This is a genomic window from Bradyrhizobium sp. Kon69, from assembly GCF_055807515.1.
In genome coordinates, this window is the sequence record NZ_JBVVOS010000009.1 from 1 (window position 1) to 56651 (window position 56651).

Here is a 56651-nt window from a genome sequence, read left to right on the forward strand (position 1 = left end):
CTGTTTGTAAGTCCGCCCCATGGCAACACCTCCAGATGGAAGTGTTGCACTTCGTTTGTGAACTCAGGGGACCCATAACCACCGAGCTAAGTTGTCTTGGACCGCTGGCGGTCCCAGCCTGCCGCAACAGCGACCAGCTGTGGTAATGGGTCCTGGCTTTCGCCAGGACGACCCGGAATGTGTGGCCGGCGTTCAGCTTCAAAGGGACGCATCCCATGATCCTCCCCGACGGCTATTCCGACATCCCCGCCGGCAAGATCGCTGCCGTCGTCACGCATCTCGAGATGACCGCAAGTCCGACGCGCCGAAACGATCCTCCTGGCGCATGGACCCTGCGCAAGGTCGATACCCCCGCGCTTCATTGGTATCGCGACCTCCATCGCCGCGTCGGCGAGGAGTGGTTGTGGTTTTCGCGGACGCGCATGAACGACGCCGAGCTCGCCGCAATCATCCATGCACCGGGCGTCGAGGTCTATGCGCTTGTCGTGGACGGCAACGATGAAGGCATGCTGGAGCTGGACTTTCGCGAGGCCGGCCAGTGCGAGCTCGTGTATTTCGGCGTCACCGCAAAACTGATCGGCAGTGGTGCCGCCCGCTTTATGATGAACCGCGCGCTTGAGCTCGCGTGGTCACGCGATCTGTCCCGCGTCTGGGTGCACACCTGTACCTTCGACCATCCGTCCGCCGTTGCGTTCTATCAGCGCTCGGGCTTCCGTCCGTTCCGCCGCCAGATCGAGATCGCCGACGATCCGCGCCTCGATGGGACGGCGGCACGGACGGCGGCGAAGCATGTGCCGATCATCGAATAGTGCGCAGCCGCCTCCCCACCGTCATTGCGAGGAGCCCTTGCGACGAAGCAATCCAGTCTGCTTCCGTGGAAAGATCCTGGATTGCTTCGCTGCGCTCGCAATGACGGAGTGTGGCGCTGTCGTCGCGTTGCATTGGGGCTACGCGCTCCCAAGTTGACGCGACGCAAGCAATCAAGCCTCGGAAGCGTAGCCCGGATGGAGCGCAGCGCAATCCGGGACAGCGTCCCCGCATTTCGCTCCGCTCCATGCGGGCTACTCCTCAAAACACCTTCTGCTCCGCCCGTGCCAGCGAGAACCCGCGCTGCATCGCATTGAAGCACGTCAACCCCGTCTGCTCCGATCGGCAGGCGAATCCCGCGCGCTGCCACACATCGCCATAGGCGAGCACGGGCAGTGACGGGTCCATGATGGTGTCGCCGGCGCAGATGCGGCCTGCGGCTCCCTTCGCGCTCATCTCGAAGGCGTTGCCCCATTCCAGCTCGCAATCGGCCGGACGGTGCGGGCGCGTCTCCAGGTTCATGATGTCGCAGCGAAGTACGCCTTGGTCATTCCTTTGGCCGTTCTCGGTGAAGAACTGGCAGGCGATGTTTTTCGACGGCGTCTGGAAGCCGATGGGACGGTCCTGCGCGTGGACGACGTGGCCGGCCAGGGCAAGCAGGATCGGCGTCAGGATGAGTCGGCGATACCCGATCATGCGAAGCTCGCTAGCCGTTGAAATTGACTGCCGTGGTGTTGGCGCCGCAAACCAGCACCGCGACCCGCTCGCCGGGTGAGGGACGATAGCGACCGGAGAGCAAGGAGGCAAAGGCGGCCGCGCCACCAGGCTCGGCTACCAGGCGCAGGTTCGACCACAACGCCGACTGCGCCTGCCTGATCGCATCGTCGGTAACCAGGACGACGCGCTCGACATGGGCCCGCGCAATCGGAAACATCAATTGTCCGACACGTCGCGGGGCGAGACTATCGGCGGCGATGCCGCCCGCAGGCGCATCGATCGGCGCGCCCGCGGCGAAGGCGGCGTGAAGCGTTGGCGATTGCTCCGGCTCGACCGCGACGATGCGCGTCCTGCCGGCGCTCCAGGCTGCCATACCACCGATCAGGCCGCCGCCGCCGACTGCAACCAGCACCGTGTCGATGCCCGGTGCATCCTGCTCCAGCTCCATTCCGACGCTGCCCTGACCGAGCAAAGTCTCGACCTGGTCGTAAGCATGCACGGCCATAGCGCCGGTCTGCGCGACGTGAGTTTCGCTCGCGGCGAGCGCGTCGGCATAGCGGCTGCCCGCAACCAGGAGCTGCGCACCGTAGCCTTTGATACGCTCGGCCTTGGCCGGCGAGGTGATGTCGGGCACGAAGATCGTGGCGGGGACGCCGAGCCGCTGCGCCGCATAAGCCACCGCCGCGCCGTGATTGCCGCCCGATGCGGCGACGACACCGGCCTCCGGCAACCGGCGCAACAGCAGATTGGCAAAGGCACCCCGCGCCTTGAACGATCCGGAATGCTGCAGCATCTCGAGCTTGAAAATGACGGGCGAAGCCGGCAGGCCAAAATCGGCGAGATCGGCCTCAACGAGCGGCGTGCGCCGTATGTGCGGGCGGATGACGGCCTCGGTCGCCGCGATCCGCTCCCGATCGATGTCCATTGTTGCTGTCATGATGCCTTCCTTGATAGCGCATTCGGCAGACGCTGTCGCGGCGCCGTTGCATCCGGCGCAATGCTCCACTTCCATGATTTTGCTTGCGCCACTGCGGCCTTGCCGTGGAAACTGATCGGCCCTGCCGTGTCCAATGACTGAGAAGAGCGCAAAACCATGTTCCTGATCGGCCAATACGACTCCCCCTTCGTCCGCCGCGTCGCGATTGCGCTGCGGCTTTACGGGCTCGCCTTCGAGCACAGGCCGTGGTCGACCTTCGGCGATGCCGACAAGATCGCGCCCTATAATCCGCTGCGCAGGGTGCCGACGCTGGTGCTCGACGACGGTGAGGCGCTGATCGAGAGCACGGTCATCCTCGATTATCTCGACGAATTGGTAGGGCCGGAGAAGGCGATGCTGCCGCGCTCCGGCGCCGAGCGCCGGCGTCATTTGCGCATCTGCGCGCTCGCCTCCGGTCTCGGCGACAAGGCCGTGAGCCTGCTCTACGAGCGCGTGTTGCGGAAGGAGCAGCTTGCGCTGTGGGTCGAGCGTTGCCAGGCGCAGATCGCGGACGTGCTGACAGCGCTGGAGGCCGAGCGCGCCAAGGTGACCACGTCCTACTGGCTGGGCGACCGCATCGGCCACGCCGACATCGCGGTGGCCTGCGTCGTCCGCTTCACCCGTGAGGCGCACCCGCTTCTGTTCGAGCCCTCGCGCTATCCGGCGCTGTCGGCGCACGCCGACGCTTGCGAGGCGCTGGCGCCGTTCCAGGAGATCGTGCAGCCACTGGCACCGCCGAAGGGGTGAGCCTTTTCAGGCTCTCCCGCGGGCGGTAGGGCAATCGCAGATGAAGAAGCATATGGCTGGAAGCTCGGCTGCGGCCATCCTTCGAGACGCCCGCCTGCGGCGGGCCCTCAGGATGAGGGATGCGTATGGGGCAGCATTTCAACGCAGGTGGATGCAGCTGAGCCTCATCCTGAGGAGGCCGCGAAGCGGTCGTCTCGAAGGACGAGGCGCTCGCTCAGTCGCCGCTACGCGAAACCGACCTTGACCAGGATCATCAGGAACAGGCCGCCGACGACCGCGCAGACCGCGGCGCCGATCAGCGGACCCAGCGCGCCTTTCCGGCTTGCGGGCTCCAGCACGGCCTGGCCCGGCTGGTCCGGATCGTAATAGACCTTAACGCTCTTCCCGGGCCGGTATTTCGCCGCGCCCTCTTCGGCGACCTCGCGCAGCCCGGAGATCATGGTGCCGTTCCAATCGACTTCGGTGCCGATGAAGTCGCGCTTGCCCACCCTGTAGGCGTAGCGCAGGTCGACCTGATAGCGGTGGACGAGCTTTGAAGTCGTCGGTCGATTGTCGTGCTCGGTCTTCTCCTCGACGATTTCCTCGATCACGTCGCAATGGGTGACCCTGCCCGACGCGGTCGGCCAGCGCAGGCTGGCGCTCGCCAGCCGGCGCGTCCGGACATAATCGGCGGCGAGGAACACCCCGCCCACGAGCACGATGGTCGGCACCGCGAACGCGAACAGCGGCACGCCCTTGTCGGCGTAGAGCACGTGGCCTGCGAACGAATGCGCGGTCAGCGTGGCGGCGATGATGCCGAACACCATTGTGAACGCCACCAGTGCCGCGACGTTCTGCGCGGCGGCGGGCTCCAGCAGCGCCTCGGTCGGTTGCTTCGGATCGACGTGGACGTCGACATGGGCGCCGACCGGATAGCGTCCGGTCAGTTTTGCGGCGAGGACCCTCGTCGTGATGACGGTGCCGCCGACAAAGACCTTGTCGCCTTCCAGCTCCTGGCCGCCGGCCTGATAGCGGTAGCGGATGATGGGCTTGGCGTCGTTCCGATCGTCCGAGGAATGCGCCGCCGGCTGGTCGACCCGCGAGACCGTGATGATGCCCTCCACCTTGTCCCAGCTCCGTGCCGCCACCATCCGGCCTCGCATGCGGATCAGATTGAACAGCGTCAATCCAAACAGCAGCACGGCGATGCCGGCGGCAATCTGGGTCCACATCAATTGTTGGGCGTTCAGCATCCGATTCCCCTGCGCTTCGGCGGCGACCGCCATTGGTCGCGGCGAACGCGCTTTGCGTTCACGGCATGGTGGGTCGTGGGGGCGCAACGCTCCGCGAGAATGCGAAACGTTTGGATATGTGAGTTGGAGAGGCGATGCCCTTGCCCACACTCCGTCATTGCGAGCGCAGCGAAGCAATCCAGAATCTCTCCGCGGAGACACACTGGATTGCTTCGCTGCGCTCGCAATGACGAGATCGGGGTGGAGAGCCTCTACCGTTCAACGGGCGAGGTCTGCGATGATGAAACAATACAGGTGTTTTGCCCGACGGAGCAAGTCTTTTTCGGGTAAGAAGAAATTCTGCAGGCTTTTCAACCCCATCGCTACTGTGCATGGGGTTGATTTTTCGTTTTTTGTTTGAAGGGTGCTTAGCCGGCGCCCGCGCGCTTCTTCTGCCAGACCAAATGCACCGCGCAGGTGCAGCCCGGCGGATGCGAGGCAAGCTCCTTCGACGTTTCGTCATTGGCCGGTGTTGCCGCGAACGCCGCCTTGTCGGCCGTGCCCTCTCGCGCCGGGATGTAGTTCAGGATCGGCGCGAGCCAGCGCTCGGTCTCGGCGACGCTCATGCCCTTGCGCACAGCATAATCCTCGACCTGGTCGCGCTCGATCTTGCCGACGCCGAAATAATAGCTCTCGGGGTTCGCGAGATAGAGCCCCGACACGGAGGAGCCCGGCCACATCGCAAAGCTCTCGGTCAGCTTCACGCCGGCTGTGTTCTCGGCGTCGAGCAGTTCGAACAGCGTGGCCTTCTCGGTGTGATCGGGCTGCGCGGGATAGCCCGGGGCGGGACGGATGCCCTGGTACTTTTCGAGGATCAACTCGTCGGTCGAGAGCGCCTCGTTCGGCGCATAGGCCCAGAACTCGCGGCGGACGCGGGCATGCATGCGCTCGGCGAAGGCTTCGGCGAGGCGGTCGGCCAGCGCCTTGCACAGGATCGAGGAGTAGTCGTCATTGGCCATCTTGAAGCGGTCGGCGACCACATCCTCGCCGATGCCGGCGGTGACGACGAAGCCGCCGACATAATCGGGCACGCCAGTGGTGGCGGGCGCGACGAAGTCGGACAGCGCGGCGTTGAAACGGCCCTCGCGCTTCTCGAGCTGCTGGCGCAACGTGTGCAGCGTCGCGATCGTCCTGGTCCGGCTCTCGTCGGCATAGAGCACGATGTCGTCGCCCTGCGCATTGGCCGGCCAGAAGCCGACGGTGGCGCGCGCGCGGAACCATTTCTCCTTGACGATCAGGTCGAGCATCTTGCGCGCGTCGTCGTAGAGCGAGCGCGCGACCTCGCCGACCTTGGCATCGCTAAGGATGGCGGGGAAGCGTCCGGCGAGTTCCCAGGTCTGGAAGAACGGCGTCCAGTCGATATAGGGCACCAGCTCGGCGAGATCGTAGTCGTCGAAGCTTCGGGTGCCGAGGAAGGTCGGCTTCACCGGCTTGTTGGCGGCAAAGTCGACCGGCACGCGGTTGGCGCGGGCGGTCGCCAGCTTCAGCCGCTTCTTGTCGGCCTGGGCGCGCATATGCGCATCCGAGATCTTTGCGTATTCGGCGCGGACTTCGGCGGCATAGGCTTCGCGCCTCTCGGGCGACAGCAGAGCAGACGCAACACCAACCGCGCGGCTGGCGTCGTTGACATGCACCACGGGGCCGGCGCGATAGCTCGGGTCGATCTTCACCGCGGTATGCACGCGGCTCGTGGTGGCGCCGCCGATCAACAGCGGCAGCTTGAGGCCTTCGCGCTGCAATTCTGCGGCAAAGAAGGCCATCTCGTCGAGCGAGGGCGTGATCAGGCCGGACAGCCCGACGATGTCGGCCTTCTCCGCCTTCACGGTTTCGACGATCTTCGCCGCCGGCACCATCACGCCGAGGTCGATGACCTCGTAATTGTTGCACTGGAGCACGATGCCGACGATGTTCTTGCCGATGTCGTGGACGTCCCCCTTGACGGTCGCGAGCACGATCTTGCCGGCGGACGAGGAGCCTTCCGTGCCGATGCCGTTGGCGAGATTGCGCGCCTTCTCCTCTTCCATGAACGGCATCAGCCAGGCGACAGCCTGCTTCATCACGCGGGCCGACTTCACCACCTGCGGCAGGAACATCTTGCCGTCGCCGAAGAGATCACCGACCACGTTCATGCCCGCCATCAGCGGACCCTCGATCACGTCGAGCGGGCGCTTCGAGGCCTTGCGGGCCTCCTCGGTATCCTGCTCGATGAACTCGGTGATGCCGTGCACCAATGCGTGCGACAGCCGCTTCGCCACCGGCCATTCGCGCCAGGCGAGATCGGCTTCCTTGGTCTGGGTCTTGTTGCCGCGAAATCTTTCCGCGAGCGCCAGCAGACGCTCGGACGCACCGGGGTCGCGGTTGAGGATGACGTCTTCGCAGACCTGGCGCAATTCGGGATCGATGTCGTCATAGACGATCATCTGCCCGGCATTGACGATGCCCATGTCCATGCCGGCCTTGATGGCATGATACAGGAACACCGAGTGCATCGCCTCGCGCACCGGCTCGTTGCCGCGGAACGAGAACGACAAATTGGACACGCCGCCCGAGATATGCGCGCCCGGCAGATTCTTGCGGATCCAGCGCGTCGCCTCGATGAAGTCGACGCCGTAATTGTTGTGTTCCTCGATGCCGGTTGCGATCGCGAAAATATTCGGATCGAAGATGATGTCTTCCGGCGGGAAGCCGACGCGGTTCACCAGGATGTCGTAGGCGCGTTTGCAGATCTCGGTCTTGCGGGCGAACGTGTCGGCCTGGCCGGCCTCGTCGAACGCCATCACCACGACGGCCGCGCCGTGGCGGCGGGCGACCTTGGCCTCGTGAATGAACTTGTCCTCGCCTTCCTTCATCGAGATCGAGTTGACGACCGGCTTGCCCTGCACGCATTTCAGGCCGGCCTCGATCACGGAGAATTTCGAGCTGTCGACCATCACGGGCACGCGGGCGATGTCGGGCTCGGCGGCGACGAGGTTGAGGAAGGTCACCATCGCGGCTTCCGAGTCCAGGAGGCCCTCGTCCATATTGACGTCGATGATCTGCGCGCCGTTCTCGACCTGGTCGCGCGCCACCTGCAGTGCGGCGGTGTAGTCGCCGGCGGTGACCAGCTTGCGGAAGCGAGCGGAGCCGGTGACGTTGGTGCGCTCGCCGACATTCACGAAGGGAATGGCGTCGGTCAGGATGAACGGCTCGAGGCCGGAGAGCCGCAAGCGAGGTTCGATCTCCGGCACGATACGCGGCTTGTGCGGCGCGACCGCAGCCGCAATCGCAGCGATATGGTCCGGCGTGGTGCCGCAGCAACCGCCGACGATGTTGACGAGGCCATCACGCGCGAACTCGCCGACCAGGCGGGCCATGTATTCCGGGGTCTCGTCATACTGGCCGAACTCGTTGGGCAGCCCGGCATTGGGATAGGCACACACAAGCGTGTCGGCGACGCGGCCGATATCGGCGATATGCGCGCGCAGATCTTCCGCGCCGAGCGCGCAGTTGAAACCGATGGTGACGGGCTTGGCGTGCTGTACCGAATGCCAGAACGCTTCCGGCAACTGGCCGGACAGCAGGCGGCCGGACTTGTCGGTGATGGTGCCCGACACCATCACCGGCATGTCGATGCCGCGCTCCTCGGTGATCTCGGCGATCGCGTAGAGCGCAGCCTTGGCGTTCAGCGTGTCGAAGATGGTCTCGACCAGCAGCAGATCGACGCCGCCGTCGAGCATGCCGTTGATCTGCTCGCCATAGGATTTGCGTAAGTCGTCGAACGTGACGGCGCGGTAGCCGGGATTGGACACGTCGGGCGAGATCGAGGCGGTGCGGTTGGTCGGTCCGATGGCGCCGGCGACGAAGCGCGGCTTGCCGTCCTCGGCCTCGACGCGGCGCGCGGCGTTGCCGGCGAGGCGGGCGCCTTCGCGCGCCATCTCGTAGACGATGTCGGCGAGATCGTAATCGGCCTGGGCAATCGAGGTCGTGGAGAAGGTGTTGGTGGCGACGATGTCGGCGCCGGCGCGCAAGTAAGCGGCGTGGATGTCCTCGATCGCCTGCGGCTGGGTCAGGATCAGGAGGTCGTTGTTGCCGCGCAAATCGCGATGGAAGGTCTTGAAGCGCTCGCCGCGGAAAGCGGCCTCGTCGAACTGGAGGTTTTGGATCATCGTGCCCATGGCGCCGTCGAGCACGAGAATGCGCTCGCGCGCGGCGTTGAGCAGGGCGGTTCGCTTGGGAGAGGTGGATACGGTCATGCTGTCTTAAGCCGCCTTCTGCGCGCTCTTGGCGCGGATGCCGAGCAAATGGCTGATCGCGAACACGAGATCGGCGCGGTTCATGGTGTAGAAATGGAAGGTGTCGACGCCGCGCTTGGCCAGCTTCTGCACCTGACCGGCCGCGACGGTCGCCGCCACCAGCTTGCGGGTCTCGGCGTCTTCGTCGAGGCCCTCGAACTTCTCCGCAAGCCAGTCCGGCACGGTGGTGCCGGTGCGGGTGACGAAGGCTCGCGCCTGCTTGAAATTATGCATGGGCATGATGCCCGGCACGATCGGGATGTTGATCCCGCGCGCGCGCACGCGGTCGAGATAGCGGAAATAGAGCTCGTTATCGAAGAACACCTGCGTGATCGCGCGGGTCGCACCCGCATCCACCTTGGCCTGCAGCGTGTCGATGTCATCGTCGAAGTCGCGCGCCTCCGGGTGCTTCTCAGGGTAGGCCGAGACCGACACCTCGATATCGCCGTGCCGCTTCTTGATGCCGGCGACGAGGTCGGCGGAGCTCTGGTAGCCGTCGGGATGGCTGGAATAGGCCGTGCCGATGCCGCCCGCGGGATCGCCGCGCAAGGCCACGATGTGGCGGACGCCGACCTCGTGATAGCGGTCGACGATCTCGTCGATCTCCCCGCGCGAGGCGCCGACGCAGGTCAGATGCGCGGCCGGCAGCAGCGCGGTTTCTTTCAGGATGCGCGAGATGGTCGCGTGGGTCCGCTCACGGGTCGAGCCGCCGGCGCCATAGGTCACCGAGACGAATTTCGGGTCGAGCGGGGCCAGCCGGTTGATGGTGTCCCAGAGATTGCGCTCCATATCTTCCGTCTTGGGCGGAAAGAACTCGAAGGAAATCGCAGGCCGCTTCAGGTACCCGTCTTGCCCATCGGTGTGGGCAGGCATCGTCGCGTCAGTCATGGGCACCACTCACTCCAAGGGCGCGCCGGGTCGTTGGCGGCCGGCGGTCAGGTCTAGATTGGGAGAGGTCAAGATAAGCCAAAGCGGCCGCGCATGACAGCCCATCGCAGATGGGAAATAGCCCACTTTTGTTAATACTGTAGCAGATGCGATGCCTTTTGAAGTCGAGGTGGGAAGAGGGTGTTCAGCTATAATGATAGCTATATCAGTTACATAATCAGAATCGGCGGCCATTTGGCGCAAATTTCTGAAGTGGGCAATGTGAAGGACGTGTTATCAGACTAGTGTTTGTCCCAACACCGTGGTCCGGCGCGCGAGCCCGCGGCCTGCACGTCAGACCTGCGCGCCCTGCCCATTGCCGCTGCGCCGCTCGCCACTACGTTAGCGCGCCATGATCCCGCTCTCAGTCCTCGACCTCTCCGTCGTCACCGCAGGCACAAAGCCCGCCGCGGCACTGCGCAACAGCATCGACCTGGCCCGCCATGTCGACGGGCTCGGCTATGTCCGCTATTGGCTTGCCGAGCATCACAACCTCGCCTCTGTCGCGAGCCCGGCGCCCGACGTGATGATCGGGCAGATCGCGGCGGTGACGAAGCACATCCGCGTCGGCTCCGGTGGCGTGATGTTGCCCAATCACGCGCCGCTGGTCGTGGCCGAGCGCTTCAAGATGCTGGAGGCGCTGTTTCCGGGTCGCATCGATCTCGGCCTCGGCCGCGCCCCCGGCACTGACGGTGCCACAGCCTATGCGCTGCGCAGCCGGCTCGACCGCCGCGAAGGCGATGATTTCCTCGAGCGGCTGCACGAATTGATCCTGTGGCAGACCCGGGAATTCCCCTCGGGCCATCCCTATCACAACGTCGTCGCGATGCCCGACGATACGCCGTTGCCGCCGATCTGGCTGCTCGGCTCCAGCGATTATTCGTCGGAGCTCGCCGCGCAAGTCGGCATGGGCTTCGCATTCGCCCATCATTTTGCGTCCCACGATGCGATCGATGCGATGGTGCATTATCGCAATCGTTTTCAGCCCTCGGCCTGGAGTGCGAGCCCGCGCGCGATCCTCGCGGTCGCCGTTATCACGGCCGGCACGGATGACGAAGCCGAAAAGCTCGCCGCATCTTTCGACCTCAACCGCCTGCGCCGCGACCGCGGTCAATATCTTCCGCTACCGAGCGTCGAAGAGGCGCTGGCCTATCCCTATACCGACTCGGAGCGCACCTCGATCCGGCGCAACCGCTCGCGCCTGTTCGTCGGCAGCCCTGCAACCGTGCGGAAGACGCTGCAGCCGCTGATCGATGCGAGCAAGCCGGACGAGTTGATGGTGATCACCGCCGTGTACGATCACGAGGCGCGAAAGAAATCATATTCGCTGCTGGCGGAGGCGTTCGGGCTTAAGGCGGTCGGATAAGGCTCTCGTGCTCCGGCTCGCGCTTCGCGCGTCCGGGACACGAGACTATTCCATCGTCGCGCGGAACGGGTGGCCTGGATAGACGCCGACGATGCGGAATTCGCGCGAGAAGAATTTCAGCTCCTCGATCGCGAAAGCGAGGCTCTTGTCTTCGGGGTGGCCGTCGACGTCGGCGTAAAACTGGGTGGCGAAGAAATTGCCGTCGACCATATAGCTCTCGAGCTTGGTCATGTTGACGCCGTTGGTGGCAAAGCCACCGAGCGCCTTGTAAAGCGCGGCCGGCAAATTGCGCACGCGGAACACAAAAGTCGTGACCAGCGGACCGGAGCCCTGTGCGGCCCATTTCGGTTCGCGTGCGAGCACCACGAAGCGCGTGGTGTTGTGGGCCTCGTCCTCGATGTCCTCGGCCAAAATGTCGAGGCCGTAAATCTTTGCGGCCAGGCGCGAGGCGATCGCGGCGACGGTCTTGTCGTTGCGCTCGGAAATGTCGCGGGCGCTGCCGGCGGTATCGGCGTGCACGATTGGCTTGATGCCAAGCTTGCGAATGATGCGCCGGCATTGGCCGAGCGCGTGCACGTGGCTCTCGACGCTCTTGATGTCCTCAAGCCTGGTCCCCTTCACCGCCATCAGCTGATGCCGGACCGGCAGAAACCATTCGCCGATGATGAAGAGGCCGGAGGCCGGCAGCAAATGATGGATGTCGGCGACGCGGCCTGCGACCGAATTCTCGATCGGAATCATGCCGAGATCGGCTTCGCCCGACGAGATCGCCGACAAGGCGTCCTCGAAGGTGGCGCAGGGCATCGGCTCGGCGTCTGGATAGGCCTCGACGATGGCGATGTGCGAATTGGCGCCAGGCTCGCCCTGGAATGCGATTTTCAGCTTGCTCATGTTCGGCCTTGTAACAGCGGCTCAGGATTTGGAAAGGATGCTGCGGGCGGTTTCCAGGTCCGCCGGCGTGTCGACCCCGCGGGGCACGGTATCGACGATGGTGAAGTCGATGCGCATTCCGGCCTCGAGCGCCCGGAGTTGCTCGAGCTTCTCCTGCAATTCCAGCGGCGAAGGCGGCAGTGAGACGTAGCGCTCCAGCGCGGCGCGGCGATAGGCGTAGAGGCCGATATGGTGGTAACGCGGCCCGTCGCCGGTCGGCGCGGTTGCGCGGGTGAAATAAAGTGCACGCATGCGTCGGCCGCCGAGCGAGGTCCCGATCGCCTTCACGACGCTCGGCGCGAGGTCCTCCTCCTCGGTGTGGATCTGCGAAGCCAGCGTTGCGATGTCCACGACGGGGTCTTGCAGCGGCGGTAGCACCTCGCGGATGTTATCGATCGTGATCGTCGGGAAATCGCCCTGGAGATTGACCACGATCTCGGCTTTGCCGTCCGGATCGAGCTTCTGCATGGCCTCGTGGATGCGGTCGGAGCCGGACGGGTGCTCCGGGCGGGTCATCACGGCCTCGCCGCCATGGGCGGTCACGACGGAGGCGATCTCCGCGGTGTCGGTTGCGACCGCGACCCGGCCTATCCCGGCGGCCTCGGCGCGGCGCATCACGTGCACGATCATCGGCTGCCCCGCGATATCGGCGAGCGGCTTGCCGGGCAGGCGGGTGGCGGCCATGCGGGCCGGAATCAGCACCAGGATGCGGGGATCGATCATCGTTCAAGGGCCTGGAAACGGGCGTTTTCCGCGCCGAGAAATGGGGTGGGGACGGGCGTGAAGCCCGCTCGCTTATACGGGTTGCCAGACCCCGGGCAAACCGATATCTCAATGGCAAAACTCGGGGAAACAATAAAGGAACGTTGATTCTCCGAGGCTCGTCCTGGCGGCCGCATTGGGCCGCTCGATCCTTCTTGCGGTGTGGGGCCTGGCCGGAAATGGACTCTTTCGAACTGAACAAGATTCTCGGTGCCGTGCTCGGCACCTGTCTCCTTCTGCTGGTGACGAGCTTCACCGCGAGTGCGCTGTTCTCGCCCAAGATGCCGGAAAAGCCGGGCTTCGAGATCGCGGTGAAGGAAGACGCCGGTCACGGCAAGGAAGGCGGCGCTGCCCCCGCGGCCGCCGAACCGATCGAAAAGCTGCTCCAGACCGCCTCGGTCGAGAAGGGCGCCTCCGCCGCCAAGAAGTGCGGCGCCTGCCACACCTTCGAGAAGGGCGGTCCGAACCGTGTCGGTCCGAACCTCTACGGCGTCGTCGGCGACCATGTTGGCGAAGGTCGCGGCGGCTTCAACTTCTCGGCTGCGATGAAGGCCAAGGGCGGCACCTGGGACTTCGATGCGCTCAACAAGTTCATCGCCAATCCCAAGGCGGCTGTCCCGGGCACCGCGATGGGCTTTGCCGGCATCCCGAAGGATAGCGAGCGCGCCGACGTGATCGCTTACCTGAACAGTCTCTCCGACAGCCCGAAGCCGCTGCCGACCGCGGCGAAGTAAGGCCTGTCGATTTCGATCTTGGTACGCGGCCAGGCTGAAAAGCCTGGCCGTTTGCTTATCCGGGCCTCGCGGCGTTGTTATCGGGGCTTTTGGTCGCAGCGATCGGCCCAGCCGGCCTTCCAAGATGAGGAAAAAGCAACATATTCCGTCGAAACCTCGCCTATATTGGGAACTTAAAGGAGTAGCCTCCTTCAAGACAGGAATGTTGATTTGGCCCTTACCCGACGCGATCTCCTGCTCACTGGCACCGCTGCCGCAACGCTCCCCGCCCTTGGTTCCGTAGGGGGCCTCTCCGGCGTCGGCGTGGCACAGGCGCAATCCGCCAACGAGCCCACCTGGCGACACGCGCTGTCGCTGTTCGGACAGGTCAAGTATCCAGCGGACTTCAAGCGCTTCGACTACGTCAATCCGGAAGCGCCAAAAGGCGGCGTCGCGCGCCAGATCGCCGTCGGCACATTCGACAATTTCAACATCGTCGTCTCCGGTGTGAAGGGGCAAGTCGCCGGTGCCGTGCAATTTATCTACGAATCCCTCACGACGGCCTCGCTCGACGAAGTCTCGACTGAATACGGCGCGCTGGCTGAGGCCGTCAGCCATCCGGATGATTTCTCCTTCGTGACCTACCGCTTGCGGCCGCAAGCCAAATGGCATGACGGCAAGCCTGTTACCGCGGACGACGTGATCTTCTCGCTTGATTCCTTCAAGAAGCACCACCCGCAGTACTCGGCCTACTACAGCCATGTGACGAAGGCCGAGAAGGTCGGCGAGCGCGAGGTGAAGTTCGTGTTCGACGCGCCGGGCAACCGCGAATTGCCGCAGATCGTCGGGCAGCTCACGGTCCTGCCGAAGCATTGGTGGGAGGGCACGGACGCGCAGGGCCGCAAGCGCGATGTCTCCGCCACCACGCTCGAAGTGCCGTTGGGGTCGGGCCCCTACAGGGTCAAGGAATTCGTTGCCGGACGGTCGATCGCGCTGGAGCGCGTCAAGGATTATTGGGGACGCGATCTCGCCGCCAATGTGGGCCGAAATAACTTCGACGAGCTGCGCTACGAGTATTTCCGCGACGCCACCGTGGCGATCGAGGCGTTCAAGGCCGATCAGGTCGATTGGCGCACCGAGAACAGCGCGAAGAACTGGGCGACGGCCTACGACTTCCCGGCCGTCACCGAAAAGCGCGTGATCCTCGAGGAGTTCGCCAATCGCAGCTCGGGCGTCATGCAGGCCTTCGTGCCGAACCTGCGCCGCGCCAAGTTTAAGGATGCGCGCGTGCGACGCGCGCTCAATTACGCGTTCGACTTTGAGGAGATGAACAAGCAGATCTTCTACGGCCAGTACAAGCGCATCAGCAGTTATTTCGACGGCATTGATGAGCTGATGGCGACCGGGCTGCCGCAGGGCAAGGAGCTCGAGATCCTCGAGTCCGTCCGCGCCGAAGTCCCGCCCGAAGTCTTCACCACGGCCTACACCAACCCGGTCGGCGGCAGTCCGGAAGCCGTGCGCGACAATCTGCGCGAGGCGCTGCGCCTGTTCAAGGAAGCCGGCTACGAGGTGCGCGAGCGCAAGCTGATCGACGTCAAGACCGGCACCCAGTTCTCCCTGGAATTGCTGAACTCGGATCCGAGCTTCGAGCGGATCACGCTGTTCTACAAGCCGTCGCTGGAACGGCTCGGCATTGCCGTCAACGTGCGGACGGTGGATCCCACCCAGTACGAGAACAGGACTCGCGAGTGGGATTTCGACATCGTCACCAACTCCTGGCCCGAGTCGCAGTCGCCGGGTAACGAGCAGCGCGAGTTCTGGTCGTCGAAGACGGCCGACATCGCCGGTTCGCGTAATCTTGCTGGTATCAAGAACCCGGCGGTCGACAAGCTGATCGAGCGCGTGATCTACGCCAAGGGTCGCGACGATCTGGTTGCGGCGACCAAGGCGCTGGATCGCGTGCTGCTGTGGAATCACTACGTCGTGCCGCAGTGGAATTATCCAAAGGTACGCACCGCGCGCTGGGACCGCTTCGGCCGGCCGGCGGAATTGCCCAAATACGGTCTCTCCGGCTTCCCGTTCGTCTGGTGGTACGACGCAGACAAAGCGGCGCGGATCGCAAAGAAGTCGTGAAGGACGCTCCCCGCATGACGCAGATGTCGCGCCGGAACGTGCTGACCCTGGGTGCCAGCGGGGTGGTCGGTGTGGCCCTCGGCGCACCGCTGCCGCGCGGCGCTCTTGCATCGGAAGCGGCCGCAGAGGCCCACGGCATGTCGGCCTTCGGCGATCTCAAATATCCCGCCGACTTCCATCACTTCGACTACGTCAATGTCGACGCGCCGAAGGGTGGCACGTTCTCGCTGATCCCGTCGGTGCGCGCGTACAACCAGTCCTATCAGACCTTCAACTCGCTCAATGCCTTCATCCTCAAAGGCGATGGCGCGCAGGGCATGGACATGACCTTTGCGCCGCTGATGGTGCGCGCCAATGACGAACCGGACGGCATGTACGGGCTTGCCGCCAAGTCTGTAAATATATCGGCAGACAAGCTGGTCTATCGCTTCACGATGCGGCCCGAGGCGAAATTCCACGACGGCACCAAGCTGACCGCGCACGACGCGGCATTTTCGCTGACGTCGCTGAAGACGAAGGGCCATCCCCTGATCATCGTGCAGATGCGCGATATGGTCAGCGCGGAAGCCGTTGACGATGCGACGCTGGTCGTGACCTTCGCCAAGGGACGCGCGCGCGACGTGCCACTCTATGTCGCGAGCCTGCCGATCTTCTCGAAAGCGTATTATGCCTCTCGCGCTTTCGACGAAACATCGCTCGATATCCCGTTGGGCTCGGGGCCGTACAAGGTCGGCAAGTTCGAGGTCAACCGCTACATCGAATACGAGCGCGTCAAGGATTGGTGGGCTGCCGATCTGCCCCCCTGTCGCGGCAGCTACAATTTTGACGTCGTGCGCTACGAATTCTACCGCGACCGCGATGTCGCCTTCGAAGGTTTCACCGGCAAGAACTATCTCTACCGCGAGGAGTTCACCTCTCGGATCTGGGCGACCCGCTATGACTTCCCTGCGGTGAAGGACGGTCGCGTCAAGATGGAGGTCGTGCCCGACGACACGCCCTCCGGGGCGCAAGGATGGTTCATCAATACCCGGCGCGACAAGTTCAGGGATCCTCGCGTGCGTGAGGCACTGATCGACGCCTTCGACTTCGAGTGGACCAACAAGACCATCATGTACGGTGCTTATGCCCGCACGGTGTCGCCATTTCAGAACTCCGACCTCATGGCGAGCGACGGGCCTCCGCCGCCGGAAGAACTGAAGCTGCTGGAGCCGTTTCGCGGCCAGGTTCCCGACGAGGTGTTCGCCGCGCCGTTCACGCCGCCGGTCTCCGACGGATCCGGGCAGGACCGCAGCCTGTTGCGCAAGGCGCAGCAATTGCTCAGCGACGCCGGCTTGCCGATCAAGGACGGCAAGAGGGTGCTGCCGAACGGCGAGATCTTCAGGATCGAATTCCTGTTGGACGAGGCTTCGTTCCAGCCGCACCATGGGCCCTACATCAAGAATCTCGCGACGCTCGGCATCGAAGCGAGCGTGCGCCTCGTCGATGCCGTGCAACACAAGGCGCGCCAGGAAGATTTCGACTTCGACATCACGATCCAACGCTTCAGCATGTCGGCCACGCCGGGCGACGCCATGCGCGCGTTCTTCTCGTCGCAGGTCGCGGCAACGAAGGGCTCGTACAATCTCGCGGGCGTCGCCAGTCCGGCCATCGATGCCATGATCGAGAAGATCATGGCGGCCGACAGCCGCGAGGAATTGACCATCGCCTGCCGCGCCTTCGATCGTCTGTTCCGCGCCGGCCGCTATTGGGTGCCGCAATGGTATAACAAGACGCACCGGCTTGCTTATTGGGACCAATTCGGTCATCCGCAGAAGCCGCCGCGTTATGCCAACGGCGTCGGCGCTCCCGACATCTGGTGGTACGAGGGTGGCAAGGCCGCGAAGCTCGATCAGGCGAAACAGCCATGAGCGCCTATATCGCCCGCCGCATCCTGCTGATGATCCCGACCTTGCTTGGGATCCTCTTCGTCTCCTTCATCGTCGTGCAGTTCGCGCCGGGCGGCCCGGTCGAGCGCGTGATCGCGCAGCTCTCGGGCGCCGACACCGGCGGCACCTCGCGCATTTCCGGCGGCAGCGACTTTGCGCAACGCGCCCCGGGACAGTTAGGGGCCGGTGGAGATGCCATCAATTCGAAATATCGCGGCGCGCAAGGCCTCGATCCCGATTTCATCAAAAAGCTGGAAGTGCAGTTCGGCTTCGACAAGCCGGCCCCGGAGCGCTTCGCGCTGATGGTCTGGAACTTCGCCCGCTTCGATTTCGGGAAGAGCTATTTTCGCGATGTCAGCGTATTGCAGCTCGTCAAGGAGAAGTTGCCGGTCTCGATTTCGCTCGGCATCTGGCTGACGCTGCTGACCTACCTGATCTCGATTCCGCTCGGCATCCGCAAGGCGGTCAGGGACGGGACGCGCTTCGACACCTGGACGTCGAGCGTGCTCGTGCTCGGCTACGCCATACCCGGCTTCCTGTTCGCGATCCTCCTGATTATCTTGTTTGCCGGTGGCTCGTTCTTCAACTGGTTCCCGCTGCGCGGACTGACGTCGGACGGCTGGTCGCAATTTCCCTGGTACTGGAAGATCATCGATTACTTCTGGCATTTGACGCTGCCGCTGATCGCCATGGGGCTCGGTGCGTTCACCACCATGACGTTCCTGACCAAGAACTCGTTTCTGGACGAGATCCGTAAGCAATACGTGATGACCGCGCGCGCGAAGGGCTGCAGCGAGAATCGGGTGCTTTACGGTCACGTCTTCCGCAACGCGATGCTGATCGTCATCGCCGGCTTTCCCTCGACCTTCATTCACGCCTTCTTCTCGGGCTCGCTTCTGATCGAGACTATCTTCTCGCTGGACGGGCTGGGGCTACTCAGTTTCGAGAGCGTTCTCAACCGCGACTACCCCGTTGTGTTCGGTACGCTCTTCATCTTTTCGCTCGTCGGCCTCGTGATCAACCTGATCTCTGACCTGACTTATATGTGGATTGATCCGCGGATCGATTTCGAGGCGCGGGAGGTCTGATGACGCTGGCCGCCCCCACTACGCCGATCGAAACCACTGCAAAGTCGCCGCTCGGCAGTGCCGTGCCGATCACGCGCAAACCGTTCGTGCCATCGCCGCTCAACAGGCGCCGGTGGCAGAATTTCAAGGCGAACCGGCGCGGCTATTGGTCGTTCTGGATCTTCCTGATCCTGTTTGTGGTGTCGCTGTTCGCCGAGCTGATCGCCAATGATCGGCCGTTCCTGATCAAGTATGATGGCCACCTCTATTGGCCGTCCGTCGTCACCTATTCGGAAACCACTTTCGGCGGCGACTTCGAAACGGCGGCCGACTATCGCGATCCCTATTTGCAGAAGCTGATCAGGGAGAAGGGCGGTAGCATCGTCTGGCCGCTGATCCGCTATTCCTACGACACCCACAATCTCGATCTGCCGACGCCGGCGCCGTCGCGGCCGACCTGGATGTTGACGGAAGCGCAGTGCAAGCCTGTCGTCGAGAAGAAAGGCCTCAAGAGCTGCCGCGATCTCGAATACAATTGGCTCGGCACCGACGATCAGGGCCGCGACGTGGTGGCGCGGCTGATCTACGGCTTCCGCATCTCGGTGCTGTTCGGCCTCTGCCTGACCATCGTCTCCTCCGTCGTCGGCATCGCGGCCGGCGCGGTGCAGGGCTATTTCGGCGGCTGGATCGACCTCTTGTTCCAGCGCTTCATCGAGATATGGACTGCGATCCCTTCGCTCTATCTGCTGCTGATCCTGTCGTCGGTGCTCGTGCCCGGTTTCTTCGTGCTCCTCGGCATCCTGCTGTTGTTTTCCTGGGTGTCGCTGGTCGGGCTTGTGCGCGCGGAATTCCTGCGCGGGCGTAATTTCGAGTACATCCAGGCGGCGCGGGCGCTCGGCGTGTCGAACAAGGTCATCATGTTCCGGCATCTGTTGCCGAATGCGATGGTCGCGACCATGACATTCCTGCCGTTCATCGTATCGAGTTCGGTGATGACGCTGACGGCGCTCGACTTCCTCGGGTTCGGGCTGCCGCCCGGCTCGCCGTCGCTCGGTGAGCTGCTGTCGCAAGGCAAGTCCAACGTGCAGGCGCCCTGGCTCGGTTTCTCCGGCTTCTTCTCGGTCGCGATCATGCTGTCGCTCTTGATCTTCATCGGCGAGGCCGTGCGCGACGCGTTCGATCCGCGCAAGACGTTCAGGTAAGCCAATGGACGCGATCAACCAGCCTTTGCTCAGCGTGCGCGACCTCTCGGTGGCCTTCCACCAGGGCGGCGCCACCACGCTCGCGGTCGACAAGGTCTCGTTCCAGATCAGGCGCGGCGAGTGCCTGGCGCTGGTCGGCGAGTCCGGCTCCGGCAAGTCGGTCAGCGCGCTCTCGATCCTCAAGCTCTTGCCCTATCCGAACGCCTCGCATCCCTCGGGCAGCATCCACTTCAAGGGCCAGGAACTGATCGACCGGTCGGAGCAGGAGATGCGGGAGATTCGCGGCAGCGACATCTCCATCATTTTCCAGGAGCCGATGACCTCGCTCAATCCACTGCACACGATCGAGGCGCAGATCGGCGAGATCATCCAGCTGCACAATCCGACCAGCAATGCCGAGGCGCGCAGGCGGACGCTGGAATTGCTGACGCAGGTCGGCATTCCCGAGCCTGAAACGCGGCTGAAGAGCTATCCGCACCAGCTCTCCGGCGGCCAGCGCCAGCGCGTGATGATCGCGATGGCGCTCGCCAACGAGCCGGACCTGCTGATCGCGGACGAGCCGACCACGGCGCTCGACGTCACCGTGCAGGCCCAGATCCTGACGCTGCTCGCAGAGATTCGCGGCCGGCTCGGCATGAGTCTGCTCTTCATCACCCACGATCTCGGCATCGTGCGCCGCATCGCCGACCAGGTCTGCGTCATGAAGGGCGGCGAGATCGTCGAGCAGGGGCCGGTCGAGCAGGTCTTCAAGACCCCGAAGCATCCCTACACGCGCGACCTGCTTGCCGCGGAGCCGAAGCCGGATCCGGCGCCGCCGCAGCCGGATGCGCCGGTGGTGATGTCGGCCGACGATCTGAAGGTTTGGTTCCCGATCAAGCGCGGGTTGATGCGCAAGACGGTCGGTCACATCAAGGCGGTCGACGGTGTCAGCGTCGCCGTGCGCAAGGGCGAGACGCTCGGCGTTGTCGGCGAGTCCGGCTCGGGCAAGACCACGCTGGGGCTCGCATTGCTGCGGCTGATCTCCTCGAACGGACGCATTGTGTTCCTGGGAAAGGATATCCAGGGTCTCCGCTTCAAGGAGATGCGGCCGTTCCGGCGCGACATGCAGATCGTGTTCCAGGATCCGTTCGGCTCGCTCAGCCCGCGCATGTCGGTCGCCGACATCGTCGCCGAAGGCCTCACCGTGCATCAGCCGCAGCTCTCGCGCGGCGAGCGTGAGGAGCGCGTCGTCAAGGCGCTCGAGGACGTCGGATTGAAGCCGGATACCCGCAACCGTTATCCGCACGAATTCTCCGGCGGCCAGCGCCAGCGCATCAGCATCGCGCGGGCGGTGGTGCTGGAGCCGGATTTCGTCGTGCTGGACGAGCCGACCAGTGCGCTCGACATGCTGATACAGGCGCAGATGGTCGATCTGCTGCGTGAATTGCAGCGCCGTCGCGATCTCACCTACATGTTCATCTCGCACGATCTGCGCGTCGTCGCCTCGCTCGCGAGCCATCTGATCGTGATGCGTGGCGGCAAGGTGGTCGAGGAAGGCCAGGCCGCCGAGCTCTTCAAGAACCCGAAGACGGATTACACGCGCGCGCTGTTTGCGGCGGCGTTCCGGCTGGAGACGGCGGGGAACGGGTCTGCGGCGACTTAGTCCGTCAGAGCCGCTTGATCGCGGTGACCGCGCTGCCGGCTTGCTTGATCCGTGCGATGGCCGGCTCGATCGGCTCGATCACCGTTGCCATGTGATGCGCATTGGCATGAACCATGGTGCTGCCATCGCGAACGATGGCGACATGACCCTTCCAGAAAATGAGATCGCCGCGTTGTAGCTTGCTCTGCTCATGCGGCTCCAGCGCTCGGCCGAGCCCGGCCTGCTGCATGTCGCTGTCGCGCGGGCAGCCGATGCCCGCCGATGTCAGCGAGACCTGGACGAGGCCGGAGCAATCGACGCCGAGGCTGCTCTTGCCACCCCAGAGATAGGGCGTGCCGACGAAACGCTCGGCGACTGCGACGAAATCCGGCTCGCGATGACCAAGCGGGACGAGATGGGCCTTGGGCAGATAATGTCCGTCGCGCGTCACGGCGAAGCCGCCGTCCTCGCGTGCAACCGCGATCTTCGATCCCATCACCAGCGTGTCTGCCGGCGGCAGCTTGATCGAGGGACCAGGGAAGGCAAAAGTTCGTAGCGCGCTGACCATATGGGTCGCTGCGGCCGAGGGCTTCACGAGCGCTGCATCCGGCAGCCAGCCGACATAGCCGTCACCGGAAAGCTGACCCCAGGCCCAGCCTTCGCCGTTGCGGTCGTAGACCGTGACGCGCTCGCCGCGCAACGCTTGTGTCATCAGCATCGCGTTCGACGACGGCTGTTCGCGCACGGGCGCGATCGCCTCGACTGTCTCGAATTCCTCGCCCGTGACGAAGCGATCCGCCTGCACCTTGCCTTCGAGGTATTTTGCGGCGAGGTCGCCGCGCGCGGGTGTCAGCCTTGGATCGTGGCTTGGATCGTGGCTTGGATCTCGCCCAGAATCACGCATAGCGCTCGCTCAGCAATGTGTAGATCGCGCGCGCGGCCTGGCACTCGCCGCCCTCGGGGCGTGCGGGCTTCGCCGACGGCGTCCAGCCGTAGATGTCGACATGCAGCCAGCTCCTGGCGTGTTCGACGAAGCGTTGCAGGAACAGCGCGCAGATGATCGAGCCGGCAAAGCCGCCTGATGGTGCGTTGGTGATGGTAGCGGTCTTGGAGTCCAGCCACGCATCGTAAGGCGGCCACAGCGGCATGCGCCACAGCGGATCGTTCTCCTTCACCGCGCATCGTGCGACGTCGGCGGCAAGCGTCTCATCATTGGTGTAAAACGGCGGCAAATCCGGCCCCAGCGCGACGCGTGCCGCTCCCGTCAGCGTGCCGAGATCGATCAGCAGGTCCGGCTTTTCCTCGTCCGCCAGCGCCAGCGCGTCGGCGAGCACCAGCCGCCCCTCCGCGTCCGTATTGCCGATCTCGACCGTGATGCCCTTGCGCGAGGTGAAGATGTCGAGCGGGCGGAAGGCATTGCCCGCCACGGCGTTCTCCACGGCCGGAATCAGCACGCGCAGCCGCACCTTCAGCTTCGCATCCATCACCATGCGCGCCAGCGCCAGCACGTTGGCGGCGCCCCCCATGTCCTTCTTCATGATCAGCATGCCGCTCGACGGCTTCAGGTCGAGCCCGCCGGTATCGAAGCAGACGCCCTTGCCGACCAGCGTCACCTTGGGATGCGCCGGGTCGCCCCAGCCGATGTCGATCAACCGCGGCGCGCGGCTAGATGCCATGCCGACGGCGTGGATCAGCGGAAAATTCGTCTTCAACTCATCACCGATGGTGCAGGCAAAGCTTGCACCGAATTCGGCGGCGAGATCCTGCGCGGCTGCGGCCAGCTCCTCCGGCCCCATGTCGTTGGCCGGCGTGTTGATGAGGTCGCGCGCCAGCATCGCGGCGTCCGCCATGCGGTTGATCTCGGTCGCGCCGACGCCGTCGGGGGGCACGAGGCGGACCTCGGGGCGATCGGCTTTGCGGTACCGGGCGAAACGGTAGCTGCCGAGCGCGAACGCGAGTGCGGCGAGCCGTGCATCGTGCGGTGCATTGGCGAAGCGATAGACGCCCGGCGGCAGCAGGCCGGGCAGGGCGCCCGGTCGGAACAGGTCGCGCGATCTTGCACCTTCGTCCTCGATCCCGAACAGCACTTGCGCGATCGCGCCATCGGACGCGGGCAGCGCGAGATAGCCGCCCGGCTTTGCGGTAAAGGCGCTCGCAGTGGCGAACTGGCGTTGCGCCGCCGGCAGCCGCTCGGCGACCTGATCCCAACTCGACTTGGTGACGAAGGTGATCGGGATGGCGGTAGGCGACGTCTCGAAGACAGAAGGCATTTGCGGGTCCGGATCGTCAGATCGAGCGGGTCATACGAACGGACGAGATTTCGCAGAGTTTTGCCGCCGCTGCAATCAGCTTTGCTGCCACCGTTCAGCGATCCGCTACTCGCAGCAAGGGGGCCATGCTAAGTTCCGGCAACGGCCGTCAGGTGCGGAGAACTCCGGCGGCCGACGACAAAGCCGGCCGGGAGGAAATGCAATGGAATTCGTGTGGAGCGTGGTCACATTCATCGGCCAGGCGGTCGAGGCGATTTTTGGCTATGTCGAGCATCATCATTGGATATTCGCGTTCCTCGCCGGTGGTTACGTCTTCTATCTCCACGACCGCTCCGTTCACGCGCGGTTCGATGCACTGGACAAGCGCATTGACGAAATCCGCAAGCGGCTCGCCATCGAATATTGATCTGGTGAGCGAAACCATCATCGGGCGGGCCCCGTATCTCATGCCGAGGACCGCCGTTCACGCGAGCGGCCGCAGGGCTTTACTAGCGCTGCGGTTGTGGCATTATTGGCCAATATTTTAGATTGTGTCGTGCGGTTCTGCACGCAACGAGCGCAACAACGGGGCATGCAGTCGCTTCTTACCCGGCTCATCATGGCCCGGGCTGATACCGGACGGAACCTGATCGTCGAAGGCATTTCTCTTATCGTTTGCGCGGCGCGGCATTCGCAAATAAGCGACGCAAAATGGATAGATCGTTCGTCATCGTACAGATTTCCGACCTGCATCTGGACGGGTCTGGTCGGCTGCTTGCGACGATCGAGACGCTCAATGCCGCAATTCGCGAGAGAATGGCGGACTTCGCGGATGTTCCCGATCGTATCCTGCTGATCACCGGCGATATCGTGGACGACCCGACGCCGCCTGCGCTCGACGAAGCGCTCGCCGTCATTACGTTCTTCCGGCAGACCGGGCTGTTCACCGACATTCAGGCAATTGCCGGCAATCACGACGTCAAGCGCCCGAGCCAGCGTGCAGGCCGCCACGACGTCTATGATTACCTGCATTTGCCGCGGACCTCGAAGAGCGTCTACTACCGTCAAGCTGGCCTCGATCTGGTGCTGCTGGATTCCAACCGCGCGAGCCTCACGACGCTCGCGAGCGGCAACGTCGACCAGCGCGCCTACAACGCCATGGTTTCGGATTCCGCGCGGCTGAGCGTTGAGCTCGCGGGCAGCCTCGGGTCGGGCGGCCGCGCCGATTATGCCGAGCCGGTTGAAAACCTGGTGCGCGTGCTGGCGCTGCACCATCATCCACTGCCGCAGGCGACCGGAGAAGGAAAGCGGTTCCTCGGCGTGCCCGACGAGCCGCTGATGTATCTCGCCGCGCCCGCGACCTTTCTCGAAGCGGCGACATCTCTCAACGTCGATCTGGTTCTGCACGGACACCGGCATGTCGAAGGCTTGACGCGCTATTCGATTCCCGATCCGCGCGCCACGTCGAGTGAGAGCGATGAAGCATTCTGGCGCACGATCTACGTCCTGTCCTGTCCATCATCGACCGGGCAGGCCGGTGACGATGCCGGCTTCAACGTCATCCATTTCGGCCCGATGTCTCATGCCGGGAGCACCGAGTATCGCTTTGCGATCGCCCGCTACTCACGTCCGCGCAAGGATGGTGTCTTCAGGCCGCTCGATTCCAACCTGCCGCACGGCGTCGTCAGGCTACCGGCTGGGCGAGATTTTTCCCGAGATCCGGCCGTCCAGTCGGGCATCGAGATTGACGCGTGCACGACGCTGAAACGGGATCAGGTCGCGGCATTCGCCCGCCGGCTCCTGCTGCGCCGCGCCCTCTATGCCGACGGCGAGGCGGATTGGGCTGATTTGCTCCACGTCTATCTGGTGACCTCTCACGCCTGGGCGGATCTCGACAGCAAGTTCTCGAGATCCGCACGCAAGCATGACGTCGAGGCCGTAGCCGTGGTGACATCGCTGCTGCGTCGGTTGGTCGAGCAATCTGCAAATGTGCTCGGCATCGACGATTTTCAGCTCGACGAGCTCCGCGCGAGGCGTCTGGTCAATCGTGACGATCTTCGGCGCGAATTGCCGAGGGTGGCGCGCCCGGACATCGATGTCGAAATCGCGACTCGGCAACGATTGCAATTGCTGCGGGACCTGAACGAGCAGGTGAGGGCGCTCGGCCTTGATCTGGGTCTCGGCGGCGAGGTGCCGCCGCAGGCGCTGCGATGAGGGACGCGGGCCCGGGGAATTAACCGGCCGTTAGGGTTAACAGTCTATTGCTGGCGCGTTCGGCTCGATCAATCGGCTCGAGAGTCAAAGCGTCATGCGTCAACGGTTCGGTCTTGAACGGCTCAGTCTTGGACGGTTCAGCCTTGGACGGCTCAGTCTTGCCCGGCTTCTTGCGTCCACGTCGCTGGTCGCGGCGGTGGCCATGGGCCTCGGCGGCTGCACGGCGATGTCGAAACTCTCCGACGTCACGGGCTCGGTCGGGCCGCGGGCGGAAGCCGCTCCCATCGATCCCGCGCGCGCTGCCGAAGTTTATGGCGAGCGCTATCGCGCCAATCCCAAGGACGCCGATGCGGCGCTCGCCTACGGCCAGGCCTTGCGCGCCAACGGCCAGCACGCCCAGGCCGCCGCCGTGCTCGAGCAGGCGACCATCGCGAATCCCGGCAACAAGGCGCTGATGGCCCAATACGGCCGCGCGCTGTCCGACAACGGCAATTTCCAGCAAGCCTTCGACGTGCTGTCGAAGGCGCATTCGCCCGACAACCCGGATTGGCGCCTGCTCTCGGTGCAGGGCACCGCGCTCGATCAGATGGGCCGTCACCAGGAAGCGCGCTCCTATTATGCGAGCGCGCTCAAGATCGCGCCTGGCGATCCCGGCGTGCTCTCCAATCTCGGCCTGTCCCACATGTTGTCGCGAGATCTGCCGAAGGCCGAAGACGCGCTGCGGCAAGCCTATGCCTCGCCGCGCGCAAACGCGCGGGTGCGGCAAAATCTCGGTCTGGTCGTCGGTCTCCAGGGCCGCTTCACCGAAGCCGAGAGCATCGTGAAGGCGGACCTGCCGCCGGACCAGGCTGCGGCCAATGTCGCCTATCTCAAGGAAATGCTGACCCGCAGCGACGTCAAGCGGGGTGCGCCGAAGCGGACTCCGGTCGCCTCGCTCGGCCAGCCCGACTGATCAGACGTGATCGTCCAATCCTGAAGGCAGCCGCGGACCTTGCGCGGTCCGCGTCGAACGTCATTGCATTTCGGTGACCTTGATCCCCGTCGGTCCGAGGATGACGACGAACAGCACCGGCAGGAAGAACAGGATCATCGGTACCGTCAGCTTCGGCGGCAGTGCCGCTGCCTTTTTCTCGGCCTCGTTCATGCGCATGTCGCGGTTTTCCTGCGCCATCACCCGCAAGGAATGGCCGAGCGGGGTGCCGTAACGCTCCGCCTGCTGGAGCGCGAGACATACCGACTTGACGCCCTCGAGCCCGGTGCGCCGCGCGAGGTTCTCGTAGGCGACCTTGCGATCCTGCAAATAGGACAGCTCGGCCGTGGTCAGGGTGAACTCCTCCGACAGCGCGATCGACTGGCCCACGATTTCGACCGCGACCTTCCGGAACGCCATCTCGATCGACATGCCGGATTCGATGCAGATCAGGAGCAGGTCGAGCGCATCGGGAAAGGCGCGCTTGATCGAGAGTTGGCGCTTGGAGATCGCGTTCCTGAGGAACAGCATCGGCGCTTGAAGTCCGAGATAGGCCGCGCCGACGCAGATGCCGATCTTGATCGGCATCGACTGCTGCATATGCGCGATCAGGAACACGTAGATGATCGAGCCGACGAATAGCACGATCGGGGCAACCATGCGGGCAAACAGGAAGGTGATGTAGGGCGCCTGGCCTCGATAGCCCGCCATGATGAGCTTGTCCCGCGCAGCTTCCTGCGCGAGCCATTTGGTCAGGTTGAAGTCGTCGACGACCTTCGAGACGAGCTGCTTCGGCGTCTGGCGCAGCGAGACTTTTTCGCTCTTGTGGAGGCGCTCGCGCTCGCGCTGCCGGATGCGCTCACGTTCGTTCGCCACCGCTTTCATGCGCTTGGAAAGGCCTTCGCCGGCGAACAGCGGCATCACCAGCGTATAGACGGTGGCGCTGGCGGCGATGGCCGCCAGCAACATCGTCATGAAGTGGACGTCGTGAAGCTTCGCAATGAGGAACTCTACCATAAGGCACCATCAGAAGTCGAAATTGATCATCTTCTTCATCACCATGATGCCAATCGACATCCAGACGACGCAGCCGACCAGCATGAGCTGGCCAGTGGGATGAGTCCAAAGCATCGAGATGTATCCCGGCGTTGTGAGGTAGACGAGGAACATCACGATCGGCGGCAGCGAGCCGATGATGCCGGCCGAGGCCTTGGCTTCCATCGACATCGCCTGGATCTTCTCTTTCATCTTCTTGCGGTCGCGCAGCACCTTGGAGAGGTTGCCGAGTGCTTCGGAGAGATTGCCGCCCGATTTCTGCTGGATCGAGATGACGATGCCGAAGAAATTAGCCTCGGGCAGCGGCATCCGGTCGTAGAGTCGCGTGCAGGCCTCGCCGAGCGGCATGCCGATCGCCTGCGTTTCGATGATGGACAGAAACTCCGAGCGTAGCGGCTCCGGCGCGTCGGCGGCGACGACCTTGATCGATTCGAACAGCGGCAGGCCCGCCTTGATGCCGCGGACGATCACGTCGACCGCGTCGGGCAGCGCCTTCAGGAATTTGGCTTCGCGGCGCCTCTTCAGGAAGCCCAGCGCCCAGCGTGGCAGACCGAAGCCGCCGGCGAAAGCGAGTCCGGCGGCACCGAGCAGGCCGCCGCCGATGAACAAGGCGACTGCGAACAGCACGCCCGCCACGACGGCGGACACGATCCAGAATTTCTGCGGCGCCCAGTCGAGGCCGGCCTGCGACAGGCGAACACTGAGCGGTACGCTCTTCTCCTGCAGGCGCCGAGCCTCGAGATCCTTGAGCGAGGTTTCGACCTGCTCGCGGCGCGAGCGCTGCGTCTTCTCGGCCGCGCGGGCCGTGGGCGCCTCGGCGCGCGAGATCGAGGCGCGGCGGCTCTCGGCCTTCCGTTCCCCGGACAGCATAGGATAAAGGAAGACCCAGGCGAGGCCGCCGACGGCGGCGGTGGCAAGGAAGGCGAGGGCAAGGACTTGCATGTTCATGGCTGCGCTGACCTGCTCACGTCGTGGGCGCCACTTCCGCGGCGTCGAGCGCCGCGGCAAGGCGCTTCTCTTCGCCGTAATAGCGGGCGCGTTCCCAGAACTTCGGACGGCCGATTCCGGTCGACCGATGCCGGCCGATGATCTTGCCGTTGGCGTCCTCGCCGACCATGTCGTAGAGGAAGACGTCCTGGGTGATGATGGTGTCGCCTTCCATGCCCATCACCTCGGTGATGTGGGTGATGCGGCGCGAACCGTCGCGCAGGCGCGCGGCCTGGACGATGACGTCGATCGAGGCGCAGATCATCTCGCGGATGGTGCGTGAAGGCAGGGAGAAGCCGCCCATCGTGATCATCGATTCGCAGCGCGATAGCGCCTCGCGGGGATTGTTGGCGTGCAGCGTGCCCATCGAGCCGTCATGGCCGGTGTTCATGGCCTGGAGCAGGTCGAACGCCTCGGGTCCGCGGACTTCGCCGACGATGATGCGCTCGGGACGCATACGCAGGCAGTTGCGCACCAGCTCGCGCATGGTGACCTGGCCCTCGCCCTCGATGTTGGGCGGGCGGGTTTCCAGTCGGACCACGTGCGGCTGCTGGAGCTGGAGTTCGGCGGCGTCTTCGCAGGTGATGACACGCTCGTCGTGCTCGATGTAGTTGGTCAGGCAGTTGAGCAACGTGGTTTTGCCCGAGCCGGTACCGCCGGAGATCAGCACGTTGCAGCGGACGCGGCCGATGATCTGGAGGATTTCCGCGCCCTCCGGCGAGATTGCGCCGAACTTGACGAGCTGATCGAGCGTCAGCTTGTCCTTCTTGAACTTGCGGATGGTGAGCGTGGGGCCGTCGATCGACAGCGGGGGCACGATGGCGTTGACGCGGGAGCCATCGGCCAGGCGCGCGTCGCAGATCGGCGAGGATTCGTCGACGCGCCGGCCGACCTGGCTGACGATACGCTGGCAGATGTTGAGGAGTTGCTGGTTGTCGCGGAAGCGGATACCGGTGCGTTGGATCTTGCCGGCGACCTCGATGTAGACAGTGTCGGCGCCGTTGACCATGATATCGGCGATATCGTCGCGCGACAACAGCGGCTCCAGCGGACCGTAGCCGAGGACGTCATTGCAGATGTCGTCGAGCAGCTCTTCCTGCTCGGCGATCGACATCACGATGTTCTTGATCGCGATGATCTCGTTGACGATGTCCCGGATTTCCTCGCGCGCGGACTCCGAATCGAGCTTGGCGAGCTGGGCGAGGTCGATGGCCTCGATCAGCGCGCCGAAGATGGTCGCCTTGACCTCGTAATAATTGTCCGAGCGGCGGGCTTCCATGGTCGGCGCAGGCTTCGCCGGGGCAAGAGGCGGAGAGGTGACGGCCGGCGGCGGCGGCACGCGCGACACAGCGGGCGCCGAAGCCTGGGCAGGCTCTGACGACACGGCACCGGGCTTCGGGGCCCGAGGGTCGGTGTCTGTTCCGCTACGCTTACCGAACACTTAAAAACTCCATGCGGCGACCTATTTTCCCCGCAACTTCTCAATCAGGGGTGAAAGCAGGGACGACTTTTGCTTCTTCGTTTCGCTGCGGCCGGTCAGGCGCTGGGCGATCTGAAGGAACATCTCGATTGATTTGTGGTTGGCCGAGATCTCCGCGATCATCTGGCCGTTATTGGCTGCCGAGCCGAAGATCTGCGGCTCGAACGGGATCGAGACGACCGGCTGGCTCTCGATCGCCTTGGCGAACTCCGCCGCGGCGATTTCGGGCCGTTTCGGCACGCCGACCTGGTTCAGGCAGTAGAGCGGCGGACGGTCGTTCGGGCGCGCGGCCTTCAGGAGATCGAACAGGTTCTTGGTGTTGCGCAAATTGGCGAGGTCGGGCGCCGCCACGATCAGGATGTCGTCCGCTCCGATCAGGGCGCGTTTTGTCCAGCCCGACCATTGGTGCGGAACGTCGAGCACGATGCAGGGCATGGTGGAGCGCAGCGTGTCGAACACGGCATCGAAGGCGTCGGCGCCGAAATCATAGACCCGGTCGAGCGTCGCCGGCGCCGCCAGCAGGCTGAGGTGGTCGGTGCATTTCGACAGCAGGCGGTCGATGAAGGCGGTATCGACGCGATCGGGCGAGAACACGGCGTCGGCAATACCCTGCGGCGGATCCTGGTTATAGTCGAGCCCGGCAGTGCCGAAGGCGAGGTCGAGGTCGGCGACGACCGCATCCATCGCGAGATCGCGGGCGATCGCCCAGGCGACGTTGTGGGAGATGGTTGACGCGCCGACGCCGCCCTTGGCGCCGACCACGGCGATGATACGGCCGACGGCCTTGGCTTCCGGCGCCGAGAACAGGTTGCAGATCGAGCGCACGACATCGATCGCGCCGACCGGCGCGAGCACGTAGTCGCTGACGCCGCGGCGCACCAGCTCGCGGTAGAGCATGACGTCGTTGATGCGGCCGATCACGACCACGCGGGTGCCGGCGTCGCAGACGGTTGCGAGATGATCGAGCCCGCCCAGGAGGTCGTTGCGGCCGTCGCTTTCGAGCACGATCACGTTCGGCGTGGGTGCCGAGCGGTAGGCTTCGACCGCTGCCGCCATACCGCCCATCTGGATCTTCAGATGGGCCTTGCCGAGACGGCGATCTTCGCCGGCCGACTGCACGGCGGCCGCCGTTTCCACGGTCTCGCAGAAAGCCTGGACGGAAACGCGGGGCGCAGGCGCAATATGCTCCTCGGCTGGCGGGAGCGATGCCTCGGACTGCTCTTCTTGGGGCTGGCGAGCGTAGCTGATCATTTGCCGGTGTCGCTGAGTTTGGCCCTGTCGGCCTCAGGATAGGCGACCGCCGTCGGCATTCCCTTGCGATACTTCTCGAACGCGGCGGTGCGACGCGGCGTGTAGGACGGCGTTTCGGGCCGCGGCTGCTCGAGATCCGACGGATTGTCGACCATCGCCGCAAGGTTGCGCTGATAAGCGCAGCCGTAATTGTAATAGTCCTTGTTCTCGAACCAGCTCTTGTTCTTCATCGAAGGGCCGATGTCTTCCGGCCACAGGCCGCAGGGACCCGCGACCGCGGCGATCTTGGAATAGGTGAGCCGGATCGGCGGCAGGAAGCGCTTGTCTTCCGGCTGGTAAGAGCGGGCGCTGACGCCGCGCGGCGGAACGCCTGCCGCCGACAGGATCGCCTGGATTTCACGCATGGTGTCCGCGACCGGACGCGCGTTGGGCGTGCCGGACGGCACGTCGATCCGGATCGCGCCGGTGCCTTCGTGCATCCAGGCCGACGCGACGCCCATCACGTCGGCGCGCTGGGCGGCGGTCAAGCCGCCGCGGGCATGGCCGACGAAGACGACGATGGAGCGATTTTGCTCCTCGATCGCGATCGGATGGCGCTGCTTGTAGTCGTCGGGAATGGAGGCCGTGACCGCTTCGTCATGCTGGCAGCCGCAAAGGGCGAGCGCCATGCCGACGAGCGCGCCGCCGAGGTGGATGGCGCGCCTGCGAATCTGGGGTGGTCTAGTGATCTTCATGAAGTCCCCGTTCCGCCTCAGTCGGTGATGAAGCCGTAGGTGCCGCGGTAGTTCTTGGCCGGTTCGGTCCGGCCGGGCACGCCGTAGATGCGGTTGATGTTGCCGAGCAGTTCGGCCTGCGGATCCGCAGGCGCGGAGAAGCCATCATCCGGCCGCGACAGATCCTTTTGCGCAACTGCGCGAACGATATAAGGCGTCACGATCACGACCAGCTCGGTCGCGTTGTTGACGAAGTCGCGGCTGCGGAACAGCGTGCCGAGGACCGGGAGCTGCATCAGGCCCGGCAGTCCGCTGACCGCCTGCTTGGTCTGCTGCTGGATCAGGCCGGCCATAGCCATCGCACCGCCGGAAGGAATTTCCAGCGAGGTTTCCGCGCGGCGGGTCTTGATCGAGGGCACCGTGAGCGAGTTGACCGAGGACGAGGTCACGGCCTGGGACAGCGTGATCGCGTTTTCGTTGGAGAGCTCGGAGACCTCCGTCATCACCCGCAGGCTGATCTTGCCCTCGGTGAGAACGACGGGGGTGAAGTTGAGCGAGATGCCGAACTTCTTGAAGCTGATCTGGGTGGTACAAACGTGCGTGGTGGGGTCGCACGCGTAGCCGGCCGGCACCGGGAATTCACCGCCGGCGATGAATGTTGCCGATTCACCGGAGATCGCGGTCAGATTCGGTTCGGCCAGCGTCCGGATCACGCCCGCGGTTTCCATCGCACGCAGGGTGGCCTGCACCGACGGGGCCCCGCCGAACTTGGTGGTCAGGTTGTTGCCGTCGACGAGGTTGTGGCCGAGAGCCGTGAACGGATTGGAGTTGCTGAAGCTGACGACGGAGGTGCCGTAGCTGAGGTTGGCGGTGAGGTCGATTCCGAGCTGCTTGATGATGCTGCGCTGCACTTCGGCGACAGTCACCTTGAGCATGACCTGGTCGCGGCCGCGGACCACGATCGAGTTCACGACCTTCTCGGGGCCGCCCGCGAGGCGCACGGCGAGGTCGTTGGCCTGCAGGGCTTCGGCGGGATTCGCGGCCGAGCCGGTCAGGATGATGCCGTCGCCTAGCCCGTCGATCTGGATGTCTGAGTTCGGCAGGATCTGCTTCAGCGCGGCCCGCACGCCGTTGAGGTCGCGCTTGACCGCGATGTCATAGGCCGCAATCTGCTGGCCGGCGGAATCGAAGAACACGATGTTGGTCTGGCCGATCGCGGCGCCGATGATGTAGGCGCGCTGCGCCGAGCGGACGACCGCATTGGCGATCTTGGGATCGGCGACAAGCACGTCCTTGATGTCACGCGGAAGGTCGATCACGATCGACTTGCCGATGCCGAGCGAGAGGAATCGCGCGTTCATCTGACCGTCGGCCGCAGCCTGCGCCACAGGGCGATAGTCGGCGGCGACCACAGGGGTCAGCACCGGGTTGAGCGCGAGCGCGACGGCGGCCGAAAACGACAGGGCGCGGACCACAGAAGTTCGCATCGTCGCCAAGTTCGCCCTGCATTTCATATCGACAGTCCTCATCGTGCCTTCGCCGTCGAGCTTGGGATACCGTACCGAATGATCGAAATGCCATCGCGCTTCTGCGCGGAATCATCGAGCGTGATCTCGCTCAGCTTGACGTCGACGATGCTGCGCAACGCCAGCGACAGCGTGCCGCTCTGGCGCGCGGAGGAGAGCGTCGCAGTCTGCGCAGGATTGAGCTCGAGGGTGACGGTCTTGCCGACCACCGCGTTCTGCCCGTCCTTCTCCTTCGGCGCCTGGTCGATGGCCAGGACGCGGATATTGGCCAGGATGATCTCGGATGTGATCACATCGGGGGCGCCGCTGCTCTGGTCCGGGTTCTTGAGACGGCGCGTCAGAAGCACGTCGACGCGGTCGTTGGGGAGGATGAAGCCGCCTGCGCCGGTTTCCGGCGAGATCTCGGTCGAAATCGCCCGCATGCCGGTGGGCAGGATTGCCGCCATGAAGCCGGAGCCTTCGGCCTTGACCAGCTTCTGGTCGCGGATCGGCTCACCCTGGATGAAGGGAGATCGTGCGATCGAGCCGGTGACCTGGGTTACCCCCTCGGGGCGCTCGTTGCGGCGGATGAAGGTGGTGCTGGCGGTCGCGGACGGCCAGGTCTGCCATTGCACGTCTTCCGGCTTGACGGTCTGGCCGAGGCCGATGTCGTTCTTGGCGACCAGGACGTCGACGGTCGGAAGCTGCGCGACCGGAGCCGGAGGCGGCGCAGAATTGTCCGAGCCGCTCGCCAGATACGCGGCGACACCGCCGGCGCAGATGGCGACCGTCAGGACGACAATGCGTGCCCTATTCATACGCTTCACTTTCCAACAAACGCCGCGACGCTGACGCCGCCGTAATCGGCAGTTGACCAGCTATTCGTCAAAGCATGGTTAATGAGGCGTATCTAAATCGCCTTAACGCCGGGTTGACCCGATGCGTTCAGCGCAATGCGAGGTGAGCGAGGTCGATCGCCTTCACCCATTCGGTCTCCGGGTAGACCATCAGCGCACTCATTGCGAGCGCGATGCCGTAGGGAATGCCGCTCTCCTTGGCGTGCAGCCGCGCGAGCCAGGCTTGGCCCGCCAGCCCATAAGGCAGCGGCCATTGCCGGAACTGGAGCAGGAGCAGCGTCAGCGCCCCGCCGAACAGCGAGGCGTAGAGCAGGAAGTTCATCAGCTGTGCGAACCCGAACCAGAGTGCGACGGAGGCCGCGACCTTGGCATCGCCACCGCCGACCCAGCCCATCGCAAAACAGGTGAAAGCCACGACCAGGACGAGCGCGCCTGAGCCGACATGGCTCAGCATCTCGTAAGGTGCCATGCCACCGGCGAGAGCAAGCGCGAAAAAGCCGGCGACCAGCGCCAGCGATACGCGGTTGGAGATCGTCATCGTGAAGAGATCGCTCGCGGCGGCAAACGCCATCAGGGCAGGGAAGAGCAGAAGGCGCGCAAGGTCGAGGATCATGGGCTGCGTCTTGAGGCCTGGGTTTGCCGCGGAGCTGGCGTCGCCGGATTCTAGCCGGCAGTGCTAAACAAACCGAAAACGGCGGCAGCGGTTTCGATGGGCGGAACCAGCCGAAGGCGTGCTCACCAGAGGGAGGCGATGCGTGCGGCGAGCGCGACGGTCGCAAGCAGCAGGGCCAGACAGACCCAGTAAGCCGGCGAGCCGGTCTGCGCGGCCTCCGCCGCGTTTGCCGCGACCGCGGCATCGGTTCTGTACTTACTCAACGCCACTGGAACTCGCGGTCTGAAAAACAAAGGCCCCGGAGGCCCGGGGCTTTTGCCGTCGTTCGTCGATCGCTTACTTCAGCGAGCTGCTGATCGAGTTGAACTTGGCGTTCAGCGTGCTGCCGAGATTGTTGACGACGGTGATGATGGCCAGCGCGATGCCGGCGGCGATCAGACCGTATTCGATGGCGGTGGCGCCGGATTCATCCTTCGCGAAACGCGCAATCAGGTTCTTCATGAACAAAACTCCATCTGGGGTGGGATCGCCTCGTTCGGCGTGTGCTTGACGCAATGACCATGAGATCCGAGCTCTTTCGGGAGAGTTAATTCGATCGGGCAAACCCGCCGGCCGCTGGCCAGAGTGAATTTCGCCTTAAGGCAGCCAGTTGCAATCGTTCCAGTTCCGGATGTGCAGCAAGCGCAGTTCCGGCTTCACCGTCCCTTAAATTTGGGGGAGTACGCGTAGGCGGGACCAGCAATTCGCAAGAGAGGCGACAATGTCGAGCCTGCCCATGGAAATCGCCCTGATGCTCGGCGAGACCATCGCGAAGGTGATCCCCACGACCTTCGCGCTCGCGGTGGTCTTCACCGTGCTCGAGCACGTCTGGGCCTGCAATCCCGGCGTGCCCTGGTGGCGCAAGCGGGAGATCGTCACGGACATCTGCTACTGGTTTGTCGTTCCGGTGTTCGCACGCGTCATGCGGATCAGCCTTCTGATCGTCGGTGCGAGCTTCGTCTTCAACATCCATGATGCCGACGGGCTCATCGCCTTCTACGACAATGGCCACGGCCCGCTGGCGCTATTGCCGCTCTGGGTCCAGGCCGTGCTGTTCCTGGTCCTGTCCGATTTCATGCTGTACTGGCTGCACCGGCTGTTCCACGGCGGCGGGTTCTGGAAGTACCACGCGATCCATCACTCCTCGGAGGAGATCAGCTGGATTTCCGCGGCCCGCTTCCATCCCGTCAATCTCGTGCTCGGTACGATCGCGGTCGACGTCGTGCTGCTGATGGCCGGCATTTCGCCGAACGCCATGGTCTGGCTCGCCCCGTTCACGACCTTCCATTCGGCCTTCGTGCACGCCAATCTCAACTGGACCTTCGGGCCGTTCAAATATGTGCTGGCGACGCCGGTGTTCCATCGCTGGCACCACACCTCCCTCGCAGAGGGCGGCGACACCAATTTTGCCGGCACGTTCCCGATCTGGGATGTGCTGTTCGGCACTTTCCGCATGCCCGCGGGGCAATTGCCGCAGGATTACGGCAAGGATGAAGCCACCATGCCGAAGGAGATCGGAGGGCAGCTTGCCTATCCGTTCCGCCGCTAGGTTCTCGAGGGCCGCGAAATGCCAGTCCGTTCAAACAATAGTCGGCGAATTTGCGGAACGTTCACGAATTGAGGGCAGGTTAGCCGGGTCGGGCACCGGCTCGGCTGTATCTGATTGCTTCTGCCGGTTTGTGACGTCCCGGGGGTAAGAGTATGCGTAAACAACTGCTGCGCCGTCATGCGCGCGTCTGTCTTCTGGTTGCGGCCGCGGTGCTGGCATCGCCGGCTGCTGGCCTTGCCGAGCCGACCGCAGATGCCATTGCCGTGAATGTCGACCAGGCCAAGCTGGTGCGGTTGCCTGGCAAGGTGGCGACCATCGTGGTCGGCAATCCCATGATCGCCGACGTCACGCTCCAGCCTGGTGGCATGATCGTCGTGACCGGCAAGGGCTATGGCGCCACCAATTTCATCGCGCTCGACCGAGGCGGCGAGATCCTGGTCGACCGCCAGATCCAGGTCGAAGGTCCGAGCGATCGGCTCGTCACCGTCTATCGCGGGATCGAGCGCGAGTCCTACAGCTGCATGCCGGTTTGCCAGCGTCGCGTGACGCTCGGCGACAGCGACACCTATTTCAACAACACGATGAGTCAGGCCGGTTCGTTGAGCAGCACGGCCAGCGGCAATGCTGGTGCGGGCGCCAAGACGAACTGAGTAAGACGAACTGAGTAAGACGAACTGAGTAAGACCAACCAGCGAGTTTGATTGGCGGGTTTGCCGGGGCAAGGATCGCCCCGGGCCGACGCGGGCGCGTGAGTTTCTCTCTCCGTATGCTCGTCTCAATGTTCTCGTCTCCTTGGCTGGGTCGTTCACGGTTAACGCGCCCTTAATGGTCCGGGCCGCCGGGTGTGGATCGCCTGAAACACTTAAACAATCAGTTTCCGCTATTGAACATGGCAGATGATTGCTGCTGCTGCTGGGGAATTTGATGCCTTCGCCTGCACCTACGAGGTTCACGCTCCTCGCCATGCTGCGCCGGTTTCGCGGCAGTCGCCGCGGCTCCGCAGCCGTCGAGTTCGCGCTGGTCGCACCGATGTTCTTCGCGCTGCTGTTCGCCGTCATCGAGACGGCGCTGATGTTCTTGGCGACCCAGGTGCTCGAGAGCGCCAGCCAGAATTCCGCGCGGGTGTTGCTGACGGGGCAGGCGCAATCCGGTTCGGTGGCGGCCTGCGCGGTGTCCGGCGTGAGCACGCCCTGCTCGCAAACGACGTTCAAGGCTTACGTCTGCAGCCAGATCCCAGCGCTCTTTGATTGCACCAAGCTCTACGTCGACGTTGTGAGTACAAACTCGTTCGGAGCACTAAGCCTCACCAGCTACGGCAATTCCTGCAGCTTCAACCCTGCCGGCGTGCAGTACAATGCCGGGGCCGCCGGTCAGGTCGTCGTGGTGCGCCTGTTCTATCAGTGGCCGCTCATCGTCACCGGCCTTGGCTTCAACATGGGCTGCAGCAACAAACGGCTGCTGGTCGCGACCGCGGCCTTCAAGAACGAACCTTTTTGAGACAGATGGATTCGAGCAAGCCGATGCAGCCGATTGCGCATATCTGGAGGAATACCGGTCACTTCGTGCGTGACTTCGTCGCCGACAAGCGCGCACTCGCGGCGACCGAATTCGCGGTGATCGTGCCGCTGATGCTGGTGATGTTCTTCGGTACCGTCGAATTTTCATCGGCCGTGGCGATTGATCGCAAAGTCACAATGATTGCACGGACACTGTCCGATTTGACGTCGCAGTCAACGTCGCTCGACTCTGGCGACTTGCAGGACACGTTCACGGCAAGCATTTCGATGATCATGCCTTACGACGCTACGCTCGTGAACGGCACGGTTCTTCAGATCTATATCGACTCGAGCAGCGTCGCCAAAATTAAATGGAGCCAGTCCGCCACCATTGCCAACGGTGCGACGCAGGCCACGCTGACGGCTCCGCCCTCGGCTCTGGCTGCTGGTACCACGGTCACCTCGATGATTCCGTCGACGCTCTTGATCCCGAAGACCTACCTCATTTACAGCGAGGCGAGTTACCTCTACACGCCTTCCGTCAAATTTGTTCTGAAGTCGGGCATCATGCTGAGTGATGTCTCCTACACGCGTCCGCGCCAGGTCACCTGCGTTCCTTACAACGGCGTACCGTCGCTGCCGTGCCCCCTGAACTAGAAAAAAGGCCGGGCATTGCGCCCGGCCTTTTCCTTTTGACTTGTTCGCTCGAGCCGATCGGGGCCGTAAGCGGTAGGCTCAACCGGCGGAGCGGAGGTTGTCCGCTGCCGACTTGCCGGAACGGCGGTCGGCCACGATCTCGTAGGAGATCTTCTGACCTTCGCGCAGCGTGCCGAGGCCTGCACGCTCCACAGCGCTGATGTGGACGAACACGTCCTGGCCGCCATCGTCGGGCTGGATGAAGCCGAAGCCTTTGGTCGCGTTAAACCACTTCACGGTTCCCATGCTCATGGGGGTAGTCCCTTCTCAGATAACACAATGTCAGAGCCCGCTCGCGCGGACAGGTTAGATCGAATTTTTGGAAGGGTCGTCAGCGTGTCTGAACCGGCTGTACCGGTGGATGCTAATGTCGTCCGGCCGAAAATCGATTAATTCATTTTATTGGAAACAGAACCCCAAAACAATGCTGACGTGCACGATTTTTTGATCCGCCGTGATGCTCACGGCGGATCAGCATACAGGTCGGAACTTCAGGTCCTCGCTCGCGCGCTGAGCCCCCGACTAGCGGCGGCGGAACTGGCCGCCGCGCTGTCCGGGGCGCGGAGGTCCGCCCATCCCGCTCGGACGTTCGTCCTTGTGGCGGAAAATCAGCCGGCCCTTTTCGAGGTCATAGGGCGACATCTCCACTGTCACGCGGTCGCCCGCCAGAGTCTTGATGCGGTTCTTCTTCATCTTGCCGGCGGTGTAGGCGACGATCTCGTGTCCGGCGTCGAGCTGCACGCGGTAGCGCGCGTCGGGGAGGATTTCGGTGACCAGTCCTTCGAACTGGATCAGCTCTTCCTTAGCCATGAATTTCTCCAGGTCGTGGACGGCTAGTGCGAATGGGGTTTGCGGTTCGGTTGGCCGTTCGGCCGACTCTCGCGGCGCAAAAAGGCAACGCCTTGTATCCCATCAGACGCCCCGGCGCTATGCGCGGAACGCTGTTCCGGACGGCCGTTTGGCGAAGAATGCGCCTTGCCGCCGGTGTGGTCGCGACGAGGAGCCTTCGAAGCCTTCGGGCCAGTGCCGGGCCGTGCGTCAGCACGTCTGGCGTCGCCATGCCGTCCCTCGCCGGGTCTTCCGTCGCCCTGCTTGGCGGCACTGTGGTGGCGCCCGTCCGCATGCCTTTCGTCGGCGCGGCGACCGTCACCATGCCTTGCGCCTTGCGGACGCTGGCCCGGGCGGCCCGGCCGACCCTGTCGTTGCTGCTGCGGGGGAGGACCCGCATCGCGGCGGCCGGCGTCGGTGCGGCGATCCTCACGCGGCAGCGCCACTTTGATCAGCCGCTCGATGTCGCGGAGATAGCTCAGCTCCTCGCCGCCTGCGACCAGTGAGATCGCGGTACCCTCGGCACCCGCGCGTGCGGTGCGACCGATGCGATGCACATAGGTCTCCGGCACGTTGGGCAGGTCGAAATTGATGACGTGGGTGATGCCGTCGACATCGATGCCGCGGGCGGCGATGTCGGTGGCGACCAGCGTGCGGATTTCACCGGTGCGGAACTGGGCAAGCGTCCGTTCGCGATGGTTCTGCGACTTGTTACCGTGGATGGCGCTGGCGGGGATCCCCGCCTTCTCGAGTGTCTTTACGACCTTGTCGGCGCCGTGCTTGGTGCGCGTGAAGACCAGGGCTCGGTTGACCTGCTCCTGTTTCAACAGCTGGGCGAGGAACGCCGGCTTCGCGGAGAAGTCGACCTGGATGATGCGCTGCTGGATGCGTTCCACGGTCGAGGAGACCGGGGTCACCGCGACACGAGCGGGGTCGCGCAGCATGGCGTCGGCCAGCTCGGCGATGTCCTTCGGCATGGTGGCCGAGAAGAACAGCGTCTGCCGCTTGATCGGCAGCTTGGCGACGATTTTGCGGATGTCGTTGATGAAGCCCATGTCGAGCATGCGATCGGCCTCGTCGAGCACGAGGAATTCGACGCTTCCAAGCTTCAGTCCGTTGCTCTGCACGAGGTCGAGCAAACGGCCGGGGGTGGCGACCAGCACCTCGACGCCCTGCATCAGCGAGCGAACCTGACGGCCCATCGGCACGCCGCCGATGGCGAGGGTCGAGGACAGGCGGATGTGGCGGCCATAGGCGTTGAAGCTGTCGAGGATCTGGCCGGACAGTTCGCGGGTCGGCGACAGCACCAGGACGCGGGTCGTCTTCGGCTGCGGCTTGATGCGATTCTCGAGCAGGCGGTGCAGGATCGGCAGCGCGAAGGACGCGGTCTTGCCGGTTCCGGTCTGGGCGATGCCGACGACGTCGCGGCCGGTCAGCGCGGTCGGAATCGTCTGGGCCTGGATCGGGGTGGGGGTGACGTAGTTCTCTTCGGTGAGAGCACGAGCGATGGGTTCGGCGAGGCCGAAATCCTGAAACGAAGTCAAAAGGTGGGTTCTTTCCATGTCAAAAGCGGGCGCCCGGCGCATTCGGCGCGGCGCGCGCAAAAGGGTGTCGAGAGGGACACCTGCGTGTTTGGGGTGTCGGATGGCTTGATGGGATGGGGCAAGCCAGACGCCCGTAAGGGCTTAAGAACACGCGGCTCGCAACGGTCTCTGATTCGCAAGAGACCTCGACCCTCATATGGAACATTGAGGCGGCGCTTTCAAGGCAGGCTCACCCCAAATGGTGATCGCGGTGCAGAAATAGTTATGCCGGAAATTTAGCCAGACTGGGAAATTTGCTCAGAAAATAGCCTGCCTGCCGCATTCGCATACATTTGAATTGCTCAATGTTTAAGCGGCGCAGCCATGGCGATGGTTCGTTTTCTGTCGATTTTTCCAGCGAAATCAATAGCCTAATATGTGTCTAATCCATGGCACGGTTCTTGCGAATCCGTTAATCGCAGGCGGCCGTTGGGGCCGTTTCGCAGCGTTTTTCACGTCTGCGTCAGGGAGATGAGACACTCATGCATAGCAAATCCACTCACGATATAGCGGCGCCATTTAGCCGCCGTGGCGTTCTCGCCGCGACCGCCGGACTGATGCTTGGTCTGGCTTCCATTTCCGGTGCGAAAGCCGCGGACGACACCATCAAGGTCGGCGTGCTTCATTCCCTCTCCGGCACCATGGCCATCAGCGAGACCACGCTGAAGGACACCATCCTCTTCCTGATCGACGAGCAGAACAAGAAGGGCGGCGTCAACGGCAAGAAGCTCGAAGCTGTCGTCGTCGATCCCGCTTCGAACTGGCCGCTGTTCGCCGAGAAGGCGCGCGAGCTGATCACCAAGGACAAGGTCTCGGTCGTGTTCGGCTGCTGGACCTCGGTGTCGCGCAAGTCGGTGCTCCCGGTGTTCAAGGAGCTGAACAGCATCCTGTTCTACCCCGTGCAGTACGAGGGCGAGGAGAGCGAGCGCAACGTGTTCTACACCGGTGCCGCGCCGAACCAGCAGGCGATCCCCGCCGTCGACTATCTGATGAAGGACGAGAAGGTGAAGCGCTGGGTGCTCGCGGGCACCGACTACGTCTATCCGCGCACCACCAACAAGATCCTGGAAGCCTATCTGAAGTCCAAGGGTGTCGCCCAGGAAGACATCATGATCAACTACACGCCGTTCGGTCATTCCGACTGGCAGACGATCGTGGCCGACATCAAGAAGTTCGGTTCGGCCGGCAAGAAGACCGCCGTGGTCTCGACCATCAACGGCGACGCCAACGTTCCTTTCTACAAGGAGCTCGGCAACCAGGGCATCAAGGCGAAGGACATCCCGGTCGTCGCGTTCTCGGTGGGTGAGGAAGAACTCGCCGGCATCGACACCAAGCCGCTGCTCGGCCATCTCGCCGCCTGGAACTACTTCCAGTCGATCAAGTCGCCGGAGAACGAGAAGTTCATCAAGGCGTGGCAGACCTACACCAAGAATCCGAAGCGCGTGACCAACGATCCGATGGAAGCGCACGTGATCGGCTTCGACATGTGGGTCAAGGCGGTCGAGAAGGTGAAGTCGACCGATCCGGACAAGGTGATCGACGCGCTCCCGGGCATCGAAGCCAAGAACCTGACCGGCGGCACCTCCAAGATGCTTCCGAACCATCACATCACCAAGCCGGTGTTCATTGGCGAAATCAAAGCCAACGGCCAGTTCGACGTGGTGTGGAAGACCCCGGGTCTTGTCGCGGGCGACGCCTGGTCGAAGGAGCTCGACGGCTCCAAGGACCTGGTCGGCGACTGGGTCGGCAAGAAGTGCGGCAACTTCAACACCAAGACCAACAAGTGCCTCGGTTCGGGTTCCTGATCCGAATCTGACGCTCCATTGCACGATCGGAGAAGGCGGCGATCCCGCCGCCTTCTCCACCCTTTTCTGCCGGGGTCTTTCACAGTGCCAGCCAATTTGTCCGCCCGCCTCTGTTCGCTCCTGCTCTCGTTGTTCCTGATCGCGTTCGCACTGCCGGCCTTGGCTGGTCCGTTCGAAGATGCGGTCGCCAAATTCGCCAACGACGATTATTCCGACACGGAAGAGGCGATCGGCGTGGTCGCGAGCAGCGGCAATACGCTGGCCTTTCCCATCATCAGCGCGCTCCAGGACGGCCGGCTGATGGCCGATCCGGACAGCAAGAAGGTTTACGTCACCGGTACCGACGGCAAGTCGATCGATGCCGCGACCGGTCAGGCCGTGGCCAGCGTGCCCGACAGTGCAAGCGCCGTCCGCCTCAACAACCGCCTGCGCCGCAGCGTCGATGCCGCGATCGGCAGTCTGACGCTGCAGTCACCCGACATCGGAGCGCGGCTCCAGGCCGCGCAATCCGTCTTCAAGTCGCATGAGGAGACCTCGCTCGAAGCCGTCGACGGCGCGCTCGCCAAGGAAACCAACCGATCCGTCAAGGCTGCGCTGGGCGACGCCCGCGCGGCGATCCTGTTGTTCAGGCCTGATGCCACCGAGCTCGAGAAGCTCGAAGCCGTTGCCACCATCAAGGCGCGCGGCGACCAGGAGGCGATGGCGCTTCTCACCGGCATGGGCGACCAGCCCGCCTCGGTGACCAAGGCTGCCGCGAGCGCAATCGGCTCAATCCAGAGTTCGCTCGCGGTCTGGTCGATGGTGCAGAATGCCTGGTACGGCCTCTCGCTCGGTTCAGTGCTGCTGCTTGCCGCGATCGGGCTTGCCATCACGTTCGGCGTGATGGGCGTCATCAACATGGCCCATGGCGAGATGGTGATGATCGGGGCCTACACCACCTTCGTGGTGCAGGAGGTGATCCGCACCCGCTATCCCGGCCTGTTCGACTATTCGCTGCTGATCGCGGTGCCGCTCGCCTTCCTGGTGGCGGGCGCGCTCGGCGTCGTGATCGAGCGCAGCATCATCCGCTTTCTCTATGGCCGTCCGCTGGAGACGCTGCTGGCGACGTGGGGCCTGTCGCTGGTGCTGCAGCAGGCCGTGCGCACCATGTTCGGCCCGACCAACCGCGAGGTCGGCAACCCCTCCTGGATGAGCGGCGCGTTCGAGCTCGGCCAGATCACGATTACCTATAACCGGCTCTGGATCCTTGTCTTCACGCTCGCGGTGTTCGTCATTCTGCTCGCGATGCTGCGCTACACGGCACTCGGGCTCGAGATGCGCGCGGTCACGCAGAACCGCCGCATGGCGGCTTCGATGGGCATCGCGACCTCGCGTGTCGATGCGCTGACCTTCGGCCTCGGCTCGGGCATTGCCGGCATCGCCGGCGTGGCGCTGTCTCAGATCGACAATGTCAGCCCCAATCTCGGCCAGAGCTACATCATCGACAGCTTCATGGTCGTCGTGTTCGGAGGCGTCGGCAATCTCTGGGGCACGCTGGTCGGCGCCTTCACGCTCGGCATCGCCAACAAATTCCTAGAGCCGGTCGCCGGCGCCGTGCTCGGCAAGATCGCCATCCTCGTTCTCATCATCCTGTTCATTCAAAAGCGGCCGCGCGGTCTGTTCGCGCTCAAGGGCCGTGCGGTGGAAGCATGACCCCTCACATGCTGACGCGATCGCTGGACCGCGGCGCGACGATCTTCCTTGCCGTCGTCGTGGCCTGCGGCATCCTCATCCCGCTCTCCAACCTGCTGCTGCCCGCGGGCTCGTTCCTGCAGGTGCCGACCTATCTCGTCGCGCTCTGGGGCAAATATGTCTGCTACGCCATCCTGGCGCTCTCGATTGACCTGATCTGGGGCTATTGCGGCATCCTCTCGCTCGGCCACGGCGCCTTCTTCGCGCTCGGCGGCTACGCGATGGGCATGTATCTGATGCGGCAGATCGGCAGCCGCGGTGTCTACGGCAACCCGATCCTGCCGGACTTCATGGTGTTCCTGAACTATTCGAAGCTGCCCTGGTACTGGTACGGCTTCGATATGTTCTGGTTTGCCGCGCTGATGGTGCTGATCGTGCCGGGTCTGCTGGCCTTTTGCTTCGGCTGGCTCGCCTTCCGATCCCGCGTCACGGGCGTGTATCTGTCGATCATCACGCAGGCGATGACCTATGCACTGCTGCTCGCCTTCTTCCGCAACGATTTCGGTTTCGGCGGCAACAACGGCATGACCGACTTCAAGGACATTCTGGGCTTCAACGTGCAGGCCGAGGGCACGCGTGCTGCGCTGTTCGCGCTGAGCTGCCTGGCGCTGATCGTTGGCTTCCTGATCTGCCGCGCCATCGTCTCGTCCAAGCTCGGCAAAGTGCTGATCGCCGTGCGCGATGCGGAATCGCGCACGCGCTTCCTCGGCTACCGCGTCGAATCCTACAAGCTGTTCGTGTTCACGGTGTCGGCCTGCATGGCCGGCGTCGCCGGCGCGCTCTATGTGCCGCAGGTCGGCATCATCAACCCAAGCGAATTCGCGCCGGGCAATTCGATCGAGGCAGTGATCTGGGTCGCGGTCGGCGGCCGCGGTACGCTGGTCGGCGCTGCGCTCGGTGCCGTCGTCGTCAACTACGCGAAAACGTTCTTCACCTCCGGCATGCTTGCGCCCTACTGGCTGTTCATGCTGGGCGCCATGTTCATCCTGGTGACGCTGCTGCTGCCCAAGGGTATCGTCGGCACGTTCAACGCCTGGTGGGACTCGTCGAAGGAAAGGCGCGACGCCGCGACCATTGCGAGCGCCGCGGCCGAAGACGGCGTCACCGAACCCAAAATGGCGGAGGAAGCGCAATGAACGTCATGGACACCCGCGCGACCTCCGCAATGCTCTATCTCGACGGCGTGCACGTCTCGTTCGACGGCTTCCACGCCATCAACAACCTCTCGCTGACGCTCGAGCCCGGCGAGATGCGCGCCATCATCGGCCCGAACGGCGCCGGCAAGACCACGATGATGGACATCATCACCGGCAAGACCAAGCCTGACGAAGGCACCGTGCTGTTCGACGGCGTCACCGACCTGACGCGACTGGACGAGACCCGCATCGCCGAGCTCGGCATCGGCCGCAAATTCCAGAAGCCGACCGTGTTCGAGAGCCAGACCGTGCAGGACAATCTGTTGCTCGCGCTCAATGTCGACCACAGCGTCAAGGGCACGCTGTTCTGGCGCGGCAGCCGGGCGGAATCCGAGCAGATCGATAAGGTGCTGGAGACGATCCGCCTCACCGATGCCCGCAACCGTCTCGCCGGCAGCCTCAGCCACGGCCAGAAGCAGTGGCTCGAGATCGGCATGCTGCTCGCACAGGATCCGAAACTGCTCCTCGTCGACGAGCCCGTCGCCGGCATGACCGACGTCGAGACGCATCTCACCGCCGAGCTGCTCAAGGAAATCAACAAGACCCACACCGTGATGGTGGTCGAGCACGACATGACGTTCGTGCGCGAGCTCGGCGTCAAGGTCACTTGCCTCCACGAGGGTACCGTGCTCGCGGAAGGCACCATCGACCAGGTCTCGTCCAACGAGCGGGTCATCGAAGTGTATCTGGGGCGGTGAGCGATGCTTGAGGTCAAGGACATCAACCTGTTCTACGGCGCGGCGCAGGCCCTGCGCGGCGTCTCGATCGCGGCCGAGCCCGGCAAGGTGACTTGCGTGCTCGGGCGCAACGGCGTCGGCAAGACCTCGCTCCTGCGCGCCATGGTCGGGCAGTACCCGATCTCCTCGGGCGCGATCGTGCTCGACGGCAGCGATATCACCGGCCTGAAGCCCTATGAGCGTGCGCGCAAGGGCATCGGCTTCGTGCCGCAGGGGCGCGAGATATTTCCGCTTCTGACGGTCGAGGAAAATCTCAAGACCGGCTTCGGCCCGCTCAAGCGCGAGGACAAGCACATTCCGGACGACGTGTACTCGCTGTTCCCGGTGCTGCAATCCATGCTCGGCCGGCGCGGCGGCGATCTCTCCGGCGGCCAGCAGCAACAGCTTGCGATCGGGCGCGCGCTGGTGATGCGGCCAAAGCTGCTGCTGCTCGACGAGCCGACCGAGGGCATCCAGCCCTCGATCATCAAGGACATCGGCCGCGCCATCTCGTACCTGCGCAATCTCGGCAACATCGCCATCGTGCTGGTCGAACAATATCTCGACTTTGCCTGCGAACTCGGCGACAGTTTTGCGGTGATGGATCGCGGCGCGGTGAAGTTCACCTGCGATCGCTCCAATCTCGACGCGAGCGAAATCAGCCGCCAGATGGCGCTGTAGGCCATTCTGCCGCGACCGGCTGGGGAGGCGGATGCGCAGCGACGTTTTAGCGACATCTTCGGTGTTCGACGCCAACCGCGCCCGCGGCGCGGTGCGCTTCGACGTCCACGCGCGCGACGGTGTGACACGTCGCGGGATATTGCATGAGTCCGGCTCCCTGCGCGTGCGCTTCCCTTCGCCGGAGGACGAGGGTCTCTCCGGTGTGTTCGTCAACACGGCCGGCGGCGTTGCGGGCGGCGATCGCTTCGACATCGAGATCGCGGCCGCAGATGGTTCGAAGCTGACGCTGACGACGGCAGCCGCGGAAAAGGTCTACCGCGCGCCAGCGCAGGCGGCGGAGCTCAATATAGCGCTGAAGGTTGCCGCAGGCGCACATCTCGGCTGGCTGCCGCAGGAGACGATCCTGTTCGACCGGGCGCGCGTGCGACGCCGCTTCGACATAGACCTCGATGCGACTGCCTCGCTCCTGCTGTGTGAGATCGTGGTGTTCGGCCGTACCGCCATGGGCGAACGGATGGAGCAGGGCGAGTTCGTCGACCGCTGGCGGCTGCGTCGTGGCGGCAAGTTAGTGTTCGCCGAGACCGTCAGGCTCGACGGCAATATCGGCGCAAAGCTTGCGCGATCGGCGGTGGCGAAGGGCGGCGCCGCGATCGGCACGGCGCTGATCGTGCCCGGCGACGAGGCCCTGATCGAGCGTCTCCGCGAGGCCTCGGAATCCTTTGGCGGCGAGGTCGGGATATCCGCCTGGAATGGCTTTGCAATGGCGCGGTTCTGTGCCCAAGATGCGGCGCGGCTGCGCGCCGACATGATGGCCGTGCTGGCGCGCACCGGTGCGGCGCTGCCGCGGCTCTGGCTCAATTGATCGGCTGAAAGTGTTGAACGGAAGAGATTTCGCATGAACCTGTCTCCCCGCGAAAAGGACAAGCTTCTGATCTCGATGGCGGCGATCGTGGCCCGCCGCCGACTGGATCGCGGCGTCAAGCTCAACCATCCCGAGGCGATCGCGCTCATCTCAGATTTCATCCTCGAAGGCGCGCGCGACGGCCGCACCGTCGCCGAGCTGATGCAGGCGGGTGCGCAGGTCCTCACCCGCGACCAGGTGATGCCGGGAATCCCAGAGATGATCCACGACATCCAGGTCGAGGCGACCTTTCCGGACGGGACCAAGCTCGTCACTGTGCACGAGCCGATCAGGTAGGAGTGAGAGCATGATCCCCGGCGAACTCTTCATCCAGGACGGCGAGATTGAGCTCAATGCCGGCCGCAAGACCGTGACGCTGACGGTTGCGAACACCGGCGACCGCCCGATCCAGGTCGGCTCGCACTATCATTTCTTCGAGACCAACCCGGCGCTGAAGTTCGACCGCAAGAAGGCCCGCGGCATGCGCCTTGACATCGCCGCCGGCACGGCGGTTCGCTTCGAGCCGGGCCAGACCCGCGACGTCCAGCTCGTCGCGGTGGCCGGCAAGAAGACCATCTACGGCTTCCGCGGCGACGTGATGGGGAAGCTGTGAATTCCACAGGAACGAGCGTGGCGCGGCACGGTTGAGGCGAAAACGGAGGACTTTGCCATGCTGTCACCTGTCCGCCTTGTCTCCGAAGCCGCCGAACTCGCCGCGCGCCGCCACAACGGGATGGCGCGCAAGGGCCGCGGTCATGAGCCTTACATCAACCACCTCGCCGAGGTCGCGAACCTGCTTGCGACCGCGACCGACGGCGCCGACGCCGAACTCGTTGCAGCCGGCTGGCTGCATGATGCTATCGAGGACACCGACACCACGCGCGAGGAGCTCGCGCAAAAATTCTCCGACCGTGTCGCGTCGCTTGTCGAGGAATGCACCGACGATATGAGCCTGCCGAAGCCGGAGCGGCGGCGGCGTCAGGTGCTCGACGCACCGAAGAAATCGGCTGGCGCCAGGCTGATCAAGATCGCCGACAAGATCAGCAATATCGGCGCGCGCGTACATTCCGATCCGACGGCCGAGGAACGTGACGACCTCGTCGATTACACCGACTGGGCCGAGCAGGTTGTCGCCGGTTGCCGCGGCGGCAACTCTTGGCTCGATACGACCTTCGACGACATGGTGCTCACAGCAAGGACCTCGCTGTGAGCACCGATCCCAAATTCAAACGCAAACGGGGCTTGTGATGTCCGTCAAAATAAAGCGTTCCGTCTATGCCGACATGTTCGGCCCGACCACCGGCGACAGGGTGCGGCTGGCCGACACCGACCTCATCATCGAGGTCGAGAAGGATTTCACCACCTACGGCGAGGAAGTGAAGTTCGGCGGCGGCAAGGTGATCCGCGACGGCATGGGCCAGTCGCAGGTCACCAACAAGCAGGGTGCGGCGGACACCGTCATCACCAATGCCCTGATCGTCGATCACTGGGGCATCGTGAAGGCCGACGTCGCGATCAAGGACGGCATGATCGCCGGCATCGGCAAGGCCGGCAATCCCGACATCCAGCCCGGTGTCACCATCATCATCGGCCCCGGCACCGACGTGATCGCGGGTGAAGGCAAGATCCTCACCGCCGGCGGCTTCGACAGCCACATCCATTTCATCTGCCCGCAGCAGATCGAGCACGCGCTGATGTCGGGCGTCACCTCGATGCTAGGGGGCGGCACCGGTCCGTCGCACGGCACGTTCGCCACCACCTGCACGCCGGGGCCGTGGCACATGGGGCGGATGATCCAGTCGTTCGACGCCTTCCCGGTCAATCTCGGCATCTCCGGCAAGGGCAACGCCTCGCGGCCCGCCGCGCTGGTCGAGATGATCAAGGCCGGCGCCTGTGCGCTGAAGCTGCACGAGGACTGGGGCACCACGCCGGCCGCGATCGACACCTGCCTGTCGGTTGCCGACGACTACGACATCCAGGTGATGATCCACACCGACACGCTGAACGAATCCGGCTTCGTCGAGGATACGATCAAGGCGTTCAAGGGCCGCACGATCCACGCCTTCCACACCGAGGGCGCCGGCGGCGGTCACGCCCCTGATATCATCAAGGTCGCCGGGCTGAAGAACGTGCTGCCGTCTTCGACCAACCCAACGCGGCCCTTCACGCGCAACACCATCGACGAGCATCTGGACATGCTGATGGTGTGCCACCACCTCGATCCCTCGATCGCGGAAGATCTGGCGTTCGCCGAAAGCCGCATCCGCAAGGAGACCATCGCGGCCGAGGACATCCTGCATGATCTCGGCGCGCTCTCGATGATCTCCTCGGACTCCCAGGCCATGGGCCGCCTCGGCGAGGTCATCATCCGGACCTGGCAGACCGCCGACAAGATGAAGAAGCAGCGCGGCTCGCTGCCGCAGGATAAGGGCAAGGACAACGACAATTTCCGCGTCAAACGCTACATCGCCAAATACACCATCAATCCCGCGATCGCCCATGGCGTTTCGAAGCTGATCGGCTCGGTGGAGAAGGGTAAGCTCGCCGATCTCGTGCTGTGGTCGCCAGCCTTCTTCGGCGTCAAGCCGGATTGCGTCGTCAAGGGCGGCATGATCGTCGCGGCTCCAATGGGCGATCCCAACGCCTCGATTCCGACCCCGCAGCCGGTGCATTACCAGCCGATGTTCGGCGCCTTCGGCAAGGCGATGACCGCGTCCTCCGTGGTGTTCACCTCGAAGGCCGCGATCACCGGCGGCCTCGCGCGCAAGCTCGGCATCGACAAGAAGCTCTATGCGGTCCAGAACACCCGCGGCAGGATCTCAAAGAAGAGCATGATCCACAACGACGCCACGCCCAATATCGAGGTCGATCCAGAGACCTATGAGGTCCGCGCCGACGGCGAGCTTTTGACCTGCGCCCCCGCCGAGGTGCTGCCGATGGCGCAGCGATATTTCATGTACTGAAATAGCGCCTCAACGCATGTCTCAGGAATGTGTCTTGCCGCATATCGGAGGCAGCTTTTCCGGTTTTGCGTTCGATCCCGCCTGGTCTAAGGTCCCGCCCGGTATCTGAAGCCCAGAAGAAAAGCCGGGAGGATTTCTCGTGATCTATGTCGTCGCCACCTTGACCATCAAGCCTGAAACGCGAGCCGAATTCATTGCAGCCGCCACCGCCTGCATCAAGGAGACGCGGAAAGAGCCCGGCAATATCACCTATGATCTGCATGAGAGCGTCACCGATCCCGCCAAGATGGTGTTCGTCGAGCAGTGGGAGAATGCCGAGGCGCTGGTGCCGCATCGCGCCATGGAGCACATGAAGACGTTCGGCCGCGTCGCGGTGAAGTGTTTTACGGCGCCGCCGAAGATCGAAGTGATCACGCCCGAGAAGGTCGAGACACGGTAACGGGGTAAAAGCGCATGATCCGGGCGACGCAGGTCAGGGGACAACACCGCTTCGCGGAAGCGCCGGCGGATACGGTCGTGCTCGATTTCGACGATCGGCACCGCCGCCGCATGGCGATGACGGGGACGCGGGGGCTTGAGTTCCTGCTCGACCTGGAGAATGCCGTCGCGCTGCGCGGCGGCGATGCGCTGGTGCTGGAGGACGGCCGGCTGGTCGAGGTGGTCGCCGCGCCCGAGCCGCTGCTCGAGATCCGCGGCCAGGATCCGCACCACCTTATTCGTGTCGGCTGGCATCTCGGCAATCGTCACCTGCCGACGCAGATCATGGCCAAGGGCCTGCGCATCCGCCGCGACCACGTCATCGAAGCCATGGTGAAGGGCCTCGGTGCGCGCGTGATCGAGATCGAGGCGCCGTTCGATCCCGAAGGCGGCGCCTATGCCGATGCCGGTCATTCGCATGGACACGACGACCACGCGCATCACGATCATGGCCATGATGATCGTCATGATCATCACGGTCATGATCACCACCATGATCGCGCCGCACATGGCGACGGTCACGATCACCATCACCACGACGAGCATTGCGATCACCCCGATCATCACCACGGCCACAAGCATGCTCATGACCACAAATGAGCCGGTCGCGGCCCGCGACCTCGCGGAGCGCGAGGCGGCGGCGCTGTATCGGTTGATGACCTGGCTGTCGCCCGCGTTTCCCGTCGGCGGCTTTTCCTACTCCAGCGGCATTGAATGGGCGGTCGAGGCCGGCGACATCACCGACACTGCGACGCTGGCGGACTGGCTCGACGCGATGCTTCGCGATGGCTCGGGTTTCTGCGATGCGACGTTTCTGGTCCACGCCTATCGCGCCACTGAAGCGGGTGAGGGCGACACCTTGAGCGATATCGCCGAGCTCGCCGCGGCCTTCGTGCCGTCGCGCGAGCGGCAGCTGGAGACGACATCGCAGGGCCGTGCCTTCATCGACATCGCCCGCGCCGCGTGGGATGCCGACGGGCTGGATGCCATGGTTGCGGCATGCCGGACGCCACTGGTCTATCCCGTTGCCGTTGGCGTGGTCGCCGCGATGCACGGCGTGCCGCTGGCGCCGACGCTGCACGCCTTCCTGCATGCGCTGGTCTCGAACTGGATCTCCGCGGCCAGCCGGCTCATTCCGCTCGGCCAGACCGACAGCCAGCGCGTGCTGGTGAGGCTGGAAGCCGCGGTCGCCACGACGGCGAATCGTGCGCTGAATGCGACGCTGGACGATCTCGGCGGCGCGACATTTCGCGCCGACCTCGCCAGCTTGCGGCACGAGACGCAATATACGCGGCTGTTCAGATCTTGAGTTGTTCGGGACTTATTCGATTGTCGTCCCGGCGAAGGCCGGGACCCATAACCACAAATCTTTGTGGCTATGGGAGGATGTGGTCACAGCGCACCTCGTCAGCTCAGTTCGGTGGCTATGGGTCCCGGCCTTCGCCGGACGACATTAGGAGAGAGCATGCCTACTTCTCACGGTCCCTTGCGTGTCGGCATCGGCGGTCCGGTCGGATCGGGCAAGACCGCGCTGATGGACCTGCTCTGCAAGACCATGCGCGAGCGCTACGACATCGCCGCGATCACCAACGACATCTACACCAAATGGGATGCGGAATTCCTGGTCCGCTCCGGCTCGCTGACGCCGGATCGCATTGCCGGGGTCGAGACCGGCGGCTGCCCGCACACCGCGATCCGCGAGGACGCCTCGATGAATCTCGCCGCGGTGGCGGATATGCGCGCCAAGTTTCCCGGGCTCGATCTCGTGCTGATCGAATCCGGCGGTGATAACCTCGCTGCCACTTTTTCCCCGGAGCTCGCCGATCTCACCATTTACGTCATCGACGTGGCCGCCGGCGACAAGATCCCGTCCAAGGGCGGCCCCGGCATCACCCGGTCCGACCTCCTTGTGATCAACAAGATCGACCTGGCGCCCTATGTCGGCGCCTCCTTGGAAAAGATGGAGACGGACGCCAGGCGCATGCGCGGCGAGCGACCGTTCGTCATGACCAACTTGAAGAAGAGCCAGGGGCTGGACCGCATCATCGGCTTCATCGAGGCCAAAGGCGGCTTGAAACGGGCCGGCTGACCGGCGCGACCACCTAACGCAGGCATTTCTTCCGTTAACGCCATGGGCAGAGCCGTGTCCACGGAACAAATTTCGGTCACGGCGATTGATTACCTCCGGTGCCCGGAGCAAATCCGTCCCGGCCGGACCAACGGCCGGGCGGATTTGAGCTTTTCAGGCAACCCAAGTTGCGTATCGATGCCTCCTCCTCCATTATCTCGGCCATTGGGGTTCACCCTGTTTCGGCACGTGCCCGTTCGAGCGGCGTCCATATGCTCCGTGTTTATTGCCGACCTCCTGCTTTCGCCTGAGTAGTCGCGTGGTCAGGCTGGGTTTCATCATCGGCTTCATTGCTCTGCTCGGAGCCCTGCTCTCCGGGCTCGCGGCTTATCGCGTCCACGACCAGGAGCTGGCGCTGGACCGGATCGCGCTGGCGCGCGCGATCGACGTCCATGCAAGCCTTGTCCAGGACCGGCTCACCGAGCGCGAACTGCTCGCGCGGGTTGCCTCCGGCCTGTTCCGGGCGCCGTCGGTACTCAAGCCCAACATGCTCGAGCCGCTGCGCTCGGCCATCTACGCCTTCAAGACCGATTTCGTGGTGGCGGGGTGGGTCGCCCGCCTGAAGCCGAACGAGCTTGCCGCAGCACAGGCCGCCATCGCGAGCGCCGGCTTCCCCAATCCGAGAATCCGCACCTATGACGACAAGCCGATCGATCCGGCGGGTGTTACCCAGCCCATCGACGTGCTGATGGATCTCGAGCCGCGCAGCAATGAGACCAAGGGGCTGCCCGGCCGGAGTTACGACCAGGACCAGGTGCGCGGCGCCATGCTGGCGCGCGCCAGAGTGGAGAAGAGGTCGGTTGCCTCAGAACCGGTTGCTCTCCTGCGTGGCGACGGGCCGATCGGCATCATTGTGGCCGCTCCCGTTATCCCCGAGGGCGCGACGGAGCCGGCGGGCTTCATCACATTTTCCTACGAGCTCTCTTCCCTGATGCTGACCAATGACGACATGTCGTTGTTCGCGGTCGCGCTGAAGGATCCGCGCCGGGAGGGTGGCGAGCTCGTCGCCAACGATCAAGGCGTGGTCTCGGCCCGCACGACGGCGGCCGATGGGCCGGCGCCATCGGCGACGCGCACGGTGAGCTTCGGTGGTCGCGACTGGCAGCTCGGCTATTACGCCAAGACCAATTCGGCGCGCCGCGCCGAGCAGACTGCGATCATCGTGGCGGCGATCGGCCTTGCGATCACCGCGATGGTGTGCGGCCTGTTCGGCTATGTCGCCTACAACAATTTGCGGCTCAGCCGGGAAATCCAGGTCAGAATCGGCTTCGAGCGCCGGCTGACGGCTGTCATCGACGAGCTCAACCATCGGGTCAAAAACATCCTGGCGGTGATCCAGTCGATCGTGACCCGCACGCTGCGCCATGGCTCCGACATCGATGTCGCGCGCGAGCTGCTGATCGGCCGCATCCACGCCATGTCCAACGTCGTCTCGCTGCTCAGCGAGAGCCAGTGGCAGGGTGTCAAGCTGAAGGGCCTCTTCGAGGCGCGCGCCATTCCGCATGCCGACCGCATCGCCGTTACCGGTCCTGATATCGCAGTCAGCGCGCGCGCGGCGCAGAGCCTCTCGCTGCTGTTCTTCGAGCTCGCCTCGCACTCCGACGAAGGCCTGTCGCTGGTCGGCAAGCATCCGCACATCACGGCCAATTGGACGGTGACGAACGAGGGCGCCGGCGAGGTCTTCTATTTCCGCTGGGAGGAGTTCAACACCAGCGAAGCGACGCGCCGCCCCGATTCCGACTTCGGCCTGATCCTGCTCGACCGCGTCGCGCCCGAGGCGCTCGGCGGCACCGCCAAGCGCTATTTCACCGACGTTTCCTATGTCTACGAGCTGACCGCGCCGATGGAGACCGTCGAGGACATGACCGAGCGCGACCGCACCGACAAGCTGTCGGCACCGATCCGGCCCGCGCGGTGATTCCAGGTTAGCTCTTCGGCCGCAGCACGAGGTCAACCAGATTGCGCGCGTAGGCCGGTGTGATCGGCGGGATGCCGAAGACGTAGCGGTAGAACAGGCTGCCATAGATCGCGTCGTAGAGATCTTCGGGCGGTGCTTCCGCCAGAATGCTGCCGTCGTTTTGGCCGACGGCGATCATTTCGACCAGCGCGTCGCGGCGGAATTGCAAATAGCGGGCGTAGAACAGCTCGGCGGAGCCGGTCTTGGAGATGCATTCGGAGATGACGGCGAGCTGGACCTTGCCGAACTCGCCCTGGAGCGCTTCGGCATAGGCGGCGGCATGGCGGCGTGCGCGCGCGGCGGGGCTGCCCGAGCTTGCAGGCGGCAGCGGCAGCATCTGCGCGGCATGGTGAAGGAAGGCGTCGATCAGCAAGGCTTCGCGGGACGGCCACCATTTGTAGATCGTCATCTTGGAGACGCTGGAGTGGCGCGCGATCGCGTCGATGGTGGTGGCGGCAAGGCCGGTGGTGGCCATCAGCGCATAGGCGCTTTGGAGAATGGCGTTGGTGGTCTCGATCGACCTCGGCCGGCCGCGCCGGGGCGCGCTGTCGGCTCCCTCACCCCCGCCATTCGCC

General features: G+C 64.0%; 54 protein-coding genes (1 of these 54 running past the window's edge). 31 read left to right on the forward strand and 23 right to left on the reverse strand.

The window, feature by feature from the left end; genetic code table 11:
• Window positions 1-215 precede the first annotated feature (215 nt).
• Window positions 216-809, forward strand: coding sequence for a GNAT family N-acetyltransferase (locus tag AC0L3U_RS13705; protein WP_473362114.1), 594 nt, complete (start codon window positions 216-218; stop codon window positions 807-809).
• A gap of 259 nt (window positions 810-1068) precedes the next feature.
• On the opposite strand, the gene AC0L3U_RS13710 is transcribed toward AC0L3U_RS13705, so the two are convergent.
• Window positions 1069-1503 carry a DUF6636 domain-containing protein gene (locus AC0L3U_RS13710; protein ID WP_473362115.1) on the reverse strand — a complete coding sequence of 145 codons (435 nt, stop codon included), beginning with the start codon at window positions 1501-1503 and terminating at the stop codon, window positions 1069-1071.
• 10 nt (window positions 1504-1513) lie between these two features.
• On the reverse strand, window positions 1514-2461 hold the full coding sequence (locus AC0L3U_RS13715) for a threonine/serine dehydratase (RefSeq protein ID WP_473362116.1): 948 nt from the start codon (window positions 2459-2461) through the stop codon (window positions 1514-1516).
• 156 nt (window positions 2462-2617) lie between these two features.
• On the opposite strand from AC0L3U_RS13715, the gene AC0L3U_RS13720 reads away from it, so the two are divergent.
• Window positions 2618-3247, forward strand: coding sequence for a glutathione S-transferase family protein (locus AC0L3U_RS13720; protein WP_473362117.1), 630 nt, complete (start codon window positions 2618-2620; stop codon window positions 3245-3247).
• Window positions 3248-3471: 224 nt separating this feature from the next.
• On the opposite strand, the gene AC0L3U_RS13725 is transcribed toward AC0L3U_RS13720, so the two are convergent.
• From AC0L3U_RS13725 to metF, 3 genes are all read right to left on the reverse strand, one after another.
• Window positions 3472-4479, reverse strand: coding sequence for a DUF3592 domain-containing protein (locus AC0L3U_RS13725; protein WP_473362118.1), 1008 nt, complete (start codon window positions 4477-4479; stop codon window positions 3472-3474).
• Window positions 4480-4886: 407 nt separating this feature from the next.
• Entirely contained in the window at window positions 4887-8750 is a 3864-nt protein-coding gene (gene metH, locus AC0L3U_RS13730; RefSeq protein WP_473362119.1) for a methionine synthase, read from the reverse strand.
• Between the two features lie 6 nt (window positions 8751-8756).
• On the reverse strand, window positions 8757-9677 hold the full coding sequence (gene metF / locus AC0L3U_RS13735) for a methylenetetrahydrofolate reductase [NAD(P)H] (RefSeq protein WP_473362120.1): 921 nt from the start codon (window positions 9675-9677) through the stop codon (window positions 8757-8759).
• A 391-nt stretch (window positions 9678-10068) separates the two neighbouring features.
• Here metF and AC0L3U_RS13740 point away from each other — a divergent pair, with 391 nt between their 5' ends.
• Entirely contained in the window at window positions 10069-11082 is a 1014-nt protein-coding gene (locus tag AC0L3U_RS13740) for an LLM class flavin-dependent oxidoreductase (RefSeq protein WP_473362121.1), read from the forward strand.
• A gap of 45 nt (window positions 11083-11127) precedes the next feature.
• Here AC0L3U_RS13740 and AC0L3U_RS13745 read toward each other — a convergent pair whose 3' ends face one another.
• Window positions 11128-11973 carry a prephenate dehydratase gene (locus tag AC0L3U_RS13745; protein ID WP_473362122.1) on the reverse strand — a complete coding sequence of 282 codons (846 nt, stop codon included), beginning with the start codon at window positions 11971-11973 and terminating at the stop codon, window positions 11128-11130.
• Between the two features lie 21 nt (window positions 11974-11994).
• The gene (locus AC0L3U_RS13750; RefSeq protein WP_027515424.1) at window positions 11995-12735 is read right to left on the reverse strand and encodes a 3-deoxy-manno-octulosonate cytidylyltransferase; all 741 of its coding nucleotides are present in this window, start codon (window positions 12733-12735) and stop codon (window positions 11995-11997) included.
• Window positions 12736-12953: 218 nt separating this feature from the next.
• On the opposite strand from AC0L3U_RS13750, the gene AC0L3U_RS13755 reads away from it, so the two are divergent.
• The 6 genes from AC0L3U_RS13755 to AC0L3U_RS13780 all read left to right on the forward strand — a co-directional run bounded on the left by AC0L3U_RS13755 (window position 12954) and on the right by AC0L3U_RS13780 (window position 21456).
• Complete coding sequence (locus AC0L3U_RS13755) at window positions 12954-13508, forward strand: c-type cytochrome (protein ID WP_027570186.1); 555 nt, start codon at window positions 12954-12956, stop codon at window positions 13506-13508.
• Window positions 13509-13718: 210 nt separating this feature from the next.
• Window positions 13719-15620: an extracellular solute-binding protein gene (locus AC0L3U_RS13760; protein WP_473362123.1), complete on the forward strand. Its 1902-nt coding sequence runs from the start codon at window positions 13719-13721 to the stop codon at window positions 15618-15620.
• 14 nt (window positions 15621-15634) lie between these two features.
• Window positions 15635-17527 carry an extracellular solute-binding protein gene (locus AC0L3U_RS13765; protein ID WP_473362124.1) on the forward strand — a complete coding sequence of 631 codons (1893 nt, stop codon included), beginning with the start codon at window positions 15635-15637 and terminating at the stop codon, window positions 17525-17527.
• Window positions 17524-18633, forward strand: a complete 1110-nt coding sequence (locus AC0L3U_RS13770; RefSeq protein ID WP_007605353.1) for a microcin C ABC transporter permease YejB — start codon at window positions 17524-17526, stop codon at window positions 18631-18633. Before AC0L3U_RS13765 ends, AC0L3U_RS13770 begins: the two co-directional genes overlap by 4 nt.
• Complete coding sequence (locus AC0L3U_RS13775) at window positions 18633-19814, forward strand: ABC transporter permease (protein ID WP_027570189.1); 1182 nt, start codon at window positions 18633-18635, stop codon at window positions 19812-19814. The genes AC0L3U_RS13770 and AC0L3U_RS13775 overlap by 1 nt, the downstream gene beginning before the upstream one ends.
• 4 nt (window positions 19815-19818) lie before the next feature.
• Entirely contained in the window at window positions 19819-21456 is a 1638-nt protein-coding gene (locus AC0L3U_RS13780) for an ABC transporter ATP-binding protein (RefSeq protein WP_473362125.1), read from the forward strand.
• A gap of 4 nt (window positions 21457-21460) precedes the next feature.
• Here AC0L3U_RS13780 and AC0L3U_RS13785 read toward each other — a convergent pair whose 3' ends face one another.
• A complete protein-coding gene (locus AC0L3U_RS13785) occupies window positions 21461-22339 on the reverse strand; it encodes a C40 family peptidase (protein WP_473362126.1) in 879 nt (292 codons plus the stop codon).
• Window positions 22332-23705: a leucyl aminopeptidase family protein gene (locus AC0L3U_RS13790; protein WP_473362127.1), complete on the reverse strand. Its 1374-nt coding sequence runs from the start codon at window positions 23703-23705 to the stop codon at window positions 22332-22334. The genes AC0L3U_RS13785 and AC0L3U_RS13790 overlap by 8 nt, the downstream gene beginning before the upstream one ends.
• A 202-nt stretch (window positions 23706-23907) precedes the next feature.
• On the opposite strand from AC0L3U_RS13790, the gene AC0L3U_RS13795 reads away from it, so the two are divergent.
• The 3 genes from AC0L3U_RS13795 (at window position 23908) to AC0L3U_RS13805 (ending at window position 26850) form a co-directional block, all read left to right on the forward strand.
• Window positions 23908-24111: a hypothetical protein gene (locus AC0L3U_RS13795; protein WP_018454690.1), complete on the forward strand. Its 204-nt coding sequence runs from the start codon at window positions 23908-23910 to the stop codon at window positions 24109-24111.
• 284 nt (window positions 24112-24395) lie between these two features.
• The gene (locus tag AC0L3U_RS13800) at window positions 24396-25898 is read left to right on the forward strand and encodes a metallophosphoesterase family protein (RefSeq protein WP_473362128.1); all 1503 of its coding nucleotides are present in this window, start codon (window positions 24396-24398) and stop codon (window positions 25896-25898) included.
• 202 nt (window positions 25899-26100) lie between these two features.
• Window positions 26101-26850 carry a tetratricopeptide repeat protein gene (locus AC0L3U_RS13805; protein WP_473362197.1) on the forward strand — a complete coding sequence of 250 codons (750 nt, stop codon included), beginning with the start codon at window positions 26101-26103 and terminating at the stop codon, window positions 26848-26850.
• Between the two features lie 60 nt (window positions 26851-26910).
• Here the strand turns inward: AC0L3U_RS13805 and AC0L3U_RS13810 are convergent, their stop codons facing one another.
• The 10 genes from AC0L3U_RS13810 to AC0L3U_RS13855 all read right to left on the reverse strand — a co-directional run bounded on the left by AC0L3U_RS13810 (window position 26911) and on the right by AC0L3U_RS13855 (window position 35831).
• Window positions 26911-27885 (reverse strand): type II secretion system F family protein, encoded by a 975-nt coding sequence (locus AC0L3U_RS13810; protein WP_456766331.1) that lies wholly within the window; start codon window positions 27883-27885, stop codon window positions 26911-26913.
• Between the two features lie 9 nt (window positions 27886-27894).
• The gene (locus AC0L3U_RS13815) at window positions 27895-28872 is read right to left on the reverse strand and encodes a type II secretion system F family protein (RefSeq protein ID WP_473290377.1); all 978 of its coding nucleotides are present in this window, start codon (window positions 28870-28872) and stop codon (window positions 27895-27897) included.
• Window positions 28873-28888: 16 nt separating this feature from the next.
• Window positions 28889-30352, reverse strand: coding sequence for a CpaF family protein (locus AC0L3U_RS13820; protein WP_456766329.1), 1464 nt, complete (start codon window positions 30350-30352; stop codon window positions 28889-28891).
• A 21-nt stretch (window positions 30353-30373) separates the two neighbouring features.
• Window positions 30374-31642 carry a CpaE/TadZ family protein gene (locus tag AC0L3U_RS13825; protein ID WP_027570198.1) on the reverse strand — a complete coding sequence of 423 codons (1269 nt, stop codon included), beginning with the start codon at window positions 31640-31642 and terminating at the stop codon, window positions 30374-30376.
• Window positions 31639-32376, reverse strand: coding sequence for a CpaD family pilus assembly protein (locus AC0L3U_RS13830; protein WP_473362129.1), 738 nt, complete (start codon window positions 32374-32376; stop codon window positions 31639-31641). Before AC0L3U_RS13830 ends, AC0L3U_RS13825 begins: the two co-directional genes overlap by 4 nt.
• A gap of 17 nt (window positions 32377-32393) precedes the next feature.
• Window positions 32394-33869, reverse strand: a complete 1476-nt coding sequence (locus AC0L3U_RS13835) for a type II and III secretion system protein family protein (protein WP_473362130.1) — start codon at window positions 33867-33869, stop codon at window positions 32394-32396.
• Between the two features lie 11 nt (window positions 33870-33880).
• Entirely contained in the window at window positions 33881-34678 is a 798-nt protein-coding gene (gene cpaB, locus AC0L3U_RS13840) for a Flp pilus assembly protein CpaB (protein WP_027570201.1), read from the reverse strand.
• Between the two features lie 127 nt (window positions 34679-34805).
• Window positions 34806-35330: an A24 family peptidase gene (locus AC0L3U_RS13845; protein WP_027570202.1), complete on the reverse strand. Its 525-nt coding sequence runs from the start codon at window positions 35328-35330 to the stop codon at window positions 34806-34808.
• Between the two features lie 122 nt (window positions 35331-35452).
• Window positions 35453-35593: a hypothetical protein gene (locus AC0L3U_RS13850; RefSeq protein WP_197031224.1), complete on the reverse strand. Its 141-nt coding sequence runs from the start codon at window positions 35591-35593 to the stop codon at window positions 35453-35455.
• A 73-nt stretch (window positions 35594-35666) separates the two neighbouring features.
• Complete coding sequence (locus AC0L3U_RS13855) at window positions 35667-35831, reverse strand: Flp family type IVb pilin (protein WP_456766327.1); 165 nt, start codon at window positions 35829-35831, stop codon at window positions 35667-35669.
• Window positions 35832-36090: 259 nt separating this feature from the next.
• On the opposite strand from AC0L3U_RS13855, the gene AC0L3U_RS13860 reads away from it, so the two are divergent.
• From AC0L3U_RS13860 to AC0L3U_RS13875, 4 genes are all read left to right on the forward strand, one after another.
• Window positions 36091-36918, forward strand: coding sequence for a sterol desaturase family protein (locus AC0L3U_RS13860; RefSeq protein WP_473347380.1), 828 nt, complete (start codon window positions 36091-36093; stop codon window positions 36916-36918).
• 152 nt (window positions 36919-37070) lie between these two features.
• Window positions 37071-37568: a pilus assembly protein N-terminal domain-containing protein gene (locus AC0L3U_RS13865; protein WP_027570204.1), complete on the forward strand. Its 498-nt coding sequence runs from the start codon at window positions 37071-37073 to the stop codon at window positions 37566-37568.
• A 274-nt stretch (window positions 37569-37842) separates the two neighbouring features.
• Window positions 37843-38415, forward strand: coding sequence for a TadE/TadG family type IV pilus assembly protein (locus AC0L3U_RS13870; RefSeq protein WP_473347381.1), 573 nt, complete (start codon window positions 37843-37845; stop codon window positions 38413-38415).
• A 5-nt stretch (window positions 38416-38420) separates the two neighbouring features.
• Entirely contained in the window at window positions 38421-39071 is a 651-nt protein-coding gene (locus AC0L3U_RS13875) for a TadE/TadG family type IV pilus assembly protein (RefSeq protein WP_473362131.1), read from the forward strand.
• Window positions 39072-39149: 78 nt separating this feature from the next.
• Here AC0L3U_RS13875 and AC0L3U_RS13880 read toward each other — a convergent pair whose 3' ends face one another.
• From AC0L3U_RS13880 to AC0L3U_RS13890, 3 genes are all read right to left on the reverse strand, one after another.
• Window positions 39150-39362, reverse strand: a complete 213-nt coding sequence (locus tag AC0L3U_RS13880; protein WP_007599788.1) for a cold-shock protein — start codon at window positions 39360-39362, stop codon at window positions 39150-39152.
• Window positions 39363-39632: 270 nt separating this feature from the next.
• Window positions 39633-39920 (reverse strand): translation initiation factor IF-1, encoded by a 288-nt coding sequence (gene infA, locus AC0L3U_RS13885; protein WP_007599789.1) that lies wholly within the window; start codon window positions 39918-39920, stop codon window positions 39633-39635.
• Window positions 39921-39943: 23 nt separating this feature from the next.
• Entirely contained in the window at window positions 39944-41524 is a 1581-nt protein-coding gene (locus tag AC0L3U_RS13890; RefSeq protein ID WP_473362132.1) for a DEAD/DEAH box helicase, read from the reverse strand.
• Window positions 41525-42003: 479 nt separating this feature from the next.
• On the opposite strand from AC0L3U_RS13890, the gene urtA reads away from it, so the two are divergent.
• The 15 genes from urtA (at window position 42004) to AC0L3U_RS13965 (ending at window position 56037) form a co-directional block, all read left to right on the forward strand.
• Entirely contained in the window at window positions 42004-43326 is a 1323-nt protein-coding gene (gene urtA, locus AC0L3U_RS13895; RefSeq protein WP_007599797.1) for an urea ABC transporter substrate-binding protein, read from the forward strand.
• Window positions 43327-43410: 84 nt separating this feature from the next.
• The gene (urtB, locus tag AC0L3U_RS13900) at window positions 43411-45018 is read left to right on the forward strand and encodes an urea ABC transporter permease subunit UrtB (RefSeq protein ID WP_473362133.1); all 1608 of its coding nucleotides are present in this window, start codon (window positions 43411-43413) and stop codon (window positions 45016-45018) included.
• Entirely contained in the window at window positions 45015-46193 is a 1179-nt protein-coding gene (urtC, locus tag AC0L3U_RS13905; protein ID WP_456766323.1) for an urea ABC transporter permease subunit UrtC, read from the forward strand. The genes urtB and urtC overlap by 4 nt, the downstream gene beginning before the upstream one ends.
• Window positions 46190-46951 (forward strand): urea ABC transporter ATP-binding protein UrtD, encoded by a 762-nt coding sequence (gene urtD / locus AC0L3U_RS13910; protein ID WP_027515450.1) that lies wholly within the window; start codon window positions 46190-46192, stop codon window positions 46949-46951. Before urtC ends, urtD begins: the two co-directional genes overlap by 4 nt.
• 3 nt (window positions 46952-46954) lie before the next feature.
• A complete protein-coding gene (urtE, locus tag AC0L3U_RS13915) occupies window positions 46955-47650 on the forward strand; it encodes an urea ABC transporter ATP-binding subunit UrtE (protein WP_473264576.1) in 696 nt (231 codons plus the stop codon).
• A 31-nt stretch (window positions 47651-47681) separates the two neighbouring features.
• A complete protein-coding gene (locus AC0L3U_RS13920) occupies window positions 47682-48512 on the forward strand; it encodes an urease accessory protein UreD (RefSeq protein ID WP_473362134.1) in 831 nt (276 codons plus the stop codon).
• Window positions 48513-48545: 33 nt separating this feature from the next.
• On the forward strand, window positions 48546-48848 hold the full coding sequence (locus AC0L3U_RS13925; RefSeq protein WP_007599811.1) for an urease subunit gamma: 303 nt from the start codon (window positions 48546-48548) through the stop codon (window positions 48846-48848).
• A 10-nt stretch (window positions 48849-48858) separates the two neighbouring features.
• Entirely contained in the window at window positions 48859-49164 is a 306-nt protein-coding gene (locus AC0L3U_RS13930) for an urease subunit beta (protein ID WP_007599812.1), read from the forward strand.
• 57 nt (window positions 49165-49221) lie between these two features.
• The gene (locus AC0L3U_RS13935) at window positions 49222-49761 is read left to right on the forward strand and encodes an HD domain-containing protein (protein ID WP_473362135.1); all 540 of its coding nucleotides are present in this window, start codon (window positions 49222-49224) and stop codon (window positions 49759-49761) included.
• A 37-nt stretch (window positions 49762-49798) separates the two neighbouring features.
• On the forward strand, window positions 49799-51514 hold the full coding sequence (ureC, locus tag AC0L3U_RS13940) for an urease subunit alpha (protein ID WP_007605426.1): 1716 nt from the start codon (window positions 49799-49801) through the stop codon (window positions 51512-51514).
• 139 nt (window positions 51515-51653) lie between these two features.
• Window positions 51654-51953, forward strand: coding sequence for a putative quinol monooxygenase (locus AC0L3U_RS13945; RefSeq protein ID WP_473290405.1), 300 nt, complete (start codon window positions 51654-51656; stop codon window positions 51951-51953).
• 14 nt (window positions 51954-51967) lie between these two features.
• Entirely contained in the window at window positions 51968-52591 is a 624-nt protein-coding gene (locus AC0L3U_RS13950) for an urease accessory protein UreE (RefSeq protein WP_473362136.1), read from the forward strand.
• Complete coding sequence (locus AC0L3U_RS13955; protein WP_473362198.1) at window positions 52572-53300, forward strand: urease accessory protein UreF; 729 nt, start codon at window positions 52572-52574, stop codon at window positions 53298-53300. The genes AC0L3U_RS13950 and AC0L3U_RS13955 overlap by 20 nt, the downstream gene beginning before the upstream one ends.
• Window positions 53301-53456: 156 nt before the next feature.
• On the forward strand, window positions 53457-54080 hold the full coding sequence (gene ureG / locus AC0L3U_RS13960; protein ID WP_473362137.1) for an urease accessory protein UreG: 624 nt from the start codon (window positions 53457-53459) through the stop codon (window positions 54078-54080).
• A 298-nt stretch (window positions 54081-54378) separates the two neighbouring features.
• Entirely contained in the window at window positions 54379-56037 is a 1659-nt protein-coding gene (locus AC0L3U_RS13965) for a CHASE domain-containing protein (protein ID WP_473362138.1), read from the forward strand.
• Between the two features lie 7 nt (window positions 56038-56044).
• Here the strand turns inward: AC0L3U_RS13965 and AC0L3U_RS13970 are convergent, their stop codons facing one another.
• Window positions 56045-56651: the 3' portion of a TetR/AcrR family transcriptional regulator gene (locus AC0L3U_RS13970; protein ID WP_473362199.1), read on the reverse strand. The gene runs 2 nt beyond the window's last position; only the last 607 of its 609 coding nucleotides appear in the window; the start codon is cut by the window's right edge — 1 of its three bases falls inside, at window position 56651; it ends in the stop codon at window positions 56045-56047.

What these genes read in the sequence shown, in the direction of transcription:
- AC0L3U_RS13705 (WP_473362114.1), top strand. Translation starts at nt 216, where the DNA reads ATGATCCTCCCCGACGGCTATTCCGACATCCCCGCCGGCAAGATCGCT.
- AC0L3U_RS13710 (WP_473362115.1), bottom strand. Translation starts at nt 1,503, where the DNA reads ATGATCGGGTATCGCCGACTCATCCTGACGCCGATCCTGCTTGCCCTG.
- AC0L3U_RS13715 (WP_473362116.1), bottom strand. Translation starts at nt 2,461, where the DNA reads ATGACAGCAACAATGGACATCGATCGGGAGCGGATCGCGGCGACCGAG.
- AC0L3U_RS13720 (WP_473362117.1), top strand. Translation starts at nt 2,618, where the DNA reads ATGTTCCTGATCGGCCAATACGACTCCCCCTTCGTCCGCCGCGTCGCG.
- AC0L3U_RS13725 (WP_473362118.1), bottom strand. Translation starts at nt 4,479, where the DNA reads ATGCTGAACGCCCAACAATTGATGTGGACCCAGATTGCCGCCGGCATC.
- metH (WP_473362119.1), bottom strand. Translation starts at nt 8,750, where the DNA reads ATGACCGTATCCACCTCTCCCAAGCGAACCGCCCTGCTCAACGCCGCG.
- metF (WP_473362120.1), bottom strand. Translation starts at nt 9,677, where the DNA reads ATGACTGACGCGACGATGCCTGCCCACACCGATGGGCAAGACGGGTAC.
- AC0L3U_RS13740 (WP_473362121.1), top strand. Translation starts at nt 10,069, where the DNA reads ATGATCCCGCTCTCAGTCCTCGACCTCTCCGTCGTCACCGCAGGCACA.
- AC0L3U_RS13745 (WP_473362122.1), bottom strand. Translation starts at nt 11,973, where the DNA reads ATGAGCAAGCTGAAAATCGCATTCCAGGGCGAGCCTGGCGCCAATTCG.
- AC0L3U_RS13750 (WP_027515424.1), bottom strand. Translation starts at nt 12,735, where the DNA reads ATGATCGATCCCCGCATCCTGGTGCTGATTCCGGCCCGCATGGCCGCC.
- AC0L3U_RS13755 (WP_027570186.1), top strand. Translation starts at nt 12,954, where the DNA reads ATGGACTCTTTCGAACTGAACAAGATTCTCGGTGCCGTGCTCGGCACC.
- AC0L3U_RS13765 (WP_473362124.1), top strand. Translation starts at nt 15,635, where the DNA reads ATGACGCAGATGTCGCGCCGGAACGTGCTGACCCTGGGTGCCAGCGGG.
- AC0L3U_RS13770 (WP_007605353.1), top strand. Translation starts at nt 17,524, where the DNA reads ATGAGCGCCTATATCGCCCGCCGCATCCTGCTGATGATCCCGACCTTG.
- AC0L3U_RS13775 (WP_027570189.1), top strand. Translation starts at nt 18,633, where the DNA reads ATGACGCTGGCCGCCCCCACTACGCCGATCGAAACCACTGCAAAGTCG.
- AC0L3U_RS13780 (WP_473362125.1), top strand. Translation starts at nt 19,819, where the DNA reads ATGGACGCGATCAACCAGCCTTTGCTCAGCGTGCGCGACCTCTCGGTG.
- AC0L3U_RS13785 (WP_473362126.1), bottom strand. Translation starts at nt 22,339, where the DNA reads ATGCGTGATTCTGGGCGAGATCCAAGCCACGATCCAAGCCACGATCCA.
- AC0L3U_RS13790 (WP_473362127.1), bottom strand. Translation starts at nt 23,705, where the DNA reads ATGCCTTCTGTCTTCGAGACGTCGCCTACCGCCATCCCGATCACCTTC.
- AC0L3U_RS13795 (WP_018454690.1), top strand. Translation starts at nt 23,908, where the DNA reads ATGGAATTCGTGTGGAGCGTGGTCACATTCATCGGCCAGGCGGTCGAG.
- AC0L3U_RS13800 (WP_473362128.1), top strand. Translation starts at nt 24,396, where the DNA reads ATGGATAGATCGTTCGTCATCGTACAGATTTCCGACCTGCATCTGGAC.
- AC0L3U_RS13805 (WP_473362197.1), top strand. Translation starts at nt 26,101, where the DNA reads ATGGGCCTCGGCGGCTGCACGGCGATGTCGAAACTCTCCGACGTCACG.
- AC0L3U_RS13810 (WP_456766331.1), bottom strand. Translation starts at nt 27,885, where the DNA reads ATGGTAGAGTTCCTCATTGCGAAGCTTCACGACGTCCACTTCATGACG.
- AC0L3U_RS13815 (WP_473290377.1), bottom strand. Translation starts at nt 28,872, where the DNA reads ATGAACATGCAAGTCCTTGCCCTCGCCTTCCTTGCCACCGCCGCCGTC.
- AC0L3U_RS13825 (WP_027570198.1), bottom strand. Translation starts at nt 31,642, where the DNA reads ATGATCAGCTACGCTCGCCAGCCCCAAGAAGAGCAGTCCGAGGCATCG.
- AC0L3U_RS13830 (WP_473362129.1), bottom strand. Translation starts at nt 32,376, where the DNA reads ATGAAGATCACTAGACCACCCCAGATTCGCAGGCGCGCCATCCACCTC.
- AC0L3U_RS13835 (WP_473362130.1), bottom strand. Translation starts at nt 33,869, where the DNA reads ATGAAATGCAGGGCGAACTTGGCGACGATGCGAACTTCTGTGGTCCGC.
- cpaB (WP_027570201.1), bottom strand. Translation starts at nt 34,678, where the DNA reads ATGAATAGGGCACGCATTGTCGTCCTGACGGTCGCCATCTGCGCCGGC.
- AC0L3U_RS13845 (WP_027570202.1), bottom strand. Translation starts at nt 35,330, where the DNA reads ATGATCCTCGACCTTGCGCGCCTTCTGCTCTTCCCTGCCCTGATGGCG.
- AC0L3U_RS13855 (WP_456766327.1), bottom strand. Translation starts at nt 35,831, where the DNA reads ATGAAGAACCTGATTGCGCGTTTCGCGAAGGATGAATCCGGCGCCACC.
- AC0L3U_RS13860 (WP_473347380.1), top strand. Translation starts at nt 36,091, where the DNA reads ATGTCGAGCCTGCCCATGGAAATCGCCCTGATGCTCGGCGAGACCATC.
- AC0L3U_RS13865 (WP_027570204.1), top strand. Translation starts at nt 37,071, where the DNA reads ATGCGTAAACAACTGCTGCGCCGTCATGCGCGCGTCTGTCTTCTGGTT.
- AC0L3U_RS13870 (WP_473347381.1), top strand. Translation starts at nt 37,843, where the DNA reads ATGCCTTCGCCTGCACCTACGAGGTTCACGCTCCTCGCCATGCTGCGC.
- AC0L3U_RS13875 (WP_473362131.1), top strand. Translation starts at nt 38,421, where the DNA reads ATGGATTCGAGCAAGCCGATGCAGCCGATTGCGCATATCTGGAGGAAT.
- AC0L3U_RS13880 (WP_007599788.1), bottom strand. Translation starts at nt 39,362, where the DNA reads ATGAGCATGGGAACCGTGAAGTGGTTTAACGCGACCAAAGGCTTCGGC.
- infA (WP_007599789.1), bottom strand. Translation starts at nt 39,920, where the DNA reads ATGGCTAAGGAAGAGCTGATCCAGTTCGAAGGACTGGTCACCGAAATC.
- AC0L3U_RS13890 (WP_473362132.1), bottom strand. Translation starts at nt 41,524, where the DNA reads ATGCGCCGGGCGCCCGCTTTTGACATGGAAAGAACCCACCTTTTGACT.
- urtA (WP_007599797.1), top strand. Translation starts at nt 42,004, where the DNA reads ATGCATAGCAAATCCACTCACGATATAGCGGCGCCATTTAGCCGCCGT.
- urtC (WP_456766323.1), top strand. Translation starts at nt 45,015, where the DNA reads ATGACCCCTCACATGCTGACGCGATCGCTGGACCGCGGCGCGACGATC.
- urtD (WP_027515450.1), top strand. Translation starts at nt 46,190, where the DNA reads ATGAACGTCATGGACACCCGCGCGACCTCCGCAATGCTCTATCTCGAC.
- urtE (WP_473264576.1), top strand. Translation starts at nt 46,955, where the DNA reads ATGCTTGAGGTCAAGGACATCAACCTGTTCTACGGCGCGGCGCAGGCC.
- AC0L3U_RS13920 (WP_473362134.1), top strand. Translation starts at nt 47,682, where the DNA reads ATGCGCAGCGACGTTTTAGCGACATCTTCGGTGTTCGACGCCAACCGC.
- AC0L3U_RS13925 (WP_007599811.1), top strand. Translation starts at nt 48,546, where the DNA reads ATGAACCTGTCTCCCCGCGAAAAGGACAAGCTTCTGATCTCGATGGCG.
- AC0L3U_RS13930 (WP_007599812.1), top strand. Translation starts at nt 48,859, where the DNA reads ATGATCCCCGGCGAACTCTTCATCCAGGACGGCGAGATTGAGCTCAAT.
- AC0L3U_RS13935 (WP_473362135.1), top strand. Translation starts at nt 49,222, where the DNA reads ATGCTGTCACCTGTCCGCCTTGTCTCCGAAGCCGCCGAACTCGCCGCG.
- ureC (WP_007605426.1), top strand. Translation starts at nt 49,799, where the DNA reads ATGTCCGTCAAAATAAAGCGTTCCGTCTATGCCGACATGTTCGGCCCG.
- AC0L3U_RS13950 (WP_473362136.1), top strand. Translation starts at nt 51,968, where the DNA reads ATGATCCGGGCGACGCAGGTCAGGGGACAACACCGCTTCGCGGAAGCG.
- AC0L3U_RS13955 (WP_473362198.1), top strand. Translation starts at nt 52,572, where the DNA reads ATGCTCATGACCACAAATGAGCCGGTCGCGGCCCGCGACCTCGCGGAG.
- ureG (WP_473362137.1), top strand. Translation starts at nt 53,457, where the DNA reads ATGCCTACTTCTCACGGTCCCTTGCGTGTCGGCATCGGCGGTCCGGTC.